Origin of the sequence: Roseicella frigidaeris, from assembly GCF_003258945.1 — a bacterium.
GTDB classification, from domain to species: domain Bacteria; phylum Pseudomonadota; class Alphaproteobacteria; order Acetobacterales; family Acetobacteraceae; genus Paracraurococcus; species Paracraurococcus frigidaeris.
Genome location: NZ_QLIX01000003.1, coordinates 224,412 through 280,799, shown reverse-complemented (window position 1 = coordinate 280,799; position 56,388 = coordinate 224,412). Strand labels below are relative to the sequence as shown.

General features: G+C 73.2%; 48 protein-coding genes (1 of these 48 cut by a window edge). 35 read left to right on the top strand and 13 right to left on the bottom strand.

Going from position 1 to position 56,388, the window contains the following annotated elements; translation table 11 throughout:
* Positions 1–28 precede the first annotated feature (28 nt).
* The gene (locus DOO78_RS06685) at positions 29–799 is read left to right on the top strand and encodes a fumarylacetoacetate hydrolase family protein (protein WP_111468955.1); all 771 of its coding nucleotides are present in this window, start codon (positions 29–31) and stop codon (positions 797–799) included.
* 63 nt (positions 800–862) lie between these two features.
* Here DOO78_RS06685 and DOO78_RS06680 read toward each other — a convergent pair whose 3' ends face one another.
* Positions 863–2,029 carry a M20 aminoacylase family protein gene (locus DOO78_RS06680; protein WP_111468954.1) on the bottom strand — a complete coding sequence of 389 codons (1,167 nt, stop codon included), beginning with the start codon at positions 2,027–2,029 and terminating at the stop codon, positions 863–865.
* 290 nt (positions 2,030–2,319) lie between these two features.
* Between DOO78_RS06680 and thyX the strand changes: the two genes are divergently transcribed.
* The 6 genes from thyX to DOO78_RS06650 all read left to right on the top strand — a co-directional run bounded on the left by thyX (position 2,320) and on the right by DOO78_RS06650 (position 7,705).
* A complete protein-coding gene (gene thyX, locus DOO78_RS06675; RefSeq protein WP_111468953.1) occupies positions 2,320–3,261 on the top strand; it encodes an FAD-dependent thymidylate synthase in 942 nt (313 codons plus the stop codon).
* A 6-nt stretch (positions 3,262–3,267) separates the two neighbouring features.
* Complete coding sequence (locus tag DOO78_RS06670) at positions 3,268–3,477, top strand: hypothetical protein (RefSeq protein WP_111468952.1); 210 nt, start codon at positions 3,268–3,270, stop codon at positions 3,475–3,477.
* Between the two features lie 6 nt (positions 3,478–3,483).
* Positions 3,484–4,083: an HD domain-containing protein gene (locus DOO78_RS06665; RefSeq protein WP_111468951.1), complete on the top strand. Its 600-nt coding sequence runs from the start codon at positions 3,484–3,486 to the stop codon at positions 4,081–4,083.
* Entirely contained in the window at positions 4,080–4,337 is a 258-nt protein-coding gene (locus DOO78_RS06660) for a hypothetical protein (RefSeq protein WP_111468950.1), read from the top strand. Before DOO78_RS06665 ends, DOO78_RS06660 begins: the two co-directional genes overlap by 4 nt.
* Positions 4,338–4,536: 199 nt before the next feature.
* Positions 4,537–6,429: an HAD-IIIC family phosphatase gene (locus DOO78_RS06655; RefSeq protein WP_111468949.1), complete on the top strand. Its 1,893-nt coding sequence runs from the start codon at positions 4,537–4,539 to the stop codon at positions 6,427–6,429.
* A gap of 391 nt (positions 6,430–6,820) precedes the next feature.
* A complete protein-coding gene (locus tag DOO78_RS06650) occupies positions 6,821–7,705 on the top strand; it encodes a PfkB family carbohydrate kinase (protein ID WP_111469082.1) in 885 nt (294 codons plus the stop codon).
* A 26-nt stretch (positions 7,706–7,731) separates the two neighbouring features.
* On the opposite strand, the gene DOO78_RS06645 is transcribed toward DOO78_RS06650, so the two are convergent.
* A complete protein-coding gene (locus tag DOO78_RS06645) occupies positions 7,732–8,892 on the bottom strand; it encodes an Mrp/NBP35 family ATP-binding protein (RefSeq protein WP_111468948.1) in 1,161 nt (386 codons plus the stop codon).
* A 320-nt stretch (positions 8,893–9,212) separates the two neighbouring features.
* On the opposite strand from DOO78_RS06645, the gene hflK reads away from it, so the two are divergent.
* The 4 genes from hflK (at position 9,213) to DOO78_RS06625 (ending at position 17,653) form a co-directional block, all read left to right on the top strand.
* Complete coding sequence (hflK, locus tag DOO78_RS06640; RefSeq protein WP_341538228.1) at positions 9,213–10,268, top strand: FtsH protease activity modulator HflK; 1,056 nt, start codon at positions 9,213–9,215, stop codon at positions 10,266–10,268.
* On the top strand, positions 10,265–11,149 hold the full coding sequence (gene hflC / locus DOO78_RS06635; protein ID WP_111468946.1) for a protease modulator HflC: 885 nt from the start codon (positions 10,265–10,267) through the stop codon (positions 11,147–11,149). Before hflK ends, hflC begins: the two co-directional genes overlap by 4 nt.
* Before the next feature lie 138 nt (positions 11,150–11,287).
* Positions 11,288–12,853, top strand: a complete 1,566-nt coding sequence (locus tag DOO78_RS06630) for a DegQ family serine endoprotease (RefSeq protein WP_111468945.1) — start codon at positions 11,288–11,290, stop codon at positions 12,851–12,853.
* A 279-nt stretch (positions 12,854–13,132) separates the two neighbouring features.
* Complete coding sequence (locus DOO78_RS06625) at positions 13,133–17,653, top strand: PAS domain S-box protein (RefSeq protein ID WP_111468944.1); 4,521 nt, start codon at positions 13,133–13,135, stop codon at positions 17,651–17,653.
* Positions 17,654–17,929: 276 nt separating this feature from the next.
* On the opposite strand, the gene serB is transcribed toward DOO78_RS06625, so the two are convergent.
* Complete coding sequence (gene serB / locus DOO78_RS06620; RefSeq protein ID WP_111468943.1) at positions 17,930–18,823, bottom strand: phosphoserine phosphatase SerB; 894 nt, start codon at positions 18,821–18,823, stop codon at positions 17,930–17,932.
* 83 nt (positions 18,824–18,906) lie between these two features.
* Here serB and miaA point away from each other — a divergent pair, with 83 nt between their 5' ends.
* From miaA to puuE, 5 genes are all read left to right on the top strand, one after another.
* Complete coding sequence (gene miaA, locus DOO78_RS06615; RefSeq protein ID WP_111469081.1) at positions 18,907–19,881, top strand: tRNA (adenosine(37)-N6)-dimethylallyltransferase MiaA; 975 nt, start codon at positions 18,907–18,909, stop codon at positions 19,879–19,881.
* A gap of 85 nt (positions 19,882–19,966) precedes the next feature.
* Positions 19,967–21,760: an acetolactate synthase 3 large subunit gene (locus tag DOO78_RS06610; RefSeq protein ID WP_111468942.1), complete on the top strand. Its 1,794-nt coding sequence runs from the start codon at positions 19,967–19,969 to the stop codon at positions 21,758–21,760.
* Positions 21,761–21,837: 77 nt separating this feature from the next.
* Positions 21,838–22,362 (top strand): acetolactate synthase small subunit, encoded by a 525-nt coding sequence (ilvN, locus tag DOO78_RS06605; RefSeq protein ID WP_111468941.1) that lies wholly within the window; start codon positions 21,838–21,840, stop codon positions 22,360–22,362.
* A 32-nt stretch (positions 22,363–22,394) separates the two neighbouring features.
* On the top strand, positions 22,395–23,411 hold the full coding sequence (ilvC, locus tag DOO78_RS06600; protein ID WP_111468940.1) for a ketol-acid reductoisomerase: 1,017 nt from the start codon (positions 22,395–22,397) through the stop codon (positions 23,409–23,411).
* Between the two features lie 166 nt (positions 23,412–23,577).
* Complete coding sequence (puuE, locus tag DOO78_RS06595; RefSeq protein ID WP_111468939.1) at positions 23,578–24,510, top strand: allantoinase PuuE; 933 nt, start codon at positions 23,578–23,580, stop codon at positions 24,508–24,510.
* Positions 24,511–24,546: 36 nt separating this feature from the next.
* Here the strand turns inward: puuE and phnX are convergent, their stop codons facing one another.
* The 6 genes from phnX to DOO78_RS06565 all read right to left on the bottom strand — a co-directional run bounded on the left by phnX (position 24,547) and on the right by DOO78_RS06565 (position 30,256).
* Positions 24,547–25,374, bottom strand: a complete 828-nt coding sequence (gene phnX, locus DOO78_RS06590; protein ID WP_111468938.1) for a phosphonoacetaldehyde hydrolase — start codon at positions 25,372–25,374, stop codon at positions 24,547–24,549.
* Positions 25,371–26,486 carry a TIGR03364 family FAD-dependent oxidoreductase gene (locus tag DOO78_RS06585; protein ID WP_111468937.1) on the bottom strand — a complete coding sequence of 372 codons (1,116 nt, stop codon included), beginning with the start codon at positions 26,484–26,486 and terminating at the stop codon, positions 25,371–25,373. Before DOO78_RS06585 ends, phnX begins: the two co-directional genes overlap by 4 nt.
* Before the next feature lie 173 nt (positions 26,487–26,659).
* Positions 26,660–27,757 carry an LLM class flavin-dependent oxidoreductase gene (locus tag DOO78_RS06580; protein WP_111468936.1) on the bottom strand — a complete coding sequence of 366 codons (1,098 nt, stop codon included), beginning with the start codon at positions 27,755–27,757 and terminating at the stop codon, positions 26,660–26,662.
* 62 nt (positions 27,758–27,819) lie between these two features.
* Positions 27,820–28,536, bottom strand: a complete 717-nt coding sequence (locus tag DOO78_RS06575; protein WP_111468935.1) for a pyridoxine 5'-phosphate synthase — start codon at positions 28,534–28,536, stop codon at positions 27,820–27,822.
* A gap of 29 nt (positions 28,537–28,565) precedes the next feature.
* Positions 28,566–29,549, bottom strand: a complete 984-nt coding sequence (pdxA, locus tag DOO78_RS06570) for a 4-hydroxythreonine-4-phosphate dehydrogenase PdxA (RefSeq protein WP_111468934.1) — start codon at positions 29,547–29,549, stop codon at positions 28,566–28,568.
* Between the two features lie 59 nt (positions 29,550–29,608).
* Entirely contained in the window at positions 29,609–30,256 is a 648-nt protein-coding gene (locus DOO78_RS06565) for a hypothetical protein (protein ID WP_111468933.1), read from the bottom strand.
* Between the two features lie 221 nt (positions 30,257–30,477).
* Here DOO78_RS06565 and DOO78_RS06560 point away from each other — a divergent pair, with 221 nt between their 5' ends.
* From DOO78_RS06560 to DOO78_RS06550, 3 genes are all read left to right on the top strand, one after another.
* A complete protein-coding gene (locus DOO78_RS06560; RefSeq protein ID WP_111468932.1) occupies positions 30,478–31,209 on the top strand; it encodes an urease accessory protein UreH domain-containing protein in 732 nt (243 codons plus the stop codon).
* A 123-nt stretch (positions 31,210–31,332) separates the two neighbouring features.
* Positions 31,333–32,613, top strand: coding sequence for a hypothetical protein (locus DOO78_RS06555; protein ID WP_111468931.1), 1,281 nt, complete (start codon positions 31,333–31,335; stop codon positions 32,611–32,613).
* 253 nt (positions 32,614–32,866) lie between these two features.
* Positions 32,867–33,883 carry a glycosyltransferase family 2 protein gene (locus tag DOO78_RS06550; RefSeq protein WP_165838755.1) on the top strand — a complete coding sequence of 339 codons (1,017 nt, stop codon included), beginning with the start codon at positions 32,867–32,869 and terminating at the stop codon, positions 33,881–33,883.
* Between the two features lie 34 nt (positions 33,884–33,917).
* On the opposite strand, the gene DOO78_RS06545 is transcribed toward DOO78_RS06550, so the two are convergent.
* Both DOO78_RS06545 and DOO78_RS06540 read right to left on the bottom strand, forming a co-directional pair.
* Positions 33,918–35,693 carry a hypothetical protein gene (locus DOO78_RS06545; RefSeq protein WP_111468930.1) on the bottom strand — a complete coding sequence of 592 codons (1,776 nt, stop codon included), beginning with the start codon at positions 35,691–35,693 and terminating at the stop codon, positions 33,918–33,920.
* Between the two features lie 84 nt (positions 35,694–35,777).
* Complete coding sequence (locus DOO78_RS06540; RefSeq protein ID WP_165838754.1) at positions 35,778–36,590, bottom strand: DUF2189 domain-containing protein; 813 nt, start codon at positions 36,588–36,590, stop codon at positions 35,778–35,780.
* A 165-nt stretch (positions 36,591–36,755) separates the two neighbouring features.
* Here DOO78_RS06540 and ccoN point away from each other — a divergent pair, with 165 nt between their 5' ends.
* From ccoN to DOO78_RS06470, 14 genes are all read left to right on the top strand, one after another.
* Positions 36,756–38,240, top strand: a complete 1,485-nt coding sequence (gene ccoN, locus DOO78_RS06535; RefSeq protein ID WP_111468928.1) for a cytochrome-c oxidase, cbb3-type subunit I — start codon at positions 36,756–36,758, stop codon at positions 38,238–38,240.
* A 14-nt stretch (positions 38,241–38,254) separates the two neighbouring features.
* Positions 38,255–38,989, top strand: coding sequence for a cytochrome-c oxidase, cbb3-type subunit II (gene ccoO, locus DOO78_RS06530; RefSeq protein WP_111468927.1), 735 nt, complete (start codon positions 38,255–38,257; stop codon positions 38,987–38,989).
* An 11-nt stretch (positions 38,990–39,000) separates the two neighbouring features.
* On the top strand, positions 39,001–39,174 hold the full coding sequence (locus DOO78_RS06525) for a cbb3-type cytochrome oxidase subunit 3 (protein ID WP_111468926.1): 174 nt from the start codon (positions 39,001–39,003) through the stop codon (positions 39,172–39,174).
* Positions 39,175–39,176: 2 nt separating this feature from the next.
* Positions 39,177–40,046, top strand: a complete 870-nt coding sequence (gene ccoP / locus DOO78_RS06520; RefSeq protein WP_111468925.1) for a cytochrome-c oxidase, cbb3-type subunit III — start codon at positions 39,177–39,179, stop codon at positions 40,044–40,046.
* A gap of 21 nt (positions 40,047–40,067) precedes the next feature.
* Complete coding sequence (gene ccoG / locus DOO78_RS06515; RefSeq protein ID WP_243634429.1) at positions 40,068–41,570, top strand: cytochrome c oxidase accessory protein CcoG; 1,503 nt, start codon at positions 40,068–40,070, stop codon at positions 41,568–41,570.
* Complete coding sequence (locus DOO78_RS06510) at positions 41,567–42,037, top strand: FixH family protein (protein ID WP_111468923.1); 471 nt, start codon at positions 41,567–41,569, stop codon at positions 42,035–42,037. Before ccoG ends, DOO78_RS06510 begins: the two co-directional genes overlap by 4 nt.
* Positions 42,034–44,418, top strand: coding sequence for a heavy metal translocating P-type ATPase (locus tag DOO78_RS06505; RefSeq protein ID WP_243634428.1), 2,385 nt, complete (start codon positions 42,034–42,036; stop codon positions 44,416–44,418). Before DOO78_RS06510 ends, DOO78_RS06505 begins: the two co-directional genes overlap by 4 nt.
* Positions 44,406–44,567 carry a cbb3-type cytochrome oxidase assembly protein CcoS gene (gene ccoS, locus DOO78_RS06500; RefSeq protein ID WP_111468921.1) on the top strand — a complete coding sequence of 54 codons (162 nt, stop codon included), beginning with the start codon at positions 44,406–44,408 and terminating at the stop codon, positions 44,565–44,567. The genes DOO78_RS06505 and ccoS overlap by 13 nt, the downstream gene beginning before the upstream one ends.
* Entirely contained in the window at positions 44,564–44,749 is a 186-nt protein-coding gene (locus DOO78_RS06495) for a hypothetical protein (protein ID WP_111468920.1), read from the top strand. The genes ccoS and DOO78_RS06495 overlap by 4 nt, the downstream gene beginning before the upstream one ends.
* A gap of 62 nt (positions 44,750–44,811) precedes the next feature.
* Positions 44,812–46,143: an NtaA/DmoA family FMN-dependent monooxygenase gene (locus DOO78_RS06490; protein WP_111468919.1), complete on the top strand. Its 1,332-nt coding sequence runs from the start codon at positions 44,812–44,814 to the stop codon at positions 46,141–46,143.
* A 108-nt stretch (positions 46,144–46,251) separates the two neighbouring features.
* Entirely contained in the window at positions 46,252–49,680 is a 3,429-nt protein-coding gene (locus DOO78_RS06485) for an indolepyruvate ferredoxin oxidoreductase family protein (RefSeq protein WP_111468918.1), read from the top strand.
* Positions 49,681–49,787: 107 nt separating this feature from the next.
* Positions 49,788–50,960, top strand: a complete 1,173-nt coding sequence (locus tag DOO78_RS06480) for an acyl-CoA dehydrogenase family protein (protein WP_111468917.1) — start codon at positions 49,788–49,790, stop codon at positions 50,958–50,960.
* Positions 50,957–51,589 (top strand): maleylacetoacetate isomerase, encoded by a 633-nt coding sequence (maiA, locus tag DOO78_RS06475; protein WP_111468916.1) that lies wholly within the window; start codon positions 50,957–50,959, stop codon positions 51,587–51,589. Before DOO78_RS06480 ends, maiA begins: the two co-directional genes overlap by 4 nt.
* Before the next feature lie 38 nt (positions 51,590–51,627).
* On the top strand, positions 51,628–51,969 hold the full coding sequence (locus tag DOO78_RS06470; RefSeq protein ID WP_111468915.1) for a hypothetical protein: 342 nt from the start codon (positions 51,628–51,630) through the stop codon (positions 51,967–51,969).
* Between the two features lie 77 nt (positions 51,970–52,046).
* Here the strand turns inward: DOO78_RS06470 and DOO78_RS06465 are convergent, their stop codons facing one another.
* A complete protein-coding gene (locus DOO78_RS06465) occupies positions 52,047–52,802 on the bottom strand; it encodes a hypothetical protein (protein ID WP_128080011.1) in 756 nt (251 codons plus the stop codon).
* A gap of 391 nt (positions 52,803–53,193) precedes the next feature.
* Here DOO78_RS06465 and DOO78_RS06460 point away from each other — a divergent pair, with 391 nt between their 5' ends.
* Positions 53,194–53,922 carry a Crp/Fnr family transcriptional regulator gene (locus DOO78_RS06460; RefSeq protein WP_111468913.1) on the top strand — a complete coding sequence of 243 codons (729 nt, stop codon included), beginning with the start codon at positions 53,194–53,196 and terminating at the stop codon, positions 53,920–53,922.
* A gap of 139 nt (positions 53,923–54,061) precedes the next feature.
* On the opposite strand, the gene DOO78_RS06455 is transcribed toward DOO78_RS06460, so the two are convergent.
* Positions 54,062–55,303, bottom strand: coding sequence for an MFS transporter (locus DOO78_RS06455; protein WP_111468912.1), 1,242 nt, complete (start codon positions 55,301–55,303; stop codon positions 54,062–54,064).
* A 284-nt stretch (positions 55,304–55,587) separates the two neighbouring features.
* Between DOO78_RS06455 and DOO78_RS06450 the strand changes: the two genes are divergently transcribed.
* Positions 55,588–56,388, top strand: partial view of an LLM class flavin-dependent oxidoreductase gene (locus tag DOO78_RS06450; protein WP_111468911.1) — the 5' portion only. 222 nt of this gene lie beyond the right edge of the window; 801 of the gene's 1,023 nt are visible here — the first part of the coding sequence; the start codon lies at positions 55,588–55,590; the stop codon falls past the right edge of the window.

Here is a 56,388-nt window from a genome sequence, read left to right as displayed (position 1 = left end):
CCGCGGGGATCGGGGGAGAGGGGACGGGATGGCGCTCTGGGTGCGTTTCGCGCATGGCGATGCGACGGGCTTCGGCAGGCTGGAGGACGGGCGCATCGCCGTCCATGCCGGCGAGCTTTTCGCCGGCGCCGCCCCGACCGGCGAGAGCCTCGATCTCGCCGCGGTGCGGCTGCTGGCGCCGGTGCGGCCGGGCGCCTTCCTCGGGCTGTGGAACAACTTCCACGCCGCGGCGGCGAAGCAGGGCAACGCCATCCCGGAATTCCCGCTCTACTTCCTGAAGAACCCCGGCAGCGTGATCGGCCCGGGCGAGCCGATCCGCCCGCCCGCGGGCTATGCCGGCAAGGTGCTGTACGAGGGCGAGCTGGGCCTGGTCATCGGCCGCGAGCTCCGCGACGCCGACGAGGCGGAGGCCGCGGCGGCGATCTTCGGCCTCACCTGCGTGAACGACGTGACGGCGCTCGACCTGCTCTTCGCCGATGCCTCCTTCCCGCAATGGGCGCGGGCCAAGGGCTGCGACAGCTTCGGGCCGATCGGCCCGGCGATCGCCACCGGCCTCGACTGGCAGGCCCTGAGCGTGACGGTGGCGCTGAACGGGCGGGTGCGGCAGGACTATCCGCTCTCGGACATGATCCTGCCGCCGGCGCGCATCGTCTCCCTCATCTCGCGCGAGATGACGCTGCGGCCGGGCGACGTCATCGCCTGCGGCACCTCGCTCGGCGCCCTGCCGATGCGGCCGGGCATGCAGGTCGAGGTGACGATCGAGGGCATCGGCACCCTGGCCAATCCCTTCGCGCCCTGACCTAGGCGCCCTGGCCCTGGCCCTGGCCCTGGCCCTGGGCCCCCGGGGGCCGGGCCGCCATCGTCATTCCTTCGGCAGGCCGCGCTCCACCGCCGCGGCATAGAGCGCGGCGCCATAGGGGATGGCCGCGTCGTTGAAGGCGTAGCGCGGGTTGTGCAGCGCCGCGCCCTCGCCATTGCCGAGCTGGATATAGGCGCCCGGCACCCGCTCCATCATGAAGGAGAAATCCTCCGAGCCCATGCCCGGCGGCTTGTCCCGCGCCACCTTGGCCTCGCCGACCAGCGAGGCGGCGGCGGCGGCCAGCGCCTCGGTCTGCTCGGCATCGTTCACCGTCGGGGCGAAGATCAGCCGCCAGTCGAGCGTCGCCGTGGCGCCGAAGCCGGCGGCGACGCCCTCGGCCAACCGGCCCATCGCCGCCTCGATCTCCGCCGCCACCTCGCGGCTGAAGAAGCGGGCGGTGCCGGAGAGGGTCGCCGTCTCCGGGATGACGTTGTAGGCCTCGCCGCCCTGCACCTTGGTGATGCTGACCACCGCCGGGTCGCGCGGGCTGAGGTTGCGGGCGACGATGCTCTGCAGGGCGGTCGCGAGGTGGCAGGCGCTCAGCACCGGGTCGATGCTCGCCTCCGGCCGCGCGCCATGCGCGCCGCGGCCGGTCACGGTGATGTCGAAGAAGGCGCCGCCGGCGGCGGTGGGGCCGGAGCGGATGGCGAACTCGCCGACCGGCATGCCGGGGCGGTTGTGCATGCCGTAGATCGCATCGCAGGGGAAGCGCTCGAACAGCCCGTCCTCCAGCATCGCCAGCGCGCCGCCGCAGCCCTCCTCGCCGGGCTGGAAGATGAAGTGGACGATGCCGTCGAAGCGCCGCGTCTCGGCCAGGTAGCGGGCGGCGCCGAGCAGCATGGTGGTGTGGCCGTCATGGCCGCAGGCATGCATCACCCCGGCATTGCGGCTGCGCCAGGGCAGGTCGGTCAGCTCCTGGATCGGCAGCGCATCCATGTCGGCGCGGAGCCCGATGGCGCGGTTGCCGCGGCCGTTGCGCAGCACGCCGACCACGCCGGTGCCGCCGACGCCGCGATGCACCTCGATGCCCCAGGATTCCAGTGTCTCCGCCACCAGCGCCGCGGTCCGCCGCTCGGTCATGCCCAGCTCGGGATGGGCATGCAGGTCCTGGCGGATGGCGGCGAGCTCGGCCTGGTGGCGGCGGAGGGCGTCGAGGGGGGTGGTCGGCATGAGCGGGCAGGTCCTTCGACAGGATGGCGGGCCGGAATGCTGCGCCCCGGCGCGGCCTGGCGCCAGGGCGGGGGCCAGGGCGGGGGCCAGGGCGAGGACCAGGGCAGGGGCCAGGGTGAGGTACGGCCCGGGCGAGGGCCCGTCTTGTCCGCCCCCGGTCAGTTTCGGGCAAGGGATGGCCGGCATCTGCGGCGGGGCGCCCGGGCCGCCCGTCGCCAGGGGCCGACAAGCTTCGACAAGCCCTGGCGGCCGCACTACAAGGCGCGGCGCAGGCGGTGGGGGATTGCCGGATGGCGCTGACCGAGTCCCAGCAGCAGGAGATCGAGGCGGCCCGCGCCGCCGAGGGCCGCACCCGCCGGCCGGTGGCGCCCGGGCTGGAGGCGCTGCTCTTCGAGGCCCTGCCGGTGCTGGACCACGGCTTCGTCCGGGTCATCGACTACATGGGCGACGATGCGGCGGTGGTGCAGGCCGCCCGCGTCTCCTATGGCCGCGGCACCCGCGCCGCCAACGAGGATCGCGGCCTCATCCGCTACCTCATGCGGCACCGCCACAGCACGCCCTTCGAGATGTGCGAGATCAAGTACCACGTGAAGCTGCCGATCTTCGTGGCGCGGCAGTGGATCCGCCACCGCACGGCGAACGTGAACGAGTATTCGGCGCGCTATTCCATTCTCGACCGCGAATTCTACATCCCCGAGCCGCAGCATCTCGCCGCCCAGTCCAGCAGCAACCGCCAGGGCCGCGGCGCGGTGCTCGAGGGCGCCGAGGCCGCGCGCGTGCTCGACCTGCTGCGGCAGGACGCGATGGCGACCTACGACCACTATGCCTGGATGCTGAACGAGGACGAGGCGGGCAACCCGGTGGAGGAGGGCCGGCAGGGCCTGGCGCGCGAGCTGGCGCGGATGAACCTGACGCTCAACACCTATACGCAGTGGTACTGGAAGACCGACCTGCACAACCTCTTCCACTTCCTCTCGCTGCGCGCCGACAGCCATGCGCAATACGAGATCCGCGCCTATGCCGAGGCGATGCTGCGGACGGTGGAGGCCTGGGTGCCGGAGAGCTTCGCCGCCTTCCGCGACTACCGCATGGGGGCGGTGACGCTCTCGGCCGGCATGCTGGGGATCGTCCGGCGCCTGCTGGCGGGCGAGACGGTGGCGCAGGCGGGCAGCGGCCTCTCGAAGCGGGAATGGCGCGAGCTGATGGCCGTGCTCGGGCGCGATCCGGACTGAGCCGGCATGGGCTGGATCCTGCTCGGCCTGGTGCTGGTGCTCGGCCTGCCCGTGGTGCTGCTCTTCCTCGGCGTCGCGCTCGCCCTCTGGGTGACGCTCCTCGTCGCCGGGCTGGTCTGGAGCATCGTCACCGTCCTCTTCCATGCGCCGGTGCTGGCCATCGTCCTGGCGCTGCTCGCCGGCCTCGCCTTCGGGCGCGGCGCGGCAACGCGGTAGGCGTCGATGGATCCCGCCCGGGCCGAGGCGCTGCTCGGCTTCCTCGCCCTCGCCGACCGGCTGAAGACGGTGGAGCGGCGCGGCCGGGTGGTGCTGCCGGGCGGCGGCACCCGGCGCGAGAACAGCGCCGAGCATTCCTGGCACCTGGCGCTGCTCGCCCTGCTGCTGCACCGGGAGGTGGCGGCGGAGATCGATCTCGGCCGGGCGCTGGCGATGATCGCGGTGCACGACCTGGTCGAGATCGAGGCCGGCGACACCTATGCCTACGACCCCGCCGCCTGCGCCACCCAGGCCGAGCGCGAGCGGGCGGCGGCGGACCTCGTCTTCGGCGGGCTGCCGCCCGATCTCGGCGCCTGGCTGCGCGGCCTCTGGGAGGAGTTCGAGGCCGGGGCGAGCGCCGAGGCGCGTTTCGCCCTGGGCTGCGACCGGATGCAGGGCTTCCTGCAGAACGTGCTGAGCGGCGGGCTGGCCTGGCAGGAGCATGGCGTGCGCCGCGCCGACACCGCCGGGCGCATGGACCCGGCGAAGGCCGTGGATCCGGTCTTCGCGCAGCTCATCGACCGCCTCTATGCCCGGGCGCGGGCGGGCGGGATGCTGCCGGAATGAGCGGGCAGGCGCGCAGCCGGCCCGCCGCCAAGCCGCGCGCCGCCCCGCGGCAGGCCCGGGCCGCCGCGCCGCGCCTCGCCCCGGCCGCCGCGGGGCCGCTCGCCGGCTGGCGGCGCTGGCGCTGGGTGGCGGTGCTGGTGCTGGCGGCGCTGGTCGGCCTGCCGCTGGCGCATGCCGTCTTCGGCGAGGTGGTGGCGCTGCTCGGCGGCACCTTCCTGCTCGGCGTGCTGGTCGGGCGCTGGACGGCGGGGTGAGACGCCGTTCGGCCGCGCGGGGCGGGCCCAGGTCTTTGGTCCTCTCCGCCCCGATGGGATGTGGGAGATTGTCCAGAAAGGAGTATCGCACAGCATGACCGGCACGGCGCTGGTCGTGTGGCGGGAAACAAGGGGGCGGCGGCGCGGCGGCCTCTCCACCTAGGCTGTCCTGCTTCCGGGGCAGCGTGCATCCTGGCCCATGGGCAGCCCGGCTTCATGGCCAGGGCTCGACGATATGGGCGAAACACTCGCAAAAGGCGCTGAACGGGCTGGGGCCTCCATGCCCAATCCGCAGGCACCGGAGAGCCTTCAACCCGAATACTACCGCGTTCCACGGCAGCTCTCGGTCAACCCGGCGCAATTGAAGTCCGTCCTGATCGTCGGATCCTGCCTGGCGCAATCCTGGCGGAACGAGCTGCGCGCCATGGCGCCAGGCTGCGAGGCCGACCTCTACCTCGGCACGGCACAGCTCCCGGACCGCCCGAACCAACCGATCGACCGCTACCAACTTCAGGTGGTGCAGCTTCCCCTGCGGCCCTGCATCCCGGATTCGGCCTTCGCGCGGCTCGACCAGAACGACCTCGCGGCGCATGAGGCCCTGTTCCGCTTCGCCATGGAGCGCCTGCGGCTGAGCTTGGCGCGGTCCATGCGCTGGAACCGCGAGCATGGCCTCCTGACCTTCGTGGTGTCGTTCCCGGTGCCGCAGCAGAACCTGATCGGGCGCCTGATGCCCCGATATGACCTGCGCAACCCGGTCTATTTCGTCGAGAAGTTGAACGAGGGTCTCGCCGAATGCCTGTGTGACTACCAGAACGCCTATTTCTTCGACTTCAACGCGGTGGCCTCGACGCACGGCAAGCGCTTCTCGTCCGAGGACCCTGTCAGCGCCTTCAACCACGGGTCCGTCATCGGCGATTTCGACTTCGGGTACGACCGGGAAAGGCTCGATCCGGTGCAGCGGGTATCGGCCGTCTTCTCGCCGCAGGTCGGGCCGCTCCTGCGGGCCTGCTGGCGTGAGATTGCCGCCATGTATGCCAGCGTCCAGCAGACCGACGTCGTCAAGATGGTCGTGGTCGACCTGGACGACACCCTGTGGCGGGGAACCATCGCCGACACCGATATCCGTGCCATGCCGACGCGCGAAGGCTGGCCCCTGGCCTTCTGGGAAGCCCTGCTCGTCCTCAAGCGACGGGGCATCCTGCTCGGCATCATCAGCAAGAACGAGGAGTCCCGCGTGCAGGAGGCTTGGCCGGCCCTCATGGGCAAGGCCGGTCCCTCCCTGGACGACTTCGCCGTCCGGCGGATCAACTGGGCCCCGAAGTCGCAGAACATGGCGGAGATCCTCGCCGCCGTGAACATCCTGCCAGGCAACGTGGTCTATATCGACGACAGCCCGCTGCAGCGCGCCGAGGTCAGGGATGCCTTCCCGGCGATCCGCACGCTTGGCGGGACGCCCTCGCTGTGGCGGCACGTCCTGCTCTGGGCACCGGAGACGCAGCTCGCCGCGATCACCGACGAATCGGTCCACCGCACGCGGATGATGCAGGCGCAGATCGCCCGCGAGACGGTGCGCCGGTCGCGCTCGCCCGAGGAATTCCTGGCCTCGCTCGACGTCGCGATGACCATCTTCCCGGTGGCCGACAGCACGCATCCGCGCTTCCCGCGCGTCATCGAGCTCATCAACAAAACCAACCAGTTCAACACCACGGGCAGACGCTGGAGCCTGGAGGAATGCAACCTCGCCTTTGCCGGCGGCGTCGAATTCCTCGCCTTCGAGCTGTCGGACCGCTTTACCGATTACGGCCTGGTCGGGGTGCTGATCGTCGATGCGACCGGCATCCGGCAATTCGTCATGAGCTGCCGGATCATGGGCCTTGAGGCCGAATGCGCCGCCGTGGCGCATGTCATGCAAGGGCTGCGCGGCCGTGGGCACCGGCGCATGATCGGTGCCATGCTGCACACCGACCGCAACCTGCCCTGCCGCGACCTCTATCGTCGCTGCGGCTTCACACCCTGCGAGGGCGGCTGGGAGCGGGACCTGGCGGCGGAGCCGCTGGCCATCCCGGCGCATATCAGGCTGACCGCCGGCTGATCCGCCGCGCGGTGGCGGCGGCGTTATGCGGCGGCGGTCGTGCCTCCGGCGACGGCCCGCGTCCGCCTTCCGGGCATGTCCGTCGCCTCGGCTGCGCGTCCGCGCTAGAGCAGATCCCGATCAGGTGGACTCACCTGATCGGGTGAAGAGGCTCTGAAAACAATAGTCTAGGGCACTTCCCCTGAACCGGTGTTCAGGGGAAGTGCCCTAGACCACGATCCGCTCACGCCGATTCGCGGACCACGGTCCCGCGCGGCGTTGGGTCGCGTGATCCACGCCTTCGGCGATTCCACCTCAGGCGATCACGCTCTAGGCTTAAGGCCATGAGGATATTGCCACGCCACCCGGACAACAGGCGCAGGTCTCCCGCGGCTTGGTGCCGCCCCGCCTGATGCCCGTCCTCGTCTTCGGCTCCGTCATCGCCGATCTCGTCTTCGCCCTGCCGCAGCTTCCGGCGTCCGGGCTGACGGTGCTCGGGCCCGGCTATGCGGCGCTGCCGGGCGGCAAGGGGGCCAACCAGGCGGTGGCCGCGGCGCTCGATGGGGCCGCCACCGGCTTCGCCGGGGCGGTCGGCGAGGATGCCATGGCCGAGGTGGCGCTCGCCGGGCTGCGCGCCGCCGGGGTCGATCTCGGCCGCCTCGCCCGGGTGGCGGCACCGACCGGCTGCGCCGCGGTCTGCGTCGATCCGGCCGGGCGCAACCAGATCGCGGTCGGCTGTGGCGCCAACCTCGCGGCCCGGGCGGCGCAGGTGGAGGATGGCGCCCTCTCCCCGGCGACCGTCCTGCTGCTGCAGATGGAGGTGCCGCCCGAGGAGAATGCCGCCCTCATCCGCCGCGCCCGTGCCGCCGGGGCGCGGCTGGTGCTGAACCTCGCCCCGGCCGCCGCCCTGCCGCGCGAGGCGCTCGGCGCGCTCGACCTGCTGGTGGCCAACGAGCATGAGGCGGCCTGGCTGGCGGCGCGGCTCGGTTGCGGCGCCGACGCCGCCGGGCTGCGGGCGGCGCTCGGCATCGACGTGGCGGTGACGCTGGGCGAGGCGGGGGCGGTGGCGGCGACCGCGGCAGGGCGGCTGGCGGTGCCGGCCTTTCCGGTCGCGGCGGTCGACACCACCGGCGCCGGCGATGCCTGGTGCGGGGTGCTGGCGGCGGCGCTCGATCGCGGGTTGCCGTTCGAGGCGGCCCTGCGCCGCGCCTCGGCGGCGGCGGCGCTCGCCTGCACCCGCCCCGGCGCCGCCATGCCGCGGGCGGCGGAGACCGAGGCGCTGCTGCGGCGCGGCTGACCGCCGGCGAAGCCCGGGCCCGGCGTCTACTCGACGACGATGCGCGGGCCCTTCGCCGCCGCCGCGCCCTGCAGCTTGTCCCAGAGCCGCGCCGCGATGCGGCGATAGGCGGCGGCCTCCTCGCTCTCCGGCCGCGCCGCGACGATCGGCGTGCCGGCATCGGCCAGCTCGCGGATCTCGAGCTTCAGCGGCAGCTCGCCGAGGAATTCGACGCCGAGCTTCGTCGCCTCCGCCCGCGCCCCGCCATGGCCGAAGACATCGCTCCGGTGCCCGCAATTCGGGCAGCACCAATAGCTCATGTTCTCGATCAGGCCGAGCACCGGGACCTGCACCTTCTCGAACATCCGCACGCCGCGCCGCGCATCCAGCAGCGCCACGTCCTGCGGCGTCGAGACGATGACCGCGCCGGCCAGCGGCACGCGCTGCGACATGGTGAGCTGCGCGTCGCCGGTGCCGGGCGGCATGTCGACGACCATCACATCGAGCGCGCCCCAGGCCACCTGGCCCATCATCTGCTCGAGCGCGCCCATCACCATCGGCCCGCGCCAGATCATCGGCGTCTCGGCATCGACGAGGAAGCCGATCGACATCGCCTGCAGCCCCCAGCGCCGCAGGGGGATGATGCGCTGCCCCTCGGTGCGCGGCTTCTCCGCCGTGCCCAGCATCTGCGGCAGGGAGGGGCCGTAGATATCGGCGTCCAGCAGCCCGACCGAGAGGCCCTGGCCGGCCAGGGCGACGGCGAGGTTGACCGCGGTGGTGGACTTGCCGACGCCGCCCTTGCCCGAGGCGACGGCGACGATCCGCCGCACCTCCGGCAGCAGCATCGCCCCCTGTCCCGCCGGGGCGTGGGGCGCGCGCGGGGCGTGGCCATGGGCCGGCGGCGGCGGGGCGGCGGGCCCGGCCCGGCCGGCGCCGCCCGGCCGCGGGCCCTGCGGCTCGCGGTGCGAGGTCAGCACCGCCGTCACGCTCAGCACGCCCGGCACCGCGGCGGCCGCCCGCTCGGCGGCGAGGCGGAGCGGCTCCATCTCGCGCGCCCGCTCCCGCGGCACGGCGATGGCGAATTGCACCAGCCCGTCGCGCGCGGTGAGGCCCTGGATCAGCCCGGCCTCCACCAGGTCGCGGCCGCCCGCGGGGTCGCGCACCGACCGCAGGGCCTGCTTCACCGTCTCGACCAGAGACTCGCCCATCGCTTGAAAAGCCTTCCCCATCCAACAATATCGCCGGCACCCGGGAGCCGCAGGTCGGGACGCGGTTCCGCGATCCAGGCATGGCGTGATATGGCCGGGCTCCATCCCCGCATCCAGCCCCCTCCGGGCCGGGGCGGGGCAGGCGCAACAACGAATTCTGGAGGCCGGCTCGATCCATGGCGCTGAACAACGGCGGACCCAGCCCCTGGGGCAACCCGCGCCCGGGCGGACCCTGGGGTTCGCCGCCGCCGAATTCGCCTGGGGGCGGCCGTGGCCCGGGCAGTCCCGATTTCGACGAATGGATCCGCCAGGCGCAGGCCATGGTGCGCCGCCTGATCCCGACGGGCGGCGGCGGCGGCACGGGGGGCAAGGGGCTGGCGGTCCTGGTGCTGATCCTGGTTGCGATCTGGGCGGCCAGCGGCTTCTACCGGGTGCAGCCGGATGAGGAGGGCGTGGTGCTGCGCTTCGGCGCCTTCAACCGCACCGCGCCGCCGGGCCTCAACTACCACATCCCCTGGCCCGTCGAATCGGTCGAGACGCCGCGCGTCACCACGGAGAACCTCGTCTTCATCGGCTTCCGCTCCGGCGAGGCCTCGCCGGTGCGCGCCCCGATCGGGCGCGACGTGATCGAGGAGTCGCTGATGCTGACCGGCGACGAGAACATCATCGACATCGATTTCGTGGTGCGCTGGCGCATCCGCGACGCGGGCGACTTCCTCTTCAACACCCGCAACCCGGAGAACACCATCAAGTCGGCCGCCGAGAGCATGATGCGCGAGGTGATCGGCCGCACCCCGATCCAGCCGGCGCTGACCGAGGCGCGTGGCCAGATCGAGGACCAGGTCCGCGCCGGCACCCAGGCGATCATGGACCAGTACCAGGCGGGCGTCGCCATCACCCAGGTGCAGCTCCAGAAGGTCGATCCGCCGGCGGCGGTGATCGAGGCCTTCCGCGACGTGCAGCGCGCCGCCGCCGACCGCGAGCGGCAGCGCAACGAGGCCGAGGCCTACCGCAACGACATCATCCCCCGCGCCCGCGGCGAGGCGGAGCGGATGATCCAGGAGGCGCAGGGCTACCGCGACAGCCAGGAGGCCCGCGCCCGCGGCGAGGCGCAGCGCTTCACCAGCGTGCTCTCCTCCTACAGCGCCGCGCCCGAGATCACCCGGCGCAGGATCTACATCGAGACCATGGAGGACATCCTGCGGCGCAACCCGAAGATCGTGGTCGACGACCGGCTGCAGGGGCTGGTGCCGCTGCTCAACCTGACCGACCCGGCCCGGGCCGGCGCGCGCGCCGTGCCGCCCGCCGCGGCCGCCGCCGGCGCCAATGCCGCGCCGGCCTATCCCACCGCCCGGCCGCAGGGGGCGCCGCGATGAACCGCCTCCTCATCGCCGGCGTCGTGGTGGCGGCGCTGCTCCTGGCCGCCGTCTCCTCGCTGTTCGCCGTGCAGCAGACGCAGCAGGTGCTGATCACCCAGTTCGGCGAGCCGATCCGGGTGGTGCGCACCCCGGGCCTCAATTGGAAGCTGCCCTTCATCCAGACGGTGATCGATTTCGACCGCCGGCTGCTCGACTACGACGCCGCCGGCCAGGAGGTCATCCTCGGCGACCAGCGGCGGATCGTGGTCGACACCTTCACCCGCTACCGCATCACCGATCCGCTGCGCTTCTACCAGACGGTGGGCGCGACGGAGGCCGGCATCCGGCTGCGCCTCGGCCCCATCGTCTCCTCGACGCTGCGCAACACGCTCGGCAGCGAGACGCTGCTCGCCGTGCTCTCGGCCGACCGGGCGCGGATCATGGGCGAGATCCGGCAGCGGGTGAACAACGAGGCGCAGAGCTTCGGCATCGAGGTGACGGATGTGCGCATCCGCCGCGCCGACCTGCCGGAGGAGAACACCCAGGCCATCCTCTCGCGCATGCAGTCCGAGCGCGAGCGCGTGGCGCGCGAGCAGCGCGCCGAGGGTGCCGAGCAGGCGCAGCGCATCCGCGCCGCCGCCGAGCGCGACCGCACCGTGCTGCTGGCCGAGGCGCAGTCGCGCGCCGAGACGCTGCGCGGCGAGGGCGAGCAGATGGCGATCCGCATCTTCGCCGAGGCCTACAGCAAGGACCCGGACTTCTTCCAGTTCTGGCGCACCATGCAGGCCTGGCGGGACGCCTTCGCGGATGGCGAATCCCGCATGCTGCTCAGCCCGGACAGCGACTTCTTCAAGTATTTCCGCAACCTCGACGCCGGCGCCGCGTCGTCGGCGAAATGACCGGCCCGGCGGCCCGGCGGCGCCCCGCCGCGGGGCCGCCGGCCGCCCTGGCATGATGGCCGGCACCACCCAGATGCCCTAGCGTTGAAGCGGGATGCGGCCCGGCCGCCTCCCGCATTCGCAATCGAGGACCTCCCGATGCGCTCATCCCCCGTCGCCCTGGCCGGCTCCTTGGCCGTCCTTCTTGCTGGCCTGCCCCTGGCCGCGGGTGCCCAGCAGGCGCTTCCCGCCCCCGCCCCGCAGGGCGGCGCCGCGCCGCTGAATGCGCCGCAGGCGGTGCCGATGCGCGATGCCCCCTCCTCCTTCGCGCCGCTGGCCCGCCAGCTCCTGCCGGCGGTGGTCAACATCTCCACCACCCAGAGCGTGCAGGCGCGCGCCAACCGGCCGGATGCGCCCGACATGCCGCAGGCCCCGCCCGGCAGCCCGTTCGAGGAGTTCTTCCGCGACTTCTTCAACCGCAACCGCCCGGGCGGCCCCCAGGGCGGGCCGGAGCAGCCGCAGCGTCCGCGCCGGGCGCAGTCGCTCGGCTCCGGCTTCATCGTCGATGCCAGCGGCATCGTGGTGACGAACAACCACGTCATCGACGGCGCCGACGAGATCAACGTCATCCTGCAGGACAACACCAGCATCCGTGCCGAGCTGCTGGGCACCGATCCGCGCACCGACATCGCGGTGCTGCGCATCAAGACCGACAAGCCGCTGCACGCCGTGCAGTTCGGCGACAGCGACGGCATCTCGGTCGGCGACTGGGTGCTGGCGATCGGCAACCCCTTCGGCCTCGGCGGCACCGTCACCGCCGGCATCGTCTCGGCCCGTGGCCGCGACATCCGCCAGGGCCTCTACGACGATTTCATCCAGACCGACGCCGCCATCAACCGCGGCAATTCCGGCGGGCCGCTCTTCAACCTCGATGGCAAGGTGGTCGGCATCAACACCGCCATCTACTCGCCGACGGGCGGCTCCATCGGCATCGGCTTCTCCATCCCCTCCAACCTCGCCCGCAACATCGTCGCCCAGCTCCAGGATGGCGGGAAGGTGCGGCGCGGCTGGCTCGGCGTGAACATCCAGCAGGTCACCGACGAGATCGCCGAGAGCCTCGGCCTCGGCGGCGGCGGCCGCGGCGCGCTGGTGGCGCGGGCGCAGGAGGATGGGCCGGCGGCCAAGGCGGGCCTCCGGAACGGCGACGTGGTGCTGAAGTTCAACGGCCAGGAGGTGCGCGAGATGCGCAACCTGCCGCGCATCGTCGCCGACACGCCGGTCGGCAGGGCGGTGCCGGTGGTGGTCTGGCGCGACGGCAAGGAGCAGACGCTGCAGGTCACGGTCGGCGAGCTGCCCGCCGAGGCGCAGCAGGCGGCCGCGACGCCGCCCAAGGCGGACAAGCCCACCGAGCTCTCCGGGCTCGGCCTGCAGGTGGCGCCGATCTCGCCCGAGACGCGCGACCGCTTCTCCCTGAGGCCGGACCAGAAGGGCGTGGTGATCACCGATGTCGCCGCCGACAGCCCGGCCGCCGAGCGCGAGCTGCGGCCCGGCGATGTCATCGTCGAGGTGCAGCAGGAGCGGGTGGGCACGCCGCAGGAGGTGCAGCAGCGGCTGGAGCAGCTGCGCCGGCAGAACCGGCCGACGGCGCTGCTGCTGATCGAGACCGCGCAGGGCCAGCGCTTCGTGCCGCTGCGCCTGCGTGGCGAGCGCGGCAGCCCCGGCTAGAGCCGATCCCGTTCGAGCGGAAAGGCTTGAACGGGTGGGGCTTCCCCGATCCGGGGGCGCCGGGCGGGGTGAGGCGTCGCCCGGCGCCCAGCCCTCCCGTTCGCCAGCCCCCAATGGGCTGCGGCCGAACGGACGGCGTGCTCACTTAAACTTGAAATTCTACTACTAGGAGAATAGACCGTAGTCGACGCCGGCGACGCGGAAGCGTGCCGGTTCCGGCGTGCGGCGCGCGACTCCGATGCGTGCGGGGATCATCGTCCTTGGCCACACCGAGGGGGCATGCCGGACTCGCTGCTCGACCACCATGACCTGCATCCCGGACCCGGCGGCGGCGCGGCCGCTTGGTCCCCCGCCGGCCAGCTTCCCCGCCCCGGCCTGCGGCGCCGGCTCCTGCATCTGCTCCTGCCGCCCGGCCTCGCCGCCGCCCTCGCCATCACCGTCGCCGCCTGGACCGCCGCCGAGGCCGGGCTGCGGGCCTTCGAAGCCGAACTGCAGCAGGGCGCGCATGATCTGGCCCTTGCGCTCGGCGCCGAGATCGATGCCCGGATCGCCGCCCTCGATGCCTTCGCTGCCGCCTTCGGGGAGGGCCTGGACCAGGCCGAGCCCGCGGCCGCCCGGGCCGTGCGGACCAGCCGCGCCAGCGGGATGCGCCTCATGGTCGGGGGCGCCGCCCGACGCCCGGCGCCGCCGGAGGCGGGACCGGGCAGCGCCGCCGCCGCGATCCTGCGCGCCGCGGTCGCCGAGAACCGGCCCGTCCTCTCCAATCTGATCCCCGCCCTCTCGGCCGCGCGTCCCGGCCTCCTGCTCGCGGTGCCGGTGCCGCGGGCGGATGGCACGCCGCCGGGGCTTGCCATCGGCGGCGTGCTGGAGCTCGAGCGGTTCGAAGCCCTGCTCCGGGCCGCGCCGCTGGGCCCCGGCCTCGCCGCCGGCCTGGCCGATGCCGCCGGCACCCTGCTCCTCCGCACCGATTCCGGGCTGCGCGGGCCCGTGCCGACCCAATCGGAGGCGTCGTGGCGGCGCGGCGTCGCGGGGCGCCTCGTGCTGCGGCGCGGCGCCGACGGCCGGGAGCGGATCGCCGCCCTGGCCGAGGTGCCGGCGGCTCCCGGCTGGACGGCGGTGGTCGAGGCGCCGGCCGCGGCCCATCGGGCGGCCGGGTGGCGGCCGGCGGGCGGGCTCGCCGCCGGTCTCGGGCTGGCGCTGCTGGCCGCCGGCCTGGCGAGCTGGGCGCTGGCCCGGGGGCTGCTCCTGCCGATGCGGCGGCTGAGCGCCATGGCCGACGACCTGCTGTCGATGGCGCGGCTGGGGGGCATGGCCGAGGCCCGCAGCGCCCCGCGGGCGGCCCTGCCGCCGGTCGCCGAGCTCGCGGCGTTGCAGCGGGGCCTGGCCGCGGCGGGCGCGGCCTTCGACCGGCAGGCCGAGGCCGAGCGTCGCGGCTTTGCCCGGCAGGCCGAGGCGGCGGCGATGCTCGCGGCGGCCGAGCGCCTCACCGGCGCCGGCGGCTGGACGCTGGAGCTTGCCGGGACCGACGATCTCGACGCTGCCCGGCTGCGCTGGACGGAGCAGACGCAGCGGGTCCTGGGCCTGGCGCCGGTCCATGCCTCGGTCCCGGTGGCGCTGTTCCTCGCCGCGGTGCCGAGCGCCGAGCGGCCGCGCCTCCGCGCGGCCCTGCACCAGGCGCTGCGGGATGGCGCGCCCTGCCGGCTGGAGCATCGGATCCGCCGGCCGGATGGCAGCCTGCGCCTGATCGAGCAATGCGGCGTGCCGGAGCGCGACGCGGCCGGCCGGGTCTGGCGCATCGTCGGGAGCTGCCTCGACGTCACCGAGCGCCGCATGCACGAGGCGGTGCGGGCGGAGAATGCGGCGCGGCTGCAGGACCTGCTCTCCACCCTCGACCTCGCGGCCTTCATGGCGCGCGAGGTCGAGGGCGCCATCCGCTTCTGGTCCAAGGAATGCGAGCGCCTCTATGGTTGGACCGCGGCCGAGGCGCTGGGCCAGCCGGCGCATGCGCTGCTCGGCACCGAGTTCCCGGTGCCGCAGGCGGAGATCGCGGCGGCCCTCGAGGACAAGGGCAGCTGGCAGGGCGAGCTGCGCCAGCGGCGCCGCGATGGCCGCGCCGTGGTGGTCTTCGTCCACAAGGCGCTGCGGCGGGACGCCGCCGGGCGGCCGCTGGCGGTGGTCGAGAGCCTCGCCGACGTCACCGCGCTGCAAGCGGCACGGCAGGCCCTCGCCGAGAGCGAGGTGCGGCTGCGCCTGGCGCTCGAGGGCGTCGGGCTGGGCCTGTGGGAGGAGGAGCTCGGGCAGAACCGCCTGCGGCTCGACCCCCAGGCCGCGGCGGTGGCGGGCGGGATGCTGCCGGCCCGGGTCTGGCTCGCCTATGACGGGCCGGAATTCGCCGCCTGGGACAGGGCGGTGCATCCCGAGGACCAGGCGCGCCGCGACGCCTGGCGCAGCGCCATCGCCGGCGGCGGCGCCGGCCTGCTGGCGGCCGATATCCGCATCCGCGCCGGCGAGGCCTGGCGGTGGGTGTCCTTCCGCAGCACGGTCGTGGAGCGGGGGGCGGATGGCCGCGCCCTGCGCGTGCTGACGCTCGCCCGCGACGTCACCGAGCCGATGGAGGCCGCCGAGGCGCAGCGCGAGAGCGAGGCGCGGCTGCGGTCGGTGGTGGAGTCCGCGCTGGACGCCATCGTCGTGGCCTCGATCGAGGGCGATATCGTCTCGGTCAACCGGGCCGCGGTCCGCATGTTCGGCCATTCCGGGGCGGAGGCGATGGTCGGGCGCGATCTCGGCATGCTCATGCCGGAGGCGGAGGCGAGGCAGCATGGCGCGCGCCTCGCCCGCCGCGCCGCCGCGCCGACCATGCGGCCGATGACGCCCGGGCGCACGCTGATGGCGCGGCGGGCCGATGGCAGCGAATTCCCGATCGAGGCCTCGGTCTGCAGCTTCGAGGTCGGCGGGCGCCGCTTCGTCACCGGCATCCTGCGCGACGTGACCGACCGGGTGGCCTCTGAGCGGGCGCTGGCGGCGAGCGAGGCCCGGCTGCGCACCATCGTCGAGACCGTGCCGGTCGGCCTGGTGATGACCGAGCTGCCCTCCGGCCGGATCATCGGCGGCAACCGCTATGCCGGGCAGCTGCTGCGCCTGCCCGAGCTGCGCGACGCCGCGGACTGGGTCGCCTTCCATGCCGATGGCAGCCCGCTGCAGGAGCATGAATACCCGCTCGCCCGGCTGCTGCACGCGGGCGAGGAGAATCCCTCGATCGAGGCGCAGTGCCAGCGCGGCGACGGCAGCCGGGCCTGGATGCGCATCATGGCCCGGCCGGTCCGCAACGAGGCGGGCGAGCTGGTCGGCGGCGTCACCGCCTTCGTCGATGTCGACAGCGAGCGGCAGACGCGCGAGGCGCTGGCCGCGAGCGAGGCGCGCTACCGCACCCTCTTCGCCCGCATGGAGGAGGGCTTCGCGCTCTGGGAGGCGGTGCGCGACGCGACGGGCGCCATCACCGATTTCCGGCTGCTGGAGCGCAACGAGGCGGTGCAGCGGGTGACCGGGCGCATGCCGCCGGGGTCGGTCGGGCGCGGCATGCGCGCGCTCTTCCCGGAGATGACGGCGCAGTGGTTCGACGTGCATGTCCGCACCGCCGAGACGGGCGAGCCGGCGGCGGTGGAGGGACGGGTCTCGCTCGGCCGGCGCTGGCTGAGCACCCGCCTCTACCGGCCGGAGCCGGACCGGCTGGCGATGCTGGTGCGCGACGTGACCGAGCGGGTCGCGGCCGAGGCGGCGGTGCGCGGCAGCGAGGCGATGCTGCGCCACGTGCTCGACAACCTCTTCGCCTATGTGGCGGTGCTGGCGCCCGACGGCACCGTGCTGGACACCAACCGCGCGCCGCTCGAGGCCGCCGGCCTCGCGCGCGAGGCGGTGCTCGGCCAGCCCTTCTGGGACACCCCCTGGTGGGCCTTCGACCCGGCCGTCGCCGCCCGGATGCGGGAGGCCTGCGCCGGCGCGCTGTCGGGCGCCGCGACGCGCTTCGACACCGAGGCGCGGATGGCCGGCGAGGGGCGCGTGGTGCTCGATGTCCAGATCGCGCCGCTGCGCGATGCCGAGGGGCGCGTCACCCATCTGATCGCCTCGGCCGTCGACATCACCGAGCGCAAGCGCTCGGAGGAGGCCAAGCTGCTGCTGGCGCGCGAGGTCGATCACCGCGCCAAGAACGCGCTCGCCGTCGTGCAATCCGTGCTCACCCTGACCCGCACCGAGGAGCCGGCGGCCTTCAAGGCGGCGGTGAAGGGCCGCATCGCCGCCATGGCGCTGGCCCATACGCTGCTGGCGCGCGAGCGTTGGAACGGCGCCGACCTGCGGGAGCTGCTGGCCGAGGAGCTCGCCGCCTATCGCGGCGCCGGCAGCGAGGCGGCGGTGCTGCTCGACGGGCCGCTGGTCGGCCTCGCCCCCGATGCCGCGCAGCCGGTCGCCATGGCGATCCACGAGCTGGCGACCAATGCCGCGAAATACGGGGCGCTCTCCACCCCGGAGGGGCGGGTCTGCATCCATTGGCAGCGGGAGCCCATTGCCGGCGGCCTGACGCTGGTCTGGCAGGAGAGCGGCGGCCCGCCCGTCACGGCGCCGCCGGCCCGTCGCGGCTTCGGCAGCAGCCTGATCCAGGGCACGGTGGTGCGCCAGCTCCAGGGCAGCCTCGAGATGCACTGGGAGGCGCCGGGGCTGCGCTGCGTGCTCTCCCTGCCGGCCCGGCAGGTGTTGTGGCGGACCGCGGCGGCGCGGCCGGGCGAGCCTGATAGTAACGGCCGTTGATGGTGGCACATCAACGGTCCCTAGGGCACGTCCCCTGAACACCGGTTCAGGAGACGTGCCCTAGGCTATTGTTTTCAGAGCATCTTCACCCGATCAGGTGAGTCCACCTGATCGGGATCTGCTCTAGACGCCGGGCGCAACCCTCCGGCTTGCTTGGCGACGCCACATTGGTGGCGGCGCCCGTTCGGGCGCCCGGCCCCGCGGGCCGCAGGCCAGCACGTCGTGCGCCGGGCATGAGCCGCGGAGGGCGCGGGGCCGGGGCTGGGTGCCGCGCGGTCAGTCCTCGCGGATCTCCGCCGCCCGGTAGCCCTGCACGAAGAGCAGGGCGCGGAGATCGGCATGGTCCACCCGGGCGCGCGCCGCGGCGGCCACCACCGGCTTGGCGCGGAAGGCGATGCCGAGCCCGGCCGCCTGGATCATGGCGAGGTCGTTGGCGCCGTCGCCGACGGTCAGCGCCGCCTCCAGCGGCAGAGACAGCTCGGCGGCCAGCCGCTTCAGCGTGGCGAGCTTGGCGTCGCGGTCGAGGATCGGCTCCCCCACCTTGCCGGTCAGCCGGCCATCGGCGATCTCCAGCGTGTTGGAGTAATGCGCATGGAAGCCGACCAGCGCCGCCACCCGGCCGGTGAAGAAGGTGAAGCCGCCCGAGACCAGGGTGCAATGGGCGCCGTTGGCCCGCATCGTCGCCACCAGCGCGCGCGCCCCGGGGGTCAGCGCCGTCGCCTCCCAGGTCCGGTCCAGCGCCGAGACCGGCAGGCCCCGCAGCATGCCGACGCGGGCGATCAGCGCCTGGCGGAAATCCAGTTCGCCGTTCATCGAGCGCCGGGTGATGGCGGCGATCTCCTCCTTCAGCCCGGCATAGGCGGCGATCTCGTCCAGCGTCTCGCTGGTGACGATGGTGCTGTCCATGTCGGCCAGCAGCAGCCGCTTGCGGCGGCCCTCGGCCGGCACGGCGATGGCGTCCACCGGCGCCTCCCCGAGCGCCGCGCGGGCGGCGGCGACGGCCTGCTCGGCGGCGAGGCCGTCGAAGGGCAGGTCGACCGCCTCCTCCGGCGCCAGCCAGTCGGCCGCGCCGGTGCTGGCGCCGAGCGCCTGCAGGGCGTCGCGGAGGCGCGGCAGCAGCGCCGCGTCGAGGCCGCCCGGGGGTGCGACGAGGGTGAGGATCTGGGGCATGCGGCGGCCTGTGGCTCATGGGGGGTGGCGACCGCCGTCGGGGCGGCTGCCGCGGCGCCCCGCTCTATCGCAAGGCCCGGCGCATGACGCAAATGCCGCGCGCCCTGATCGTCGCCGGCCCGACCGCGAGCGGCAAGTCGGCCCTCGCGCTTGGCCTCGCCGAGCGGCTGGGCGGCGTGGTGATCAATGCCGATTCCATGCAGCTCTACCGCGAGCTGCGGGTGCTGACGGCGCGGCCGACGCCGGCCGAGGAGGCGCTTGTGCCGCACCGGCTCTACGGCGTGCGGCCGGCGGCCGAGGCTGCGAGCGTCGCCTGGTGGCGGGGGGCGGCGCTGGCCGAGATGGCGGCGGCGCGGGCGGCGGGGCGCCTGCCGATCCTCTGCGGCGGCACCGGCCTCTATGTCCTCTCGCTCACCGAGGGGCTGTCGGCCATCCCGCCGGTGCCCGCCCTGGCGCGGGCGGAGGCGCGGGACCTGCTGGCGCGGCTCGGCGCCCCGGCGCTGCATGCCCGCCTCGCCGAGCTCGATCCGGAGACGGCGGCCGGGCTCCGCCCCGGCGACAGCCAGCGCATCGCCCGGGCCTACGAGGTCTGGCGCGGCACCGGGCGCGGGCTGCGCGCCTGGCAGCGCGAGGGCGGGCATAGCGGCAAGGCGCCCTGGCGCTTCGCCGCCCTGCTGCTCGACCCGCCGCGGGAGGCGCTGCGGGCGGCGATCGCGGCGCGCTTCGATGCCATGCTCGCCGCCGGCGCGCTCGAGGAGGTGCGGGCGCTCGGCGCGCAGGGCCTCGACCCGGCGCTGCCGGCGATGCGGGCGCATGGGGTGCCGGAGCTGCTGGCCGTCCTCGCCGGGCGGCTGCCGCTCGCCGAGGCACGAAAGCGGGCGATCCTGAACACGGTGCGCTATACCAAGCGGCAGGGGACCTGGTTCCGCCATCACCAGCTCGCCGACCCGGCCGACCCGCCGCTGACGCATAGCATCCATGCGCGGATCCACGATCCAGCGCAATTTCAGGAAAGTGACGCGCCCCAAATCTTCGCGTTTCTTCAGGGGATGCGTTGACGCAGCGCAGCGGGCAGCGTAGGGAACCGGCCCTCGCCAGGGTCGGGCACAGCCCGGATGGCGATGCATTGCCAAGGAAGACCCCATGTCGACCACCCTTCAGACCCAGACCGAGGCCCGCACCATGAATGGTGCGGAGATCGTCCTGCAGGCGCTGAAGGAGAACGGCGTAGAGGTTATCTTCGGCTATCCCGGCGGCGCCGTCCTGCCGCTCTACGACGCGATCTTCCAGCAGAACGCCATCCGCCACATCCTGGTGCGGCACGAGCAGGCGGCGGTGCATGCCGCCGAGGGCTATGCCCGCTCCACCGGCAAGGTGGGCTGCGTGCTGGTCACCTCCGGCCCCGGCGCGACCAATGCGGTGACCGGGCTGGTGGACGCGCTGCTGGATTCCGTGCCGGTGGTCTGCCTGACCGGGCAGGTGCCGACGCACCTGATCGGCAACGACGCCTTCCAGGAGGCGGACACCACCGGCATCACCCGGCCGGCGACCAAGCACAACTACCTGGTCAAGGACATCACCAAGCTCGCCGCCACGGTGCACGAGGCCTTCTACGTGGCCAGGACCGGGCGGCCCGGCCCGGTGGTGATCGACCTGCCGAAGGACATCCTGATCGGCAAGGGCACCTATCACGAGGCGCCGCAGGCGCCGCACCGCAGCTACCGGCCGCAGACCGAGCCGGAGGCCGGGGCGATCCGCGCGGCGGTGGCGCTGCTGAAGGCGGCGAAGCGGCCGATCCTCTATGCCGGTGGCGGCGTCATCAATGCCGGGCCGGAGGCCTCCCGCCTGCTGACCGAGTTCGTGCGCATGACCGGCATGCCCTGCACGAACACGCTGATGGGCCTCGGCGCCTATCCGGCGAGCGACCCGCAATTCCTCGGCATGCTGGGGATGCACGGGACCTACGAGGCGAACCTCGCCATGCATGGCTGCGACGTCATGCTGAACATCGGCGCCCGCTTCGACGACCGGGTGACGGGGCGGCTGAACGCCTTCTCGCCGGATTCGAAGAAGATCCACGCCGATATCGATCCCTCCTCCATCAACAAGAACGTGCCGGTGGACGTCGCCATCGTCGGCGATGCGGGGCGCGTGCTGCGGGCGCTGATCGAGGCCTGGCAGGAGGACGGGGCGGCGCAGGACAAGACGGCGCTCGCCGAGTGGTGGCGGCAGATCGACGCCTGGCGCAGCAAGCAGTGCCTGCACTACGTGCAGCAGGGCAGCATCATCAAGCCGCAGCACGCGGTGCGGCGCCTCTATGAGATGACGCGCGAGCTGGGCCGCGACACCTACATCACCACGGAAGTGGGCCAGCACCAGATGTGGGCGGCGCAGTATTTCGGCTTCGAGAAGCCGAACCGCTGGATGACCTCGGGCGGGCTCGGCACCATGGGCTATGGCCTGCCCTCGGCGATGGGCGTGCAGATCGCGCATCCGGATGCCCTCGTCATCGACATCGCCGGCGAGGCCAGCATCCTGATGAACATCCAGGAGATGGGGACGCTGGCGCAGTACCGGCTGCCGGTGAAGATCTTCATCCTGAACAACGAGTATATGGGCATGGTGCGGCAGTGGCAGGAGCTGCTGCACGGCTCCCGCTACTCGGAGAGCTACTCGGCGGCGCTGCCCGACTTCGTGAAGCTGGCCGAGAGCTTCCACGCGCATGGCATCCGGGTGACGCGGGCCGAGGATCTCGATGCCGGCATCCGCGAGATGCTGGCGCATCCGGGGCCAGTCATCGCCGACATCGCGGTGGCCAAGGACGAGAATTGCTTCCCGATGATCCCCTCGGGCGCGGCGCATAACGAGATGATCCTCGGCGCCGGGCAGAGCGGCGGCGTCGCCGGCGTGACGGATGAGGGCAAGGTCCTGGTCTGAGGCCGGGACGAGCGTCCACTCCTCCGCGGGGCGGCCATGGCGCGCCCCGCGCCCATCCTCTTGCGCGTGATGCCCCGATGCCCGATCCCAGCGACACCTCCTTCCGCAACGCCACCATCGCCGTGCTCGTCGAGAACGAGGCCGGCATCCTGGCGCGCGTCGTCGGCCTGTTCTCCGGCCGCGGCTACAACATCGAGAGCCTGACCGTGGCCCCGGTCGACGAGGGCCGCCGGCTGTCGCGCATCACCATCGTCACCTCCGGCACCGACATGGTGATCGAGCAGATCAAGGCGCAGCTCGACCGGCTGGTGCCGGTGCACAAGGTGGCCGACCTGACGCTCGAGGGGCCGCATCTCGCGCGCGAGATGATGCTGATCAAGGTGGTGGGGAAGGGCGAGCACCGCTCGGAGGCGCTGCGCCTCGCCGATGCCTTCCGCGCCCGCGTCGTGGACGCGACCACCGAGAGCCTGGTCTTCGAGATGACGGGCGCGGGCGACAAGCTCGACGCCTTCATCGCGCTGATGCGGCCGATCGGGCTGAAGGAGATTTCCCGCACCGGCGTGGTGGGCATCGCCCGCGGCGCCGGCGGCCTGTTGGCCTGACAAGACCCCAGAGAGAGAGGAGAGGCGCAGTCATGCGCGTGTACTACGACCGCGATGCGGATGTGAACCTGATCAAGGCGAAGAAGGTCGCCATCATCGGCTTCGGCAGCCAGGGGCACGCGCATGCGATGAACCTGCGCGATTCCGGCGTGAAGGACGTGGCCATCGGCCTCCGCCAGGGCGGCTCCTGGAAGAAGGCCGAGGCGGCCGGCTTCAAGGTGATGACGCCGGCCGAGGCGGCGAAATGGGCCGATGTCGTCATGGTGCTGACGCCGGACGAGCTGCAGGGCGACCTCTACCGCGAGCAGCTCCATGGCAACATGAAGGAGGGCGCCGCGCTGGCCTTCGCGCATGGGCTGAACGTCCACTTCAACCTGCTCGACCCGCGCCCCGACCTCGATGTCTTCATGATCGCGCCGAAGGGCCCGGGCCACACCGTGCGCAGCGAGTACCAGCGCGGCGGCGGCGTGCCCTGCCTGGTCGCGGTGGCGCAGAACCCCTCGGGCAACGCGCTCGAGATCGCGCTCTCCTATGCCAGCGCCATCGGCGGCGGCCGCGCCGGCGTCATCGAGACGACCTTCAAGGAGGAGTGCGAGACCGACCTCTTCGGCGAGCAGACCGTGCTCTGCGGCGGGTTGGTCGAGCTCATCAAGGCCGGCTTCGAGACGCTGGTCGAGGCCGGCTACGCCCCGGAGATGGCCTATTTCGAGTGCCTGCACGAGGTGAAGCTGATCGTCGACCTCATCTATGAGGGCGGCATCGCCAACATGAACTACTCGATCTCCAACACCGCCGAGTACGGCGAGTACGTGACGGGGCCGAAGATCGTCACCGCCGAGACCAAGAAGGCGATGAAGGAGGCGCTGGAGACCATCCAGTCCGGCAAGTTCGCCCGCGACTGGATGCTCGAGAACCGGGTGAACCAGGCGAGCTTCAAGGCGACCCGCCGCCGCCTCGCCGAGCACCCGATCGAGGAGGTGGGCGAGAAGCTCCGGGCGATGATGCCCTGGATCAAGCAGAACGCCCTGGTCGACAAGGCGAAGAACTGAGCCGGCCGGAGCAGGTCGCGGACGGGCGTGAACGCCCGCCCGCGAGCCTCTGCTCCACGCACAGCCGGCCAGGGCGGATGGCGCTCGGGCCCGGGCGCACTCCGCCCTGGCCGGCGCGGCCTGCCGCTGGCTTGACCGCGGCGGGCCGGGGGCGACAGGCTGCGGCATGTCCGCCTCCATCCTCGCCGCCGACACCGAACATCCCCGCGACTTCCTCGGCTACGGCCCCAACCCGCCCGACCCGCAATGGCCGGGCGGGGCGCGCCTCGCCCTCTCCTTCGTGCTGAACTACGAGGAGGGCGGCGAGAACACCGTCCTGAACGGCGACTCTCACAGCGAGATCTACCTGCACGAGGTGCCGGGCGGCACGCCGCGGGCCGAGCGCGACCTCTCGACCGAGACGCAATTCGATTACGGCGCCCGGGCCGGGGTCTGGCGCATCCTCCGCCTCTTCGCCGAGCGCAGCCTGCCGCTGACGATCTACGGCGTCGGCCGGGCGCTGGAGCTCAACCCGACCGCGGCGCGCGCCTTCGCCGCGCAAGGGCACGAGGTCGCCTCGCATGGCTGGCGCTGGATCGACTACCGCGGCGTGCCGGAGGCGGTGGAGCGGGCCGAGATCGCCCGCTGCCACGACACCATCGCCCGGCTCTGCGGCCAGCCGCCGGTCGGCTGGTACACCGGCCGCATCAGCCTGCGCACCCGCCGCCTGGTCGCCGAGCATGGCGGCTTCCTCTACGACAGCGACAGCTATGCCGATGACCTGCCCTATTACGTGCGGGCGGCGGGCAAGCCGCTGCTGGTCATCCCCTACACCCTCGACAACAACGACATGAAATTCGCGGTGCCGCCCGGCTTCACCGCGAATGACGGCTTCATCCGGCACCTGACCGATGCCTTCGACTTCCTGCGCCGGGAGGGCGCGCGGACGCCGAAGATGATGTCGGTCGGGCTGCATTGCCGCATCACCGGCCGCCCGGCCCGCGCCGCGGCGCTGGAGCGTTTCCTGGACCACGTGGCGCGCCACCCCGATGTCTGGGTTTGCCGCCGCGCCGATATCGCGCGCCACTGGCTGCGGGTGCATCCGCCGTCCGGCGGCTGACCGCCGGCGGCGGCGCCCGACCCGCGAGCCGCGCACTCAGCCGGGCGCTTCGCCCGCCGCCTGCCGCGCCTCGATCGCCTCGATGGCCCGCGGCAGCTCGGCGGCGCTGTCGATGACCAGATGCGCCCCGGCCGCCTGCAACTCCGCCGTGGCGCGCGCCCGCAGCGCCGCCCGCTCTGGCTCCGGCAGGGCGGCCAGCGCCTCGGCGGTGAGGCCGGCGATATTGCCCGTCAGCGCCACGCCCACCGTCCAGCAGCCGGCGGCGCGGCCCTCGCCGATGCCGGGCGGGGTGTCGTCCACCTTCACCACCGCGGCGGCGGGCCAGACGCCCATCCGCGCCATGGCCTGCCACATCTGCAAGGGCGCCGGCCGGCCGGCGGCGAGGTCGCCGGCGCAGACCATCACCTCCGGCGCGAAGCCCTGCGCGGCGGCGAGCGGCGCCAGCGCCTCCATGATCGGCCGGGTGTAGCCGGTGGTGGAGCCGATGCGGATGCCGCGCCCGGCGAGCGCGGCCAGCGCCGGCGCCACGCCCGGGATCAGCGCCGCATGGTCGCGCACCGCGGCGATGTTCATCGGCTCGAACACCGTGAAGATCGCCTGCACGTCCGCCTCGCTGAAGTCGCGGCCATGCCGGGCGCGCCAGGCGGCGTTCACCGCGCGGCCGACGGCGCGGATATGGTCGGCCTTGGCCATGCCCATCGGCCCGCGCGCCTCGGCGATGGAGACCGCGACGCCGAATTCGGCGAAGGCGCGGACGAAGGCGCCCATCGGCGCCAGGCTGCCATGGTCGAGCACCGTGCCGGCCCAGTCCAGCACCACCGCCTTGACCGGGCCCCGATAGGGGCGGCGCCACTCGTCGTTCATGCCATGGACTCCCAGGCGGCGAAGACATCCTCGGCCAGGCCGAAGGCGGTGCTGGCCCCGGTGCCGCTGGTGACGGAGACGAGCATGACGCCCGGCATCGGGCTCTCGAAGAAGGCGGTGTCGGGGCCGGAGGGGTAGAGGCCGATCCAGCGCTCCACCACCTCCGGCCGGGGGAGGTCGAGCACCGCCGAAAGCTCGCCGAGGATGAGGTCGTCCACGGCGCGCGGCTGGAAGGGGTCGTGGCTGTCGGCATAGTGGTGGCTGTCGCCGACCACCAGCGAGCCATCCGCGCCCTGCACCGCGATCAGGTGGATGCCATGGCCGAGCTCGGCGCCCTGCTCGGCGCGCAGCCGCGCCGCGAGGCGGGGCAGGGAGGGGCAGTCGCGGTAGCCGAGATAGCGGACCAGGCCGAGATCGCTCATCACCGGCGCCGGCAGGGCGAAGCCCGGCGCCGCGACGCGCAGCATGTGCAGCTTGCAGAGCGTCACGCCGCGGCGGGCGAAGATCTCCGGGCAGAGGCTGCGGAGGTCGGGGCCGGGGCAGAGGATGATGCGATCGGCGGCGACCGGCCCGGCCGTGGTCAGCAACCGGCCGGGCTCGACCCCCGTCGCCGCGGTGCGGCGCCGGAAGGCGACGCCCTCGGCCTCCAGCCAGGCGGCGAGGCGCGGGATCGCCTCGCGGCTCTCGACCCGCAGCTCATGCGGGCTCCATAGCGCGCCGGCGAGGCCAGGGCGCAGCGCCCCGCCCGCGGCCGCCTCGGCGGCGTCCAGCATCCGGCAGCCCGCGCCCATCGGGCCGGCGGCGAATTCCTCGAGGCAGGCCAGCGCCTCCTCCCGGCGGGCGGCGAAGAGCAGGCCGCGTTGCAGGATCGGGATGCCGGCCCGCGGCGCCAGCTCGGCCCAGACCTCGCGGCTGCGGCAGGCGCGGCGCCAGCAATCCCCCGCCTCCTGGCCGGTGACGGTGACGAAGCCGAAATTGCGGATGGAGGCGCCGACCGCCGCCGCCTCGCGCTCGATGACGATGGTGCGCAGGCCGGCGCGATGCGCGGCCAGCGCATGCGCAAGGCCGAGGATCCCGGCGCCGAGGATGGCGCAGTCGTAGCGCGCGTCCATGCAAGCCCCCGCTGCTCGCCGGCAGCGCTACGCCGCGCCGGCCGGGGCGGCAAGCGGATGACCGGCGAATGCCATCCAATCGTCACGGATCATGCCGGCGGCCGGCCGAGCGCCCGAAGAGGCGGCGCCGGCGATCGAGGGCAGCGATGGGCCACCATCGATGCACGCCGAGATCAGGCGGCGCGCATCCGCCCGGCATTGCGCGCCAGCAGGATCGGCTTCACCCAGCGCCCGAAGCGGGTCGCCTCCTCGTCGTGCAGATAGCCGGAGAGGCAGAAGCTGTGGCAGCCGATATCGATGAAGCGTTGCAGCGCCGCGGCGCATTGCGCCGGGTCGCCGACCACGGCGACGCCCGCCCCCTGCCGCGCCTGGGCGAGGCCGGCCCAGAGATGCGGCGCGATCAGCCCCGGCCGCTCATGGGCCGCGCTCTCCCGCAGCAGCGCCTGCACCCGCTGGTTGGCGACGGAGTTCGCCACATTGGCGCGGATGGCGGCGCTGCGGCCGGCATCGACGCCGCGCACCAGCTCCTCGGCCGCCGCCCAGGCCTCGGCCTCCGTCTCGCGGCAGATGATCTGCAGCCGCATGCCGAAGCCGAGCGCCGCCTCCCGCCCGGCCTCGCGCGCCAGGGCGCGGATCTCGGCCATCTGCGCCGCGATCGCCTCCGGCCGGTCGCCCCAGAAGAGATGCACATCGGCATGCGCGGCCGAGATCTCCCAGGCCTGGCGGGAGCCGCCGCCGAGATAGAAGCGCGGATGCGGCCGCTGGAGGGGCGGCGGCTGCACCCGGGCGCCGCGGAGGCTGTGGAAGCGCCCCTCCCAGTCGAGCGGGCCGCTCGCGGTCCAGAGCGCCTTCAGGATGGCGACCTCCTCCGCCATCAGGGCGTAGCGCTCCTCCTTGCCGTGGCGGATGCCGTCGGCGGCGTTCTCCGCCTCGGACTGGCCGGCGATGAGGTTCACCGCGATGCGGCCGCCGGTGAGCTGGTCGAAGGTGGTGACCATCTTCGCCAGCAGCACCGGGTTGACGTAGCCCGGCCGCGCCGCGACCAGCATGCGGATGGCGGAGGAGCGGCCGGCCAGGAAGGCGGTGGTGATCCAGGCCTCCCAGCAGGGGCCGGCGACCGGCACCAGCATGTATTCGAAGCCGGCCGCCTCGGCGGCGGCGACCACGCGATCGAACATCGGCGTGCCGGGCGGCACCACGGCCGGGCCCTCGCCATAGCAGGTGGTGTCGCCGTTGCTCGGCAGGTACCAGCCGAATTCGAGCGGGCGCATGCATCCTCCCTCGGGCCTGTCGGGCGGCATCATGCCCGGTGCCGCGGTGGTCCCGGCAGCCGCTACCGCTCCGCCGCGATCAGCGCCTTGAAGCGCCGCACCACCGCCGGCAGCCCTTCGAACACGCTCTGGCCGATCAGGAAATGCCCGATGCTGACCTCGGAGACCTGCGGCATGCGGGCGATGGCGCCCACCGTCTCATAGGTGAGGCCATGCCCGGCATGGCAGAGCAGCCCGGCCGCGGCCGCCGCCGCCGCGCCCGCTTGCAGCCGCGCGAGCAACGGCCCCCGCGCCGCCTCGGGCGCATCGGCATAGGCGCCGGTGTGCAGCTCGATCGCCTGCGCGCCGAGCCGCGCCGCCGCCTCGATCTGCCGCGGATCGGGCTCGATGAAGATCGAGACCTCGATCCCGGCGCCGGCCAGCCGCCGCACCGCCTCGGCCAGACCCGGCCCGGCGCCGAGCACATCCAGCCCGCCCTCGGTGGTCAGCTCCTGCCGCTTCTCCGGCACCAGGCAGCAGGCGGGCGGGCGCAGCCGGGTGGCGATGCCGACCATCTCCCCGGTCGCCGCCATCTCGAGGTTCAGCCGGGTCTCGACCTCGGCGGCGACGCGCTCGAGGTCGCGGTCGCGGATATGCCGCCGGTCCTCGCGCAGATGCATGGTGATGCCGTCGGCGCCGGCCTCCATCGCGGTCCGCGCCGCCGCGACCGGGCAGGGGAAGTCGCCGCCGCGGGCATTCCGCAGCGTGGCGACGTGGTCGATGTTGACGGAAAGGCGCATCGGCTGGCGTCCCGGATATGGCGGCGGGTTCAGGTGGCGGCGGCGCGGCGGTTGGCGGCGATCGCGGCGGCGAGGCGGATGGCGGCGATCAGGCTGCCCGGATCGGCGCGGCCACTGCCGGCGATGTCGAGGGCGGTGCCATGGTCCGGGCTGGTGCGGACGATGGACAGGCCGAGCGTGACATTCACCCCGCCCGCCATGTCGAGCGTCTTGATCGGGATCAGCGCCTGGTCGTGATAGAGGCCGAGCGCCACGTCGTAGCCGGGCCGCGCCTTGGCGGTGAACATGGTGTCGGGCGGGACGGGGCCGCGCGCGTCGATGCCCTCGGCGCGCAGCGCGGCGACCGCCGGGGCGACGATGTCGCGGTCCTCGGTGCCGAGCGTGCCCTCCTCGCCGGCATGCGGGTTGAGCCCGGCGATGGCCAGCCGCGGCGCGGCGATGCCGAAATCCTGTCGCAGCCCGGCCGCCGTCAGCCGCGCCGTCTCGATGATGAGCGCGGGCGTGAGGCGGGCGATCGCCTGGCGCAGCGGCTCATGGATCGTCACCGGCACGACGCGCAGCTCCGGGCAGGCGAGCAGCATCACCGGCGGCCTGCCGGTGCCGGCGATCTCGGCGAGGTATTCGGTATGGCCGGGATGCGCGAAGCCGGCGGCGTAGAGGGCGGCTTTTTGGATCGGGTTGGTGACGATGCCGCCCGCCCGCCCGGCCCTGGCCAGCGCCACCGCCTCGTCGATGGCGGCGATGACGGCGGGCGCGTTGGCGGGATCGATCCGGCCGGGCACCGCCGGCTGGGGCAGGGGCCGGTGCAGGACGGGCAGCGCCGCCTGGAAGGCGGCCAGGGCCTGTTCGGGCGCCTGGATGCGGTGGATCGGCGCGCCCCGCAGCCGCGTCGCGTCGTCGATGAGGAAGAAGGCCGGCCCGCTCTCGCGCAGGGCCTGCCAGGCGGCGACGGCGATCTCGCCGCCGATGCCGGCGGGCTCGCCCATGGTGACTGCGAGGGGAGGCTGGCGCATCCCCGGGATGTAGGCCCGTCGGCGCCGGAGGCCAACGGCGCCGCGTCGCCGAGCGGCCGTCAGTCCGCCGCGAAGCAGTAGAGCAGCCCGGCGCCGCCGGTCGCCTTCAGCGCCTCCATGGTGCAGCCGCGCGAGGGGTGCGAGGAATTCCAGGACTTCATCGGCGGCGAGTCGTTCAGCCCGATCCGGTCGCTATGGCCGAGCATGGCCGAGCCGGCATCGCCGCTGGTCCAGTTGCCGCAGGTGCGGTCCTCGCCGGCGGCGAAGGCGGTGCCGTCGGGCTGCGAGCCGGTGAGGATGTCGTGCATGTTGGGCGTGTCGCCGCGGCCGTTCACCACCGCGCCGCGCTCGGTCAGCGCGGTCTGCTTGGTGAGCTTCGGCGCGCCGTCGTGCAGTTCCTGCAGGCTGTCGGCCACCACCTCGCCGCGGGCATTGCGCCAGGGGCCGCGGCCGATGCGGTCGCGGGCATTCTCCGCGCCGGCGCCCTGGGTGCTGAGATAGGCGCGCCAGCTGCGGTTGCCGGCGCCGGCGGCCTGGGCGAGGGCCTGGCAATGCGCATCGGCGCCGGCCAGCCCGCCCAGGTCGCCGCCCTTGCCGGGATTGGCGCTGGTGATGAAGAAGCCCATGCTGGGGGCCGGCTGCGCCAGGGCCGGGGCGGCCAGCGCGACGAGGGCGAGCGCCGCGCCGGCGAGGGTCAGGCGGGTCATGCGGTTCCTCCGGTGGGGTTTCTTGGCCGCCGAGTCTACAGCGGATCCGGCGCCGGGCGGGATGGCGAAGTGCCGGGCCCTGGTCCTGCTGGGGATTTGCGCCGCCGCAATGCGCCGGGGCCGGGACCGGGGTAAAGACCCGCCTCCACGCACCCGCCGGGCGGCCTCGCGGGCCCCCGCCCGAGGGAGGCCCGGCGGTCGCCGGCCCACCGAGGAGTTCCATGCTCGCCGATTGCCTGCATGACCTGGCCGCGCTCGGGCCCGGCGGCGTGCCGGCGCTGGTCGGCACGCTGTTCCTGGCCGGGCTGGCGGGCGGGCTGACCCATTGCGCGACCATGTGCGCCCCCTTCGTGCTGGCGCAGGCGGCGACCGGCCTCGGCGCCGGGGGCGGCCGGCTGCAACGGCTGGCCGGGGCGGCGCTGCTGCCCTACCAGGCGGGGCGGATGCTCGGCTACGGCGCGCTCGGCGCGCTGGCCGGCGGCGCGGCCGGGCTGGTGACGCTGGCGAGCGGGCTGCGCTGGCTGCTCGCCCTGCTGCTGCTGCTGGCGGCGCTGCTGATGCTGGCCCAGGCCCTGCCGCGCCTCGGCATCGCGCTGCCGCGCCGCGGCGGCGGCGGGCCGGGTTTGCCGCCGGCGCTGCAACGCCAGGTCGGGCGGCTGCTGGCGGCGCCGCAGGGCTGGCGCGGGGTGCTGCTCGGCCTGTTGCTCTCGGCGCTGCCCTGCGGGTTGCTCTATGGCGCGCTGGCGGCGGCGGCGGCGGCGGGCAGCGCCCTGGGCGGCGCCCTGGCGATGCTCGGCTTCGTGCTCGGCACCGTGCCGGCGCTGGCGGGCGTGGCGCTGCTCGGGCGCTTCTTCGGCCGGCGCTGGGGCGCTGGGATGCGGCGCGCGGGCGGCGTGCTCTTCGCGCTGAACGGCCTGGTGCTGCTGGCGATGGCGTTGCGCCTCGTCGCCTGAAGGGGCCCGCAGGCCAGCCGGCGCCGTCCCAGCCATCGCCTGGCATGGGACGGCGTCTCATGGTTAAACTATTTTTAACCTGATGTCTCGTTTCATGGGATCGTCTCATGGAACGATCAAGTCATGGTACGTTCGTTACTCGTCTCCGGCCTGCTGCCGGCGAGCCTGACCGAGGGCAGCGGACCGCTGGATTGGGCGGGGACGCTGTCCCTCGCCGGCGATCTCGACGGGTTGGTGGCGGTCGAGGTCACCGGGCCGGATGCCCTGGCATTCAGCGCCAGCCTGCTCACCGGCCTCAACGCCGTCTGGATCGCGCCGGCGGCGGCGGTGGATTTCGAGGCGCTGCTCGCCGCCGGGCGCGACCCGGTGCTCAGCTTCGGCCTGCGCTTCACCTATGACGACGGCTCGGTGCTGGACGACCCGACGCCGCGCAGCGTCACGGTGCTCGATAGCGACGACACGCCGCCGACCGGCCTCGCCTTCGCCGAGGGCGGCCGGGTGGCGGCCGGGGCGATCGGCGCCGCGATCGGCACCCTGGCGGTGAGCGACCCCGACAGCACCGGGCCCTTCTCCTTCTCCTTCCCCGCGGACGAGGCCTGGCGCTTCGAGGTGGCGGGCAACGCGCTGCGGCTGAGACCCGGCATCAGCCTCGGCCTCGACGACATGCCGCAGCGCCCGCTCATCATCGAGGTCTCGGACGGCCACCAATCCGCCGCCTTCACGCTGCAGATCCGGGTGACCGACCCGGCGATGCAGGGCGCCGAGCTGCAACCGGGGGAAAGCCGGGCCGGCTTCTCCTATGCCGCCTCCGACACGGCGATCGCCCTGCGGGAGAGCCGGACGGTCGCCGCGATCGAGCAGCCGGTGCCGGGCGAGCCGCAGCTCACCCTCGCCGAGGGTCCGCAGCTCGTCCTGCCCGGCGCGACCCGCCTGCAATTCCTCGATGGGCACCAGGATATCGGTGCCGCCTCGTCCGGCCTGCAGGCGGCATCCCTCGTCCAGGCGCTGACCGGGCACGCGGCCGATGCGACGCTGCTGGCGGCGCTGGTGACGCAGGCGGAGGCGGGCCGGCCCTGGGTGGAGGTCATCGCCGGCCTGCCGGGCCTCGCCGCGCTGCCGGCCGCCGATGCGGAGGCGATCGCCGCCCTGTACCACAACACGATCGGCCGGGCGCCGGCCGCGTCGGAGCTCGGCGAGGAATTGGCGCGCCTCGCCGCCGGCGAGAGCCGCGCCCAGCTCGTGGTGGACCTGGCGCTGGGCGAGGAGGCGCTGGCGCACCAGCCGGCGGCCGGCGTCTGGGTCGCCGACGGCCTCGGCGCCGATGCCGGCTGGCGGGGCGGCACGGGCGGCCTCGGCGGCACGGTCTCGGCCGCGGCGGCGAGCGATGCCCCCTGGCTGCTGTAGACGCCTCGACCAGGAGCCGGTTCGCGACCGAGCGGTAGAAGACGGCGCAGGACAATGGAAGAAAAACCGGCGCCGCCGGCGATCATGACAGAATTAAAATGAGTTACACTTAAGACAAAGCAATGTATCGGCTTGATACGGGTGGTCGGTCCGCCGCGCCAGTCTTCGTCCAGTATTGACAAAGCGTGTAGGCTCTCTATGGGTCGTGAGCAAGCTATCGGTTTGCAATCGTTGCGATCAATGGGAAGCTGCGATGAACGTCCCACTCAGCCTGCAAAACGCCCGGCCGTCGCTGCAGACCCTCGCCGCCGATTCCGCGCCATCCCTCTCGATCGTGGTCCCGCTCTATAACGAGGTCGAGGTCATCGAGGAATTCCACCGCCGCCTCGTTGCGGTGATGGATGCGACCGGCCGCCGCTGGGAGGTGGTCTATGTCGATGACGGATCGCGCGACGGCAGCGCGGCCCTCCTGCAGGCCTTGCAGCAGCGCGCGCCCAACGCCGCGGTCGTCAGTCTGTCCCGCAATTTCGGCAAGGAGGCCGCGATGACGGCCGGGCTGGATCACGCCCAGGCCACCGACGCGGTCATGGTCATCGATATCGACCTGCAGGACCCGCCGGAGGTGATCCCCGACCTCATCGCCGGCTGGCAGCGCGGCTTCGACGTGGTCTATGCCCAGCGCCGGTCGCGCGCCGGGGAGGGCTGGCTGAAGAAGGCGACCGCGCATGGCTTCTATCGCGTCATGGCGCGGATCGGCGGGCCGGTGCAGCTGCCTCCGGATGTCGGCGACTTCCGGCTGATGAGCCGCCGTGCGGTGGATGCGCTGCTGCGGCTGCGGGAGCGGCACCGCTTCATGAAGGGGCTCTTCGCCTGGGTCGGCTTCCCCTCGCTCGCCGTGCCCTATGACCGCGCGGCGCGGGCGGCCGGCAGGACGAAGTGGAACTACGCCCGGCTGCTCGATCTCTCCATCGAGGGCATCACCTCCTTCACCACCGTGCCGCTGCGCATGGCGACCTGGCTCGGCCTGGTGACGGCGCTCATCGCCCTGGCCTATGGCGCGCGCGTGGTGCTCATGGCCCTGTTCTACGGCGATCCGGTCCCCGGCTATCCCAGCCTGATGACGGTGGTGCTCCTGCTCGGCAGCGTGCAGCTCATGACGCTCGGCGTCATCGGCGAGTATCTCGGCCGCATCTTCAATGAGGCGAAGCAGCGGCCGCTCTACATCGTCAGCGAGCACCGGCCGAGCGGACTGTCGGACGCCCCGGCCTGATACCGAGCCCAGGAAGGCTTCACTTTCCTGCCCCTCAGGCGCCGGGCGATGCCATGGCATCCCGGCCGGGCGAGCGGCGCGGCCCGGCGCCGATCGCCAGCGCCGCGCCGGCGATGATGGCGAAGCCGACGACCAGGCGAACCCAGAACAGGAGGGCGATCCGGCCCTCATCGACCAGGAAGCGCCCGGCCCCGTCCAGGGGGCCGAAGACGAGGTCGTCGCCGCACCGCCCGGCCGGCAGCAGCGGCCGGTCGTCGAGGCGGTACGAGACGAAGCGGAGCGGGCCGCGGGGCATGGCCAGGATGGGGCCATGGACCACGACGCCGCCGCGCGCCGCGGCATAGCTCACCGGCTCCGGCGGCGCCGCGCCGATGGCCGGGCAGGTCTCCGGCAGGGCGGCGTAGTTCGGATAGAACTCGGAGAAGCCGAAGCCCAGGTGAAAGGCCGGGGTGTTGTAGCTCGGGTAATCGGTGCGATAGGCCTGGTCCGGCGCGAAGGCCAGGATGAGCGCCGCCTTGTGGCCGCCGAGAAGGGCGACCATCACCACGAGATTGGCCGCGGTGGCGCAGCAGAGCAGGCGGAAGGTCCGCCGCGGGATGTCGCGCCACCCCAGCAGCAGCGCCCCGAAGCCGAGCAGGGCGGCAAGCGACATCATCCGCCAGATGAACTGCCCGCGTTCGAGGAAGGGCAGGCTGAGCGTCAGCGGGCGCAGGATCTCGAGCTGCATCGCGATCGAGGCGGCGAAGGCGAGGCCGAGCATCGCCCCGCGCCAGCCGGTCGCGCGCCGGTGCCGCACCACCTGCACCAGCAGGGCGAGCAGCGCGAGGAGGAACCAGGGGCCGAGATTGTGGTGGTCGACGGGGTGCAGCATCCCGCGCCAGGAGAAGAAGGAGTCGCGGAACTGGAAGGGGGTGGCCGCCGCGCCGCCGATGGCCGGCTCCCACAGCACCTGCGGCGCCCAAAAGGGGGAGGAGAGCGCCAGCGCCCCGATGGTGGGCAGGACGAGGCGGCGGAGCAGCGCCAGCGGCGGCCGGTCGGACAGGCCCAGGCCGAGCAGGATGGTGGCGAGGAAGGCCTGCGGGAAGACGATCGGGTGGCTCGCCATCTGGGCCGCGAGGATGCAGGCGAGGCGCCAGCGGCCGCCCTCGCGCAGCAGCAGGACCGCCCAGGGCACGAGACAGAGCACGACGATCTCGGCGAAGGCCGAGCGCACCGCCCAGATCCCGGCGATGTAGGCGCAGCCGAGGAAGAGGCTGGCGGCGAGGAAGCTTGGCTCGCGCGCCGCCGCGGCATCGGCGGCGCGGGCCTGCGCCAGCGTCAGCCGGTAGAGGCCGAGGGCGAAGAGGCAGAAATAGGCCGCCAGGCTGAGGCGATAGGCGAACATCGCCGGCAGCCCCGCGAGATCCAGCAGGATGGGCAGCACATAGGGGAGCGGGCTGTAGAAGACGAAGACCGGCAGGCCCTCGCCCGAGACCGGGTCGACGAGCATCAGGCCCGGCATGCCCTCGCGGAGCTGCCCGGCGAAGGCGGCGACGCGGTGGATGTGGATCTGCACATCCTCGAGCCCGCCCGTCATGAGGCAGAAGGCGAGCACCAGCCCGGCCATGCCGGCGAAGGCGGCCACCGCGCGGCCGCGCAGGCTGCGCTCGCAGATGAGCAGCGCCAGGCCGCCCGCGACGCCGAGGAAGATCGCCAGGGAGGCGATCCGGCTGGCATCGGAGGCATGCTCGAGCCAGCCGTCGCGGACGCCGAAGACGCTCGCATAAACTCTCTGGAGAAGTGCGAAGGGTGCCTCTAAGGCGTGCGGCATCGTATTCCAGGGATCGCGGACAGCGGGGGGTTTAGGCCCCCCGGCCAGCCGGGCGCAAACCGCCGGGCTTCGCGGCGCCGCCGCTCAGGCGAGGCCGGCGGGCCGCTCCGCCGCCGCGGGCACGACCAGGGCGCGGTAGGCGTGCCAGCTCGCATGGCCGATCAACGGGAAGACCAATACCAGGCCGAGATAGAAGGGCACCAGCGCGAGGCCGGTGAAGACCACGATCAGGGCCGCCCAGAGCAGCATCGGCCGCCAGTTCTCGATCACCGCCTGGATGCTGACGGTGACCGCCTCGAGGGCGGAGACCTCGCGGTCCACCAGCATCGGCACCGAGACCGCCGCGGCGGCGAAGCTCGCCGTGGCGAGGACGAAGCCGAAGCCGGTGCCGATGACGAGGAAGGGAAGCAACTGATCCGATTGCAACAGGCTGAAGGGCAGGGATTTCAGGTCCGGCACCCCCCGCGGCCCGAAGAACAGCATGAAGAGCAGGCCGGCGATGCGCACCCAGAAGAGGTGGATCACCAGCAGCACCATCCCGAGGAAGGCGAGTTGCGAGCCGTTGCGGCGGAAGGGGCCGAGGATGTCCGCGAGCGTCGCCCGGCGGCCCGTCTCGCGCAGCCGGCTCGCCTCGTAGAGGCCGGCGGCGAGCAGCGGCCCGACCAGGAAGAAGCCGGAGCTGGCGGGCAGGATGGCCCAGAGCACGCCGGCCTCGAAGAGCAACAGCGAGAGCAGCCAGCCGGCGAGGCAGACGGCGCCGCCATAGGCCAGATCCAGCGCCCGCAGGGCGAGGAGGTCCTGCCAGCCCGCCGTCAGCCAGTGCCAGGGGGCGTCGGTGGCGACCTGGCGGATCCGGACCGCGGAATGATTGGCAAGGGGCAGCGTATCGATCGTCACTTGCATCCATCCCTTGGTTGCGGCGAGATATATCACCGTATCGGTTTCTGGCCCAGGACGGCTTGATCTTCATCAAGGACCAAGCGGCAGGAAAAGCGCGATGTGCCTGTGCGCGCGGTCCGACGGAGCGAGTCCGTCCGGCCGACCTCAGGGGAGTTCCGCTTCATGGCCGTCGCGGCCCATGCCGATCCCACCGCCGGTGACGCGCCGGCGGGGGAGTTCACCATTATCGAGGCGCCGCTGCGCGCTTTCGCCGTCGCCACCATCTTCTGGGGCGTGGTCGGCTTCCTCATGGGGGTCGTCATCGCCTCGCAGCTCACCTGGCCGCTGCTCAACCTCGACCTCGAATGGACGACCTTCGGGCGCCTGCGGCCGGTGCACACCTCGGCGGTCATCTTCGCCTTCGGCGGCAACGCGCTGCTCTGCACCTCCCTCTACGTGGTGCAGCGGACCTGCCGGGCACGGCTGTTCGGCGGCGAGGACATGGGCTGGTTCCTGTTCTGGGGCTACCAGTTCTTCATCGTCGCCGCGGCGCTCGGCTACGTGCTGGGCGTCACCCAGTCGAAGGAATATGCCGAGCCCGAATGGTACGTCGATCTCTGGCTGACGGTGGTCTGGGTCGCCTACCTGGTGGCCTTCGGCGGCACCATCCTGCGCCGGCAGGAGCCGCATATCTACGTGGCGAACTGGTTCTACCTCGCCTTCATCATCACCATCGCCATGCTGCACATCGTCAACAACCTGGCGCTGCCGGTCGGCGGCGGCACGGGCAAGTCCTACGTCGTCTGGACCGGCGTGCAGGACGCGATGATCCAGTGGTGGTACGGCCACAACGCGGTGGGCTTCTTCCTGACCGCCGGCTTCCTCGGCATGATGTACTACTTCATCCCGAAGCAGGCGGACCGGCCGGTCTATTCCTACCGGCTCTCGATCATCCATTTCTGGTCGCTGATCTTCCTCTACATCTGGGCCGGCCCGCACCACCTGCACTACACGGCGCTGCCGGACTGGACGCAGACCCTCGGCATGGTCTTCTCGGTCATGCTCTGGATGCCCTCCTGGGGCGGCATGATCAACGGGCTGATGACCCTCTCGGGCGCCTGGGACAAGCTGCGCACCAACCCGGCGCTGCGCTTCTCGGTCACCGCGGTCGGCTTCTACGCCATGGCGACCTTCGAGGGGCCTGTGATGTCGATCAAGGCGGTCAACAGCCTGTCGCACTACACCGACTGGACCATCGGCCACGTGCATTCCGGCGCGCTCGGCTGGAACGGCTTCATCACCTTCGGCGCCATGTACTACCTGTTCCCCAAGCTCTGGAAGAAGGCCGGCCTGTACAGCGAGAAGCTCGTCTCCTGGCACTTCTGGCTCGCGACCCTCGGCATCGTCCTCTACATCACCTCGATGTGGGTCAGCGGCATCATGCAGGGGCTGATGTGGCGCGCCTATGACGAGCTCGGCTTCCTCCAGTACAGCTTCGTCGAGACGGTGGCGGCGATGCATCCCTACTACGCGATCCGCATGCTCGGCGGGCTGCTCTACCTCACCGGGGCGCTGCTCATGGCCTACAACCTGTGGATGACCGTGCGCTCCACCGCGCTGGCCGAGACGGCGCCGCAGCCGGCCTTCGCCCCCGCGCCGGCCGAGTGAAGGAGGACCCACCCATGTTCCGCTTCCTCCGTGACCACGGCATCATCGAGCGCAACCTGATCCTGATGGGCGTGCTGACGCTCATCACCGTCTCGATCGGCGGGCTGGTGCAGATCGTGCCTCTCTTCACCATCGAGACGACGATCGAGCGGGTGGAGGGCGTGCGCCCCTACACGCCGCTCGAGCTCGCGGGCCGCGACATCTACGTGCGCGAGGGCTGCTATGTCTGCCACAGCCAGATGGTGCGGCCCTTCCGCGACGAGGCCGAGCGCTACGGCCCCTACAGCCTCGCCGCCGAGAGCATGTACGACCACCCCTTCCAGTGGGGCTCGAAGCGCACCGGGCCCGACCTGGCGCGGCTCGGCGGCAAGTACTCGGATGACTGGCACGCCGCGCATCTGCGCAGCCCGCGCGCCGTGGTGCCCGAGAGCGTGATGCCGCCCTATGCCTTCCTCGACCGGCCGCTTGATATCGGCGCGATCGAGGCCAAGCTGAAGGCGCAGCGGACGCTCGGCACCCCCTACACCGACGAGATGATCGCCAATGCCCGGGCCGACCTGGAGGCGCAGGCCTCGGCGGATGCCGATGCCAGCGGCTTCGCCAGCCGCTACGCCCGGGCCCGGCAGGGCGTCTTCGACGGCAACCCCCGGGAGGTGACGGAGATGGACGCGCTGGTGGCCTATCTGCAGATGCTCGGCACGCTGGTGCAGTTCCGCGACGTCACGCCCGACCAGGTCCGGCAGCAGTAGGAGCCGGTGGCATGACCGTCGAATCCCTGCACTCCCTCCTCTCCACCATCTGGGTGGTGTGGTTCTTCGTCCTCTTCCTCGGGATCCTCGTCTACGTGCTGCGCCCGTCGAAGCGGCGGCATTTCGAGCGCCTGGCCGACATCCCGCTGCGGGACGAGCCTGGCCACGGCCACGGGAACACCTGACGATGCCGACCAAGATCGAGAAGGACAGCGTCACCGGCCGGGAGACCACCGGCCATGAGTGGGACGGGCTGAAGGAGCTGAACACGCCGCTGCCGCGGTGGTGGCTCTACCTCTTCTACGCCACCATCGTCTTCGCCGTGGTGTGGATGATCCTCTACCCGGCCCTCCCGGTCACCGGGCTGCACGGCGTCACCGGCTGGACGGCGCGCGGCGCCATCGGGCCCGAGCTGGAGGCGGAGCGCGCGAAGCAGGAGCCGATGCTGGCCCGGCTGCGCGCCGCGACGCCGGCGGCGATCGCGGCGGACCCCGAGCTGCGCAATTTCGCGCTCGCCGGCGGCCGCATCGCCTTCGCCAACAACTGCGCCGCCTGCCACGGCGCCGGCGGCCAGGGCGCGGCGGGCGGCTTCCCGACGCTCGCCGACGACGACTGGCTCTATGGCGGCAGCTTCGAGGACATCCACTTCACCATCACGCATGGCGTGCGCAACGGCGAGGACCCGGAGGCCCGCGGCATCGCCATGCCGCGCTTCCTCGCCGACGGCATCCTGAAGCCGGACCAGGTGGGCGATGTCACCGACTACGTGCTCTCGCTGAGCGGCCAGGCGGCGGATGCCGCGGCGGCCGGGCGCGGCGAGGCACTCTTCGCCGAGAACTGCGTTGCCTGCCATGGCGAGAAGGGCGAAGGCAACCGCGAGATGGGCGCGCCGCGCCTGTCCGACCAGGTGTGGCTCTACGGCGGCGACAGGGCGAGCGTCCTGCGCAGCGTCAGCTTCGCGCATGCCGGCGTCATGCCGGCCTGGGGCAAGCGGCTGGACCCCGCCATCATCAACATGCTGACCGTCTATGTCCACGCACTGGGCGGCGGCGAGTAGGCAGACGTTATCATGGGCGCGTTGAAGCTACCCGAGCAGACCAGACCGGAGGCGCCCGCCGCCTCCGGCGCAACCCCGGCGGCCCCTCTCTACGCCAAGCGCCAGAAGGTCTACCCGAAGGCGGTGCAGGGGCGGGTCCGCCGGGCGAAGTGGCTGATCCTCGTCCTCTGCCTGCTGCTCTACTACACGGTGCCGCTGATCCGCTGGGATCGCGGCCCGGACATGCCGGACCAGGCGGTGCTGGTCGACATGAATGCCGGCCGGCTCTTCTTCTTCTGGATCGAGATCTGGCCGCAGGAGGTCTACTACCTGACCGGCCTGCTGGTGCTCGGCGCCATCGGCCTCTTCGCCGCGACCAGCCTGTTCGGCCGCGTCTGGTGCGGCTTCACCTGCCCGCAGACGGTCTGGACCGACCTCTTCATGCTGGTCGAGCGGCGGATCCAGGGCGACCGCAACGCCCGGATGCGGCTCGACCTGAAGCCCTGGACCCGGGAATGGGTGGTCAAGAAGGGGCTGACGCACGCGGTCTGGCTCGGCATCGCCGCGGCGACCGGCGGCGCCTGGATCATGTACTTCAACGACGCCCTCGAGATGACGCCGCGCTTCTTCACCGGGCAGGCGAGCCTCGAGGTCTATTTCTTCTTCGGCCTGTTCACCGCGACCACCTACCTGCTGGCCGGCTGGGCCCGCGAGCAGGTCTGCACCTATATGTGCCCCTGGCCGCGCTTCCAGGCGGCGATGCTGGACGAGAACTCCCTCGTCGTCACCTACCGCGCCTGGCGCGGCGAGCCCCGCGGCAAGGCCAAGGCGGAGGGGGTGGGCGACTGCGTCGACTGCCGCGCCTGCGTGCATGTCTGCCCGACCGGCATCGACATCCGCGACGGCCAGCAGATGGAATGCATCGGCTGCGGCCTCTGCATCGATGCCTGCGACGACGTGATGACCCGGCTGCAGCGGCCGCGCGGGCTGATCGCCTTCGAGACGCTGGCCAACCTGGCGGCGAGCGAGGCCGCCGCCGGCGCCCTGCCGCCCGGGCCGCAGCGCCGGGCCTGCGGCATGCAGGTGCGGCGCGTGCCGCGCTTCCTCCGCGCCCGCACCCTGGTCTATGCCGGCGCGCTGGCGCTGGTGGTCGCCGCCATGGGCGGCGCCTGGCTGCTGCGCCAGACCACCTCGCTCGCCGTCATCCGCGACCGGGCGCCGATCTTCGTCCGCCTCTCCGATGGCGGCATCCGCAACGCCTATACGCTGAAGCTCGGCGACAAGACTCCGGGCGTCGAGGCCTACAGCCTGGCGCTGGAGGCGCCGGCCGGCCTGAACCTGATCGTGCTGGACGCCGAGAGCGACCCCGCCGGCGCGCCGGTGCTGACCACGCGGCCGGACGGCATCACCCAGTGGCGCGCCCTCGTCACCGCCCCGGCCGGGCTGCGCCTGCCGGAGAGCGTGCCCGTCACCTTCCGCCTGGTGGATGCCCGCGGCCGCGTCGCGGTCTCCACCAGCAGCGTCTTCCTCGGACCGAAGCCATGAGCGCGCATCTCGCGTCGCCCCGCCGCAGCGGCTGGATCCCCTGGGTCTTCGTCGGCGGCCTGCTGCTCGTGGTCGCGGTGAATGGCGGGCTGATCTACTTCGCCGTCTCCACCTTCACCGGCGTCACCGTCGGCAAGTCCTACGACAAGGGCCGCGCCTACAACCATGTGCTGGAGGAGGCGGCGCGGCAGGACGCGCTCGGCTGGCAGCCGGTGGTCCGCCTCGCCGGGGAGTGGCTGCAGGTCGCCGTCACCGGCCCGGATGGCAGGCCGGTCGCCGGGCGGCTGGAGGGCGTGATGCGCCGGCCGATCGAGGGCACCGAGATCGAGATCGCCCTCGAGCCGGTGGCGCCCGGGCGCTGGCGGGCGCCGGTCGAGCTGCGCCCGGGGCAGTGGGAGGCGCGGCTGCGCCTGACCGCCCCGGATGGCCGTCACCGGGACATCCGCGAGCGGGTGCTGGCGCCGTGACCCTCTCCGCCCTGCAGGGGCCGGAGGCGGCCGGCCGCTGCGCGCATTGTGGCGCGCCGATGGGCGGCGCGCCGGTGGCAGGGGCCGGGGCAGCGCCGGTCGATGGCCGGGCCCGCTTCTGCTGCGCCGGCTGCGAGGGCGCGCATGCGCTGGTCTCCGGCCTCGGCCTCGATGCCTTCTACCGGCGGCGCGAGGCGGCGGATGGCAGCCTGCGCCCGCCCGTCGAGGGGCCGGTGCCGGACATCACGCCGCATGTGCGGGCGGAGCCGCGCGGCGGGCACAGCCTGGAGCTGATGGTCGCCGGCCTCACCTGCGGCGCCTGCGTCTGGCTGGTGGAGCAGGCCCTGGCCGCCGAGCCCGATGTCGCCCGCGCCCGCCTCGCCCTCTCGACCCGCCGGCTCACCCTCGCCTGGGACGGCCCCGCCGCCCGCGCCAACGACTTCGTCGCGCTGCTGGCGCGGCTCGGCTTCCGCACCGCCCCCTGGTCCGCCGCCTGCCTCAGGGCGAGCGAGGATGCCGAGGGGCGGGCGTTGCTGCGCGCCCTCGGCATCGCCGCCTTCGGCGCCATGAACGTGATGATGCTCTCGGTCGCCGTCTGGGTCGGCGGCGACATGGGGGAGGCGACGCGCAACGCCATGCACTGGCTGGCGGCGCTGATCGGCCTGCCGGTGGTGCTCGTTGCCGGGATGCCGATCTACCGCAACGCCCTCGCCGGGCTCAGGGCCGGGCGGCTCACCATGGACATGGCCGTCGCGCTCGGCGTGCTGGCGACCACCGCCATGTCGCTGAGCGAGACGCTGCGCAACGGCCCCTACACCTGGTTCGACGGCGCGACCGCGCTGCTCGCCCTGCTGCTCGCCGGGCGGGTGCTGGACCGCGCCGCGCGCCGCCGCGCCCGGCAGGCGGTGGCCGAGCTGCTGGCGCTGCAGGAGGGCATGGTCACCCGCCTCGATGCCGAGGGCGCGGCCCAGGCGGTGCCGGTCGCCGCGCTGCAGGCCGGGGAGCGGTTGCTGGTCGCGGCCGGGGAGCGGCTGCGGCTGGATGCGGTGCTGGAGGCGGGCGAGGCGCTGCTCGATGCCAGCGCGACCACCGGCGAGAGCCTGCCGCGGAGCTTCGCCGCCGGCGAGGCGCTGCCGGCCGGCGCGGTGAACATGGGCGCGCCCTTCACCGCCCGCGTCACCGCCGCCGCCGCCGATGGCTCCCTCGCCGCCATGGCCCGGCTGCTGGAGCGTGCCGAGCAGGCGAAGTCCCGCTTCGTCGACATCGCCGAGCGGGCGGTGCGCTTCTACGTGCCGGCGGTGCATGCGGTGGCGCTGGCGACCTTCCTCGGCTGGTGGCTCGGCGCCGGCCTGCCCTGGCAGGAGGCGCTGGTGCCGGCCGTCGCGGCGCTGATCGTCACCTGTCCCTGCGGCTTCGCCATCGCCGTGCCGGCGGTGCAGGCGGTCGCGGTCGGGGCGCTGTTCCGCCGCGGCGTGCTGGTCGCCAACGGCACGGCGCTGGAGCGGCTGGCCTCGGCCGATCATGCGGTGCTGGACAAGACCGGCACCCTGACCGAGGGGCGCCCGACCCTGCTGCCCGGCCCCTGGAGCGAGGCGACGCTGCGCGAGGCGGCCAGCCTGGCGCGGGCGAGCCGGCATCCGCTGGCCCGGGCGCTCGCCGCGGCCTGCCCGGAGGCGCCGGCCGCGGCGGGCGTCGAGGAGCTGCCCGGGCAGGGCCTGCGCGCCGCCGATGGCCGGCGCCTCGGCAGCGCCCGCTTCCTCGGCACCGCCGGGCCGGATCGGGGGCTCAGCCTGTGGTACGCCGCGCCGGGGGAAGCGCCGGTCGCCTTCCGCTTCGCCGACCGGCTGCGGCCGGAGGCGTCCGCGGTGGTGCGGGCGCTGGGCGGGCTCGGCCTCGCCACCGAGCTGCTCTCGGGCGATGCCCAACCGGCGGTGGCGAGCATCGCCTCCCGCGCCGGCATCGAGCGCTGGGCCGCCGCGGTCTTGCCGGCCGAGAAGGCGGCGCGGATCGAGGCGCTGCGCGCGGCGGGGCACCGCCCGCTGATGGTCGGCGACGGCATCAACGACGCCGCGGCGCTGGCGCTGGCGCATGTCTCGGCCTGCCCGGGCGACGGCACCGACCTGGCGCAGAGCGCCGCCGACCTGGTCTTGCGCGCCGAGGGGCTCGCCACCCTGCCGGGCGCCATCCGCACCGCCCGCCGGGCACAGCGCCTGGCGCGGCAGAACATCGCCTTCAGCCTCGCCTACAATGTCGTCGCCGTGCCGCTGGCGGTCGCCGGGCTGGTGACGCCGCTGATCGCGGCCCTGGTCATGGCCTCCTCCTCGCTGGTCGTGATCGGCAACTCGCTGCGCGCCGGAAAGGAGGCCGCATGGACGTCCTGATCTTCCTGGTGCCGATCGCCCTCCTCATGGGCGTGCTCGGCCTCGTTGCCTTCCTCTGGAACCTCCGTTCGGGCCAGTACGAGGACCTGGACGGCGCCGCCTCCCGCATCCTGTTCGACGAACCACCCCGCAAGGAGCCCCGCCGATGAGCGCCAGCACCATCTTCTTCCTCGTCCTCTCCGTCCTCATCGCGGTGGCCGGGCTGCTCGCCGCCGGCATGGCGCAGGACTACCTGCATGTCTTCGGCCTCGGGCTCTTCGGCTTCGGCGTGCTGTTCGGCTATTCCTGCGTGAAGCGGCACTACGATGCCCTGGAGGCGGCGCGGCACTGAGGCCGCCCCGCCGAGGCGCCGGGCGGGCTGGCCCCGGCGCGGTTCGGCGGTAGTCTCGCCCGATGCCCCGCGAGATCCGCCTCAACGCCTTCGACATGGCCTGCATCGGCCATATCCAGCACGGCATGTGGACGCATCCCCGCGACCGCTCCACCGACTACCGCCGGCTGGAGTACTGGACCGGCCTGGCCCGCACGCTGGAGCGCGGGCTGTTCGACGGGCTCTTCCTCGCCGATGTCGTCGGCGTCTACGACCTTCTCGGCGGCCGGCCGGATGCCGCGCTGCGGCAGGCGGTGCAGGTGCCGCTGCTCGACCCGATGCTGCTGGTGCCGGCCATGGCGGCGGCGACGCGGCATCTCGGCTTCGGCGTCACCGTCAATTGCAGCTACGAGCCGGCGGCGCTGCTGGCGCGCCGCTTCTCGACCCTCGACCACCTGACCGAGGGGCGCATCGGCTGGAACATCGTCACCGGCTATCTCGACAGCGCCGCCCGCGCCATGGGGCTGGCCGCGCAGCCGGCGCATGACGACCGCTACGCCGCGGCCGAGACGGTCATGGACGCGGCCTACGGGCTCTGGGAGGGAAGCTGGGGCGAGGGGGCGGTGCGGGCCGACCGCGCCGCCGGGGTCTATGCCGACCCCATGCGGGTCCGCCTGGTCCGGGCCGGCGGCATCGAGGCGATCCATCTCTGCGAGCCCTCGCCGCAGCGGACCCCGGTGCTCTACCAGGCCGGCGCCTCGGAGCGCGGCCGGGCATTCGCCGCCCGCCATGCCGAATGCGTCTTCCTCAACCCCTCCAGCCCGGAGAACGTCGCCCGGCTGGTCGCCGACCTGCGGGCCCGGGCGGCGCCGCGGCCGATCCGCGTCTTCGTCGGCGCCACCCTCATCCTCGGCCGCACCGGCGCCGAGGCGCGCGACCTGCTGGAGGAGTATCGCCGCCATGCCAGCACCGAGGGCGCGCTGGCGCATGCCAGCGCCTCGCTCGGCATCGATTTCGACCGCTTCGGCCTGGACGAGCCGGTCGCCGCCACCGGCAGCAACGCCATCGCCTCCAATGTCGAGGCCATGGCCCGGGTCTTCGGCCCCGGCTGGACCAAGCGCCACCTGATCGACCAGTTCGTCCTCGGCAGCCGGCAGAAGCCCCTGGTCGGCGGCCCGGACGAGGTTGCCGAGGCGCTGATTGCCTTCTGCGAGGCGACCGGGGCGGATGGCTTCAACCTCTCCCGCACCATCATGCCGGAATGCATCGAGGCGGTGGCCGACCTGCTGGTGCCGGCGCTGCAGGAGCGGGGCGCCTACAAGCGCGGATATGCCCCGGGCAGCTACCGCGAGAAGCTCTTCGGCGCCGGCCCGCTGCTGGCGCCGCCGCATCCGGCCGCCGCCTGGCGGGGGTGAGGCGCCCGAAACCGGGCCTTGCCCCGGCGTCCCGGCGGCCCGAGAGTCGGGGCCAGGCCGGGCGGCCGGGGGCGTCCCCGCGCTGCCCCACCCAGAAGAGGGATCGAGATGGGCAGCATCCAACGGCCCGAGGCGACGCTTGAGGATCGCTGGGAGAAGTCGGGCGAGACGCTGCTGCTGACCGGCATCCAGGCCCTGGTCCGCCTGCCGCTGCTGCGCCAGCAGCTCGACCGGGCGATGGGCTGGAACACCGCCGGTTATATCAGCGGCTATCGCGGCTCGCCGCTCGGCACCTACGACCAGCAGCTCCAGCAGCAGCGCAAGCGCCTGGCCGAGGCGAACATCGTCTTCCGCCCCGGGCTGAACGAGGATCTGGCGGCCACCGCCATCTGGGGCACGCAGCAGGTCGCGCTCTATGGCCGGCAGAAATTCGATGGCGTCTTCGGCATCTGGTACGGCAAGGGGCCGGGGGTCGACCGCAGCGGCGACGCGCTGCGGCATGCCAACTCCGCCGGCACCGCGCCGCGCGGCGGGGTGCTGGCCCTGGCCGGCGACGACCCCTCCTGCAAGTCGTCCACCATCACCTCCGGCTGCGAATATTCCTTCGTGGATGTCGAGATGCCGGTGCTCGACCCGGCCGGCGTCACCGAGATCCTGGAATTCGGCCTGAAGGCGATCGACATGTCGCGCTTCGCCGGCCTCTGGGTCGGCATGAAATGCGTCGCCGAGACCATGGACGGCGCCGGCACGCTGCTGGTCGACCCGGCCGCCTATGCCGCGGTCACGCCCGATTTCGCCTTCCCGGCCGATGGCGTGCACATCCGGCTGCGCGACCATGCCATCCCGCAGGAGGAGCGGCTGCGGCACTTCAAGCTGCCGGCGGCGCTCGCCTTCGCCCGCGCCAACGGGCTGAACCGCATCACGCTCGACAGCCCGCAGGCGCGCTTCGGCATCGTCGCCCGCGGCCGCGGCTATGCGACGCTGCGCCAGGCGCTCAGCGATGCCGGCATCACCGAGGAGCTGGCCCGCATGGCCGGGCTCCGGCTGTGGAAGGTCGGGCTCGCCTGGCCGCTCGATGCCGAGGGCGCCCGGGCCTTCGCGCGCGGGCTGGAGGAGGTGATGGTGGTCGAGGACCGCCGGCCGGTGCTCGAGCCGCAGCTCCGCGACGCGCTCTACCACCTGGAGGACCGCCCCCGCATCACCGGCAAGCGCGACGAGCAGGGGCGGCGCCTGCTCTCCGACCTCACCGAGCTCGACACCGGCGCGGTGCTGCGGGCCCTCGCCGCCCGGCTGCCGGAGGCGCTGCAGACCGAGCAGCTCCGCGAGCGCATCCGCCAGCTCGACCGCATCGCCCAATTGCAGATGCCGCCGATCCATGACCGGACGCCGCATTTCTGCCCGGGCTGCCCGCACAACACCAGCACGCGGGTGCCGGAGGGCAGCCACGCCATGGCCGGCATCGGCTGCCACACGCTGGCGATCTACATGGATCGCAACACCGATCTCTACACGCATATGGGCGCCGAGGGCATGCCCTGGCTCGGCATGGCGCCCTTCGTCTCCGAGCCGCATATGTTCGTCAATATCGGCGACGGCACCTATGCGCATTCCGGCAGCCTCGCCATCCGCCAGGCGGTCGCGGCCGGCGCCACCATGACCTACAAGATCCTGGTCAACAGCGCCGTCGCCATGACCGGCGGCCAGACGCCCGAGGGCGAGCTCGGCGTGCCCGAGATCGCGGCGCAGATGGCGGCCGAGGGGGTGGCGAAGATCGTCGTCGTCTCCGACGACCCCGAGCGGCATGTCGGCGACGCGCGCATGCCGCCGGGCATCGAGTACCGCCACCGCAGCGAGCTCGACCTGGTGCAGCGGGAGCTGCGCGAGGTGCCGGGCGTCACCGTGCTGCTCTACGACCAGCAATGCGCGACCGAGCGGCGCCGCAAGCGCAAGCGCGGCACCCAGGCGGCGGCCGACCGGCGCGTCGCCATCAATCCGCGGGTCTGCGAGGATTGCGGCGACTGCTCCCGCACCTCGAACTGCCTCGCCGTCGAGCCGGTGGAGACCGCCTTCGGCCGCAAGCGGCAGATCGACCAGAGCGCCTGCAACCAGGACCTCTCCTGCGTCGAGGGCTTCTGCCCCTCCTTCGTCACGCTGGTCGGCGCCGAGCCTGTGAAGAAGGCGCCCCCCGTCGTCGATGGCGTGCTGCCCGAGCCGACGCGGCCGGAGGTGCGGGAGGGCGAGCCGGCCTACAACATCCTGCTCGCCGGCGTCGGCGGCCAGGGCGTGACCGCGCTCTCGGCCATCCTCGGCATGGCGGCGCATCTGGAGGGCCGGCCGAGCCGCTCGGTCGACATGCTCGGCCTCGCCCAGAAGGGCGGCGGCGTCTTCGCCCAGCTCCGCATCGGCCGCCCCGGCGCGGCGCCCGAGACCATCGAGGCGCCGCGCATCGGCATGGGCCAGGCCGACCTGCTGCTCTCGGCCGACATGGTGGTGGCGCATGGCCGCACCGCCCGGCCGCTGCTCGGCAGCGACCGCACCATGGCGGTGCTGAACGTGGATCTGCAGCCGACCGCGCAATTCGTGAAGGACACCAGCACCCGCTACGACCGCGCGGGCATGCTGGCCAGCATCCGCGATGCCTGCCGCGAGGTCGTCGCCCTGCCCGGCGTGCAGGCGGTGGAGGAGGCGATGGGCGACCTCATCTACCTCAATGTCTGGCTGCTCGGCATCGCCTACCAGCGGGGGCTGGTGCCGCTCACGGCCGAGGCGATCACCCGGGCGCTGGAGCTGAACGGCGCCCAGGTGGCGCGCAACATGGCCGCCTTCGCCCTCGGCCGGCAGGCGGCGCTGGCCCCGCCCCTGCCCCTGAGTCCGGAGGAGGAGACGCTGGCGGCGCTGCTGGCGCGGCGCACCGCCGACCTCGCCGCCTATCAGAACGCCCGCTATGCCCGCGCCTATGCCGGCTTCGTCGCGCGGGTGCAGGCCGCCGAGCAGGTGGCGGTGCCGGGGGAGGAGCGGCTGGCGCGGGCCGTCGCCACCCAGCTGCACCGGCTCATGGCCTACAAGGACGAGTACGAGGTGGCGCGGCTGCACAGCCTGCCGGAATGGCGGGCGAGCCTGGCGCAGCACTTCACCGGCACGCAGCGCATCGAGCTGAACCTCGCCCCGCCGCTGCTGGCGAAGCCCGATCCGGTCACCGGCCTGCCGCGCAAGCGCGCCTTCGGGCCCTGGATGCTGCGGGCCATGGGCTGGCTGCGCCACGGCAAGGCGCTGCGCGGCACCCCCCTCGATCCCTTCGGCCGCACCGAGGAGCGGCGGATGGAGCGGGCCCTGATCGGCGAGTACTGCGCCGGCATCGAGCGGCTGCTGCCCCGGCTCTCGCCGGCGACCCATGCCGCGATCTGCGACTGGGCCGAGGCGGCCTCCGGCATCAAGGGCTATGGCCATATCAAGGCCCGCAACGCCGCGGCGGCGCGGGAGCGGATGGCGGCGATCGAGGCCGGGATCGGCGCGCCGGTGGCGCTGGCGGCCGAATAGGCGCCCGGGCCCCGATCGGTTCGACCGGCTTCACCGATCGGGGCCCAGGCCATTGTTTGATGGCGTGATTCACGCTTTGGCTGATATCGCGGGACGGAGGAGACACCATGCCGCTCGACACCCAGCCGCACGCCGCCGCCTTCGAGCTGCCGGAGGCGACGCGCGAGCTGCGCGAGACCGCCCTCGCCTTCGCTGCCGAGCGGCTGGCGCCCCATGCCCTCGAATGGGATCAGGCCCGCCACTTCCCCGTGGAGGAGATGCGCGAGGCCGCCGCCCTCGGCATGGCCGCGCTCTATGTGCGGGAGGAGAGCGGCGGCGCCGGCCTCACCCGGCTCGACGCGGCGGTGGTGTTCGAGGCGCTCTCGACCGGCTGCCCGACCGTCGCCGCCTATCTCTCCATCCACAACATGGTCGCCTGGATGATCGACCGCTTCGGCAGCGAGGCGCAGCGGGCGGAATGGCTGCCGGCGCTGATCCCGATGCGGAAGGTCGCCAGCTACGCCCTGACCGAGCCGGGCTCCGGCTCCGACGCCGCGGCGCTGCGCACCCGGGCACGGCGCGAGGGAGGGGATTACGTCCTCGACGGCAGCAAGCAGTTCATCAGCGGCGCCGGCGTCTCCGACCTCTACCTCACCATGGTGCGGACGGGTGGGGAGGGGCCGGGCGGCGTCTCCGCCCTGCTGGTCCCGAAGGAGACGCCGGGCCTTTCCTTCGGCGCCAACGAGAAGAAGATGGGCTGGAACGCCCAGCCGACCCGGCCGGTGATCTTCGACGGCGCGCGGGTGCCGGCCGCGGCGCTGCTCGGCGAGGAGGGGCAGGGCTTCCGCTTCGCCATGGCCGGGCTGGATGGCGGGCGGCTGAACATCGCCGCCTGCTCGCTCGGCGGCGCCCAGGCGGCGCTCGACAAGGCGCTCGCCTATGTGCAGGAGCGCCGCGCCTTCGGCCGCGCCATCGCCGATTTCCAGAACACCCAGTTCCGCCTGGCCGACATGCAGACCGAGCTGGAGGTGGCGCGCAGCTTCCTCTGGCGCGCCTGCGCCAAGCTGGATGCGAAATCGCCGGACGCCACCGCCTTCTGCGCCATGGCCAAGCGCTTCGTCACCGATACCTGCTCGAAGGTCGCCGACGACGCGCTGCAGCTCCTCGGCGGCTATGGCTACCTGGCGGAATACGGCATCGAGAAGATCGTCCGCGACCTCCGCGTCCACCGCATCCTGGAGGGCACCAACGAGGTGATGCGGCTGATCGTCGCGCGCAGCATGTTGGGGAGGCGGGCATGATCCTCTACGATTACTGGCGCTCCTCGGCCGCCTACCGGGTGCGCATCGCGCTCAACCTGAAGGGCCTGGAAGCGGAGCACCGCTTCGTCCACCTGCGCCGGGGCGAGCAGCGGGGCGCGGCGCATCTGGCGCTGAACCCGCAGGGGCTGGTGCCGGCGCTGCAATTGGAGGACGGCACCGTCCTCACCCAGTCCCTGGCGATCTGCGAGTATCTCGACGAGACCCATCCCGAGCCGCCGCTGCTGCCGCGCGAGCCGGTGGCCCGCGCCCGGGTGCGGGCCTTCGCCCAGGCCATCGCGGCCGAGATCCATGCGGTGCAGAACCTGAAGGTGCTGAACCGAGTGAAGGGGCTCGGCCAGCCGCAGGAGGCGGCGAATGCCTGGGCGCATGACGTGATCGCCGAGGGGCTCGCCGCCTGCGAGGCGCTGCTGCGGGACCAGCCCGGCCCCTTCTGCTTCGGCGCCGCGCCGGGCCTGGCCGACATCGCCCTGGTGCCGCAGCTCTACAATGCGCGGCGCTTCGGCGTGGCGCTCGAGGCCATGCCGCGGCTGCTGGCGGCGGAGGCCGCCTGCCGGGCCCTGCCGGCCTTCGCCGCAGCGGCGCCGGAGCGCCAGGAGGACGCGGAATAAGGCTTGCCAGGCGCAGGGCATTCGCGCACAGTTTCGTAATGTTCCGACTTTCTGCCATCCTGGCCCTGGTCCTCGTTGGCCTCGCCGCCCCGGCGGCGGCGCAGCAGCGCGTGGTGGTGACCGAGGGGGCCACGGTCGCGGTGCCGGCCCGGGGCGCGCCGCGGGCGGCCCGCTTCTCCTACGCCCCCGCTGCGGCCGGAGGCGGCGGCGCCGTGCGGCCGCGCTATGGCCGCCTGGCGCCGCGCGAGGCGGAGCCCGGCCCGGCCGCCCTGCTGCCGGCGGCCGCCGTCATGGTGCCGTTGGCCGCCGCGGCGGCGCTGGCCGCGGCGCTCTCGGGCGGCGGTGGCGGCGGCCTCTCGGCCCCCGTCCGGACGCGCTGAGCCGGATGCGCTGAGAAGGGATCGCGCCGCGCGGCGTGACTCACGCGATCAGGCCGGGTCGTGGAGCGCTGCGACACTCAGCGCTTCGGAAGCGGGCGCCGCAGGGCCCGGCCGATATTGGCCCGCGCCCTCGCCTCGAAGGCGGTGTGCAGCCGCGCATGGCGCAGCAGCCGCGGCGCCGCCCGGATGCGGGCGAGGAAGGCGCGCTGCGTCTCGGCGAAGGCCGCGTCGTCGAGATGGCGCGCCTCGGCCCGCAGCCCGCGGCCGTTGCGGTCGAAGATGGTCGCCTCCTCGCCGATCGGCGTCAGGTCGAGATCGAGCAGCCAGAGCCGCGCCGCGCCGCGCTCGCCATGCGGCACCGGGGTGTTCAGATGGTCGGCGGTGGCCTGGATGGTCTCGGCGACCCAGCCGATCTCCTTGGCGGTGAAGCCGTGCAGGCGCCGTGCCGCGCGCCGCCAGAAGGCCGCCGAGCGTGCCTCGTTGTCGGCCGCGCCGGGCACCAGGATGACATCGTGGAAGAGGATGGCGGCGGCGATCATCCGGGCGACGCGCTTGCGCCGCATCGGCCCCGTCCGGCCATAGCGGCGATGCCGGCACCAGAGCACGGCGAGGTGCTGCAGCCCATGGTAGCCGCGCCAGGGCGCCGCCATGCGGCGCAGCAGCTCCGCCCGCAGCACCGGCGGCAGGTCGACGGTGTCGAGCAGGTGGCGCAGGCCGCGCGGGCGGTTCACGGCGCGGCCGAATTGCCGCGGCGCCGGGACGCGGCCAAGCCGTGTCCTGGCCGGCGCGGGGCTGGCGGGCGGGGCGACGCGCCGGGCCTGTGGGCGGGCCATGGCCTGGCATTCGAGGCTGCTCGTCGGACCTGAATCGACCGTGCTGACGCCGCCGCTGACATGATCGAGCATATGTTACCGATAGGAATTGATGGGACACTGGGGGCTGGCGCGGCCCCTGCCGGCGGGGCGCCGGCCTGCGGGCATCGGCTGCCCGGGCCAGGCGTTCCCAGCCCTTCGCCGGAGATCCGGTAACGGATGGCGCAAACCTCTGGCAGGCGCCGGGAGCCTTGGCCACGGCGCGCCGGAGACGGATCCTGTCGCTGGCATCGCAACGAGTATGCGGCCTCGCCGGGTTCCGGGCTGTGCGCCGTCGCACAGCCGAGCTTGCTCTCCGCCCGGCACTGCGGTCTCTTCAGCATAGATCCGGATCGAGACGATGCGGTCAGCCATGACCCTGACCCCCGAGGATGAGCGCCTCTCCCGTTTCCCCCTGCTGCGCGAGGTCGAGCCCCGCCGGCTGGCGGAGGCCGCGCGTCAGGCGCGTTGGCGCAAGGTGCAGCCCGGCGAGGTGGTGATCGATTTCGACGACAGCTCGGACGAGGTCTTTCTCATCATCTCCGGCACGGTCCGGGTCGCCGTGCATTCCGCGAGCGGCCAGGAGGTGATCCTCAACGAGGCCGGCGCGGGCGAGATCTTCGGCGAGATGGCGGCGATCGACGGGCTCAGCCGTTCGGCCAACGTCACCGCGGTGCACAACACGGTGCTCTGCTGCCTGCCGCGGGCCGCCTTCCTCGACCTGGTGCTGCAGACGCCCGCGGCGGCGCTGCAGCTGCTGCGCCTGCTGACCGGCAGGCTGCGGCTGCTCGATGCGCGCAATGTCGAGCTCGCGGTGCTGCCGGTGCGCCACCGGCTGGTGGCGGAGCTGCTGCGCCTCGGCCGGCCGCGCGAGGACGGGCAGCTCCGCATCAGCCCGCCGCCGGCGCAGCACATCCTGGCGGCGCGGATCGGCGCGCGGCGGGAGGCGGTCTCGCGCGAGCTTTCGGCCATGGCGCGCGAGGGCAAGGCGGTTGTCACCCGCCAGAGCATCCTGCTGCCGCGGCCGGACATGCTGCGCGAGGCGGTGCGCCGCGCCATGGGCGGCGATCCCGGCCGGACGGTGAAGAAGCCGCCGGTCTAGAGCAGATCCGCGAACCAGCGCGAGCGGATCGTGGTCTGGAGTGTTTGCACCGCGCTCAGGCCCGGTGCATCCCCCCCAGTCCGCTGGTCCGTTGCACGTCCCTTATTGCATCCTCCGGGCCGTCTGGCCTGTCCGCCGGCTATCCGGCCGCCAGCGGCCGCTTCGCCCGGCGCTCGCCGACCAGCGCCATCGCCATGGTGGCCACGATGAAGAAGACCGAAGCGGCGAAGACCAGCAGCGGCTGGCCCTGGTCCATCAGGTAGCCATAGAGCATCGGCCCCACCGTGCCGCCGATGTTGAAGCCGGTGGTGACGATGCCGAAGACCCGGCCCACCGCATCCGGCGGCGCCGCGGCGCGCACCAGCATGTCGCGCGAGGGCATGATGATGCCCGAGAGGAAGCCGGCCGCGCCGAGCGCCGCGACCAGGGCCACCGGCCCGAGCGGCACCAGCCCGACCAGCGCCACCAGGGTCCCGGTCAGCCCGAAGCCGAGCGCCGCCACGTCGCCATGCCGGCTGGTGCGGTCCGCCACCACGCCGCCGGCCAGCACGCCGAAGGCCGAGAGCAGCATGAAGGCCGAGAGCGCGACATTGGCGATGGCGAAATCCACGCCGCGGCCGCTCACCAGCGCCGCGACGGAGAAATTCTGCACCCCGCCGGTCGAGAGGCTGAGCAGCGCGAAGAAGGCGGTCAGCATGATGACCGCCGGCGTCAGCACCGAGCCGCCGGCCGCGGCCGGCCGCTTCGCCGCGGCGCGCGGGGCCGGTGCCGGGTCGCCGGCCAGCGCCAGCGGCAGGGCGGCGGCGAAGGCGAGGCCGCCGGCGGCGAACATCGCCGCGGGGAGGCCGCCGAGGGCCGAGACGCCGAGGGTCATGGCCGGGGCCAGGGCGCCGCCGAGATAGCCGGCGAAGGTGTGGATGGAGAAGGCGCGGCCGATCCGCGCCTCGCCGATGCTGCGCGACAGCATCTCGTAATCCGCCGGATGATAGACCGCGTTGGCGAGGCCGAGCGCCGCCGCCGCCGCCAGCAGGGCCGGGTAGGAGGGAAAGAGGCCGAGCGCGACGAAGGCGCTGCCGCCGAGCAGCAGCCCCGCCACCAGCACCCGGCGGGAGCCGTAGCGGTCCACCGCGAAGCCCATCGGCGCCTGGGTCACGCCGGAGACGATGTTGAACAGCGTCAGCGCCAGGCCGAGCTCGATGAAGCCGACGCCGAGCCGGGCCTGCAGCAGCGGGAAGAGCGGCGGCAGCACCAGGATGTGCACATGGCTGACCAGATGCGCAGCCGAGACGAGCGAGAGCGAGCGCAACTCGGACGGCGCCCAGCCCCGGGCCGCGTCCTGGCCTGGGCCCCCGTCGCGGGACCGGCTGTCCTGCTGCTGCATCCTGGCGTTTCCCTCGCACCCTGTCCGGACAGATGGGCCGCCCGGCAGGCTGCGCCAGGATCGGTTGCCGGGCCCTGGCCGGGAAGCCTGGCCTCGCCGGGGCAGGGTCGCGCCGCGGGCATGGGTTGGCGGCGGGGCAGGGCGGCGCCGGCCGCGTCCCGGGCATGAGGATCATTGGCGCCGGTGATTGGCGGACCGGCGGCCCCCGCCCCAGATGAGCCCCCGACAGACCCTCCCCCACAGGCTCCAGCGGCGGCGCCGCCGCCCAACCGGACGACACCCCCATGAAGAAGATCGGCTTCCTCTCCTTCGGCCATTGGTCCCCCTCGCCGCAATCGGGCACCCGCTCGGCCGGCGATGCCCTGCTGCAATCCATCGACCTCGCCGTGGCGGCGGAGGCGCTGGGCGCGGATGGCGCCTATGTCCGCGTGCATCACTTCGCCCGGCAGCTCGCCTCGCCCTTCCCCCTGCTCGCCGCCATGGGCGCGAAGACCAGCCGCATCGAGCTCGGCACCGCCGTGATCGACATGCGCTACGAGAATCCGCTCTACATGGCCGAGGATGCCGGCGCCGCCGACCTCATCAGCGGCGGGCGGCTGCAACTCGGCCTCAGCCGCGGCTCGCCCGAGCAGGTGATCGAGGGCTGGCGGCATTTCGGCTATGCCCCGCCGGAAGGCGAGAGCGATGCCGAGATGGGCCGCCGTCATGCCGAGGTCTTCCTCGAGGTGCTGAAGGGCCAGGGCTTCGCCCAGCCCAACCCGCGCCCGATGTTCCCCAACCCGCCCGGGCTGCTGCGGCTGGAGCCGCATTCCGAGGGGCTGCGGGAGCGCATCTGGTGGGGCTCCGGCTCCAACGCCACGGCGGTCTGGGCGGCGCGGCAGGGCATGAACCTGCAGAGCTCGACGCTGAAGGACGACGAGACGGGCGAGCCCTTCCACATCCAGCAGGCGAAGCAGATCCGCGCCTATCGGGAGGCCTGGACGGAGGCGGGGCATGCCCGCACGCCGCGCGTCTCGGTCAGCCGCAGCATCTTCCCGCTGCTCGACGACCGCGACCGGATGTATTTCGGCCGCGGCGGCAAGGAG

Excerpts from the sequence above, each read along its gene's own strand:
- DOO78_RS06685 (WP_111468955.1), top strand. The coding sequence starts at position 29 with ATGGCGCTCTGGGTGCGTTTCGCGCATGGCGATGCGACGGGCTTCGGC.
- DOO78_RS06680 (WP_111468954.1), bottom strand. The coding sequence starts at position 2,029 with ATGCCGACCACCCCCCTCGACGCCCTCCGCCGCCACCAGGCCGAGCTC.
- thyX (WP_111468953.1), top strand. The coding sequence starts at position 2,320 with ATGGCGCTGACCGAGTCCCAGCAGCAGGAGATCGAGGCGGCCCGCGCC.
- DOO78_RS06670 (WP_111468952.1), top strand. The coding sequence starts at position 3,268 with ATGGGCTGGATCCTGCTCGGCCTGGTGCTGGTGCTCGGCCTGCCCGTG.
- DOO78_RS06665 (WP_111468951.1), top strand. The coding sequence starts at position 3,484 with ATGGATCCCGCCCGGGCCGAGGCGCTGCTCGGCTTCCTCGCCCTCGCC.
- DOO78_RS06660 (WP_111468950.1), top strand. The coding sequence starts at position 4,080 with ATGAGCGGGCAGGCGCGCAGCCGGCCCGCCGCCAAGCCGCGCGCCGCC.
- DOO78_RS06655 (WP_111468949.1), top strand. The coding sequence starts at position 4,537 with ATGGGCAGCCCGGCTTCATGGCCAGGGCTCGACGATATGGGCGAAACA.
- DOO78_RS06650 (WP_111469082.1), top strand. The coding sequence starts at position 6,821 with ATGCCCGTCCTCGTCTTCGGCTCCGTCATCGCCGATCTCGTCTTCGCC.
- DOO78_RS06645 (WP_111468948.1), bottom strand. The coding sequence starts at position 8,892 with ATGGGCGAGTCTCTGGTCGAGACGGTGAAGCAGGCCCTGCGGTCGGTG.
- hflK (WP_341538228.1), top strand. The coding sequence starts at position 9,213 with ATGGTGCGCCGCCTGATCCCGACGGGCGGCGGCGGCGGCACGGGGGGC.
- hflC (WP_111468946.1), top strand. The coding sequence starts at position 10,265 with ATGAACCGCCTCCTCATCGCCGGCGTCGTGGTGGCGGCGCTGCTCCTG.
- DOO78_RS06630 (WP_111468945.1), top strand. The coding sequence starts at position 11,288 with ATGCGCTCATCCCCCGTCGCCCTGGCCGGCTCCTTGGCCGTCCTTCTT.
- DOO78_RS06625 (WP_111468944.1), top strand. The coding sequence starts at position 13,133 with ATGCCGGACTCGCTGCTCGACCACCATGACCTGCATCCCGGACCCGGC.
- serB (WP_111468943.1), bottom strand. The coding sequence starts at position 18,823 with ATGCCCCAGATCCTCACCCTCGTCGCACCCCCGGGCGGCCTCGACGCG.
- miaA (WP_111469081.1), top strand. The coding sequence starts at position 18,907 with ATGACGCAAATGCCGCGCGCCCTGATCGTCGCCGGCCCGACCGCGAGC.
- DOO78_RS06610 (WP_111468942.1), top strand. The coding sequence starts at position 19,967 with ATGTCGACCACCCTTCAGACCCAGACCGAGGCCCGCACCATGAATGGT.
- ilvN (WP_111468941.1), top strand. The coding sequence starts at position 21,838 with ATGCCCGATCCCAGCGACACCTCCTTCCGCAACGCCACCATCGCCGTG.
- ilvC (WP_111468940.1), top strand. The coding sequence starts at position 22,395 with ATGCGCGTGTACTACGACCGCGATGCGGATGTGAACCTGATCAAGGCG.
- puuE (WP_111468939.1), top strand. The coding sequence starts at position 23,578 with ATGTCCGCCTCCATCCTCGCCGCCGACACCGAACATCCCCGCGACTTC.
- phnX (WP_111468938.1), bottom strand. The coding sequence starts at position 25,374 with ATGAACGACGAGTGGCGCCGCCCCTATCGGGGCCCGGTCAAGGCGGTG.
- DOO78_RS06585 (WP_111468937.1), bottom strand. The coding sequence starts at position 26,486 with ATGGACGCGCGCTACGACTGCGCCATCCTCGGCGCCGGGATCCTCGGC.
- DOO78_RS06580 (WP_111468936.1), bottom strand. The coding sequence starts at position 27,757 with ATGCGCCCGCTCGAATTCGGCTGGTACCTGCCGAGCAACGGCGACACC.
- DOO78_RS06575 (WP_111468935.1), bottom strand. The coding sequence starts at position 28,536 with ATGCGCCTTTCCGTCAACATCGACCACGTCGCCACGCTGCGGAATGCC.
- pdxA (WP_111468934.1), bottom strand. The coding sequence starts at position 29,549 with ATGCGCCAGCCTCCCCTCGCAGTCACCATGGGCGAGCCCGCCGGCATC.
- DOO78_RS06565 (WP_111468933.1), bottom strand. The coding sequence starts at position 30,256 with ATGACCCGCCTGACCCTCGCCGGCGCGGCGCTCGCCCTCGTCGCGCTG.
- DOO78_RS06560 (WP_111468932.1), top strand. The coding sequence starts at position 30,478 with ATGCTCGCCGATTGCCTGCATGACCTGGCCGCGCTCGGGCCCGGCGGC.
- DOO78_RS06555 (WP_111468931.1), top strand. The coding sequence starts at position 31,333 with ATGGTACGTTCGTTACTCGTCTCCGGCCTGCTGCCGGCGAGCCTGACC.
- DOO78_RS06550 (WP_165838755.1), top strand. The coding sequence starts at position 32,867 with ATGAACGTCCCACTCAGCCTGCAAAACGCCCGGCCGTCGCTGCAGACC.
- DOO78_RS06545 (WP_111468930.1), bottom strand. The coding sequence starts at position 35,693 with ATGCCGCACGCCTTAGAGGCACCCTTCGCACTTCTCCAGAGAGTTTAT.
- ccoN (WP_111468928.1), top strand. The coding sequence starts at position 36,756 with ATGGCCGTCGCGGCCCATGCCGATCCCACCGCCGGTGACGCGCCGGCG.
- ccoO (WP_111468927.1), top strand. The coding sequence starts at position 38,255 with ATGTTCCGCTTCCTCCGTGACCACGGCATCATCGAGCGCAACCTGATC.
- DOO78_RS06525 (WP_111468926.1), top strand. The coding sequence starts at position 39,001 with ATGACCGTCGAATCCCTGCACTCCCTCCTCTCCACCATCTGGGTGGTG.
- ccoP (WP_111468925.1), top strand. The coding sequence starts at position 39,177 with ATGCCGACCAAGATCGAGAAGGACAGCGTCACCGGCCGGGAGACCACC.
- DOO78_RS06510 (WP_111468923.1), top strand. The coding sequence starts at position 41,567 with ATGAGCGCGCATCTCGCGTCGCCCCGCCGCAGCGGCTGGATCCCCTGG.
- ccoS (WP_111468921.1), top strand. The coding sequence starts at position 44,406 with ATGGACGTCCTGATCTTCCTGGTGCCGATCGCCCTCCTCATGGGCGTG.
- DOO78_RS06495 (WP_111468920.1), top strand. The coding sequence starts at position 44,564 with ATGAGCGCCAGCACCATCTTCTTCCTCGTCCTCTCCGTCCTCATCGCG.
- DOO78_RS06490 (WP_111468919.1), top strand. The coding sequence starts at position 44,812 with ATGCCCCGCGAGATCCGCCTCAACGCCTTCGACATGGCCTGCATCGGC.
- DOO78_RS06485 (WP_111468918.1), top strand. The coding sequence starts at position 46,252 with ATGGGCAGCATCCAACGGCCCGAGGCGACGCTTGAGGATCGCTGGGAG.
- DOO78_RS06480 (WP_111468917.1), top strand. The coding sequence starts at position 49,788 with ATGCCGCTCGACACCCAGCCGCACGCCGCCGCCTTCGAGCTGCCGGAG.
- maiA (WP_111468916.1), top strand. The coding sequence starts at position 50,957 with ATGATCCTCTACGATTACTGGCGCTCCTCGGCCGCCTACCGGGTGCGC.
- DOO78_RS06470 (WP_111468915.1), top strand. The coding sequence starts at position 51,628 with ATGTTCCGACTTTCTGCCATCCTGGCCCTGGTCCTCGTTGGCCTCGCC.
- DOO78_RS06465 (WP_128080011.1), bottom strand. The coding sequence starts at position 52,802 with ATGGCCCGCCCACAGGCCCGGCGCGTCGCCCCGCCCGCCAGCCCCGCG.
- DOO78_RS06460 (WP_111468913.1), top strand. The coding sequence starts at position 53,194 with ATGACCCTGACCCCCGAGGATGAGCGCCTCTCCCGTTTCCCCCTGCTG.
- DOO78_RS06455 (WP_111468912.1), bottom strand. The coding sequence starts at position 55,303 with ATGCAGCAGCAGGACAGCCGGTCCCGCGACGGGGGCCCAGGCCAGGAC.